Raw genomic sequence first — 57671 nt, 5'->3', positions numbered from 1 at the left:
TATCATTTTCCTTCAGCATGCAGTCACTCTGAATGTCACTTATTTTACTATCGACTTTTGAGTCAAATGCACCGGTAGCAATGGCTGCGCGGCTAGTGAACTCCCCTAAAATCACATTTAGCAAAATAGAGGTTGGCAGCACCGACGCCACGCCATTGACTAATTTTTCACGAATGGTGGTTTTATGGGACTCAAGGGAGGCGATATGCCCATGTGCTTCCTCGCAATTTACCGCTTTATTTATATGCTCGGCAGCCAGTTCATGGCGCTTTACGGCCGACGCGCAGCCGGACATTAAAAGTACAGAAATAGGAACGATAAATAACGCTTTCATAGTAGGTAGCAGCCTGTTTTGTAATGAACAACATCAGTCTAAACAGACTATTTTTCAAACAAAAGAGCGTACCTTGCATTGTTAATAAATAGTGATAAGCCACATACTTTTGTGATAACTGTAAGTGCATCGTTATAGGCAACAAGTAGGTGTTTTTTAAAAATCGTGGGATAGAAAAGCGGGTCTGAAATCAGTTGAGAAGCAACGGCCGAAAATGGTGGGCTCGCCTACCCGAACGCTATTGAGCCTCAGATGCTAAAGTCTCAGTTTACCCACCTTGACTCACTGGGGACGGCTCGCGCCCGGCACTTTTGCAAGGTGAAAGCGCGCAACTTACCCGCAGCCGATTATCTAACAAAAGGTTAAGCCTATCCCCGAGCCAGAATCACCCTTTTCGATTCAATAATACATGGCATCCTAGGCAGCCAAAAAATACAATATCTAACAGTTCGCTCAGTAAAGGCCCCATGTTAATAACGCGCAAGCTGCAACGGTTTATTCGGATATCCCTCTAACCTTCTTAGCGATGCTTAAGCACCACACAACTAAATACGCTAAGCGCTTACAGTATTCGAACTATCAAACTCAGTGCTTCAGAACTTATACAAATAAGCGAACATCAACCTATTTTCAGTGGAGCTATCCACTAGCGGGCTGTCTTTAATTTCATCACCAAGACTGATAATACTGGCATCGATGAAAATCGAACTTTGTCTGTTAAACAAGTATGCCGTGCGTAGGCCCATTTCAATGTTTATCGTTGAATCGCCACTATACGCTTGCCGCTCTGCTGTCGCTTCGTTGGCACGAACACCGTACTGGTAATCCACGTAGCTTTCATCTAGCCAAGTGGCAACAATTCTCGGAGATAACATCACTTGCTGGCCGAGCATCCATCTTTTATCAAACCCTAAGCTGAAAGTGTTACCGTCGCGGTCGCCTGAAATATCCCCAGTCCATTTAGCGCTCACATTCACAATTGGGTTTTGCCACTGTGCTGTGGCACCGATAACAAAGCCACCGTCACGTTCGTCCATGCCTTGTAGGATTGGCGTATCCTCAATATCGTCATCATCATATCCGCTAAAATCATAGCCAGCAGATAGCGTAAAGGCGATGCGCTGCTCTTGGTTTATTTGCAGGTTAGGTAACTTAACGTCTAGGTTCGGGCCAAACCAACGGACATAGCGATTCTCATAGCTGATAAACGGAATGACATTGGTGTTTCTGTCGATATCTTTTATGCCCAACTGTTGGCTTATGGCGCCGATCCCTATTCCCCAATGAGACTCAGTTGATTCTGGTTGTAGACCAGCGCGCTGGTGAGTCGGAGCTTGCGCAGATGCAGGAGCGCATAACCCCAAAGCAAATGTGAGCGCAGTAAAAGAGCACAGGCTTTGCTTAGATAATTTAAAAACAGGTAAAAACGCGAATGACATTAATGATTCTCCAATAGATTTTAGCAGGTGGCAGCTAAAGCTGTGGCTAGGGATATATGTAATTTTGCATGTCATCGAATGATGAACGCGCTGCATATCACTCGCTGTGCGTTAAAAAGCACTCAAAGTGATAATTAACTTACCGTCTCTCACTTCTAACGACTCTAACGACGCCTTGGCTAACTTCTGCTTAAGGTCGCTATCATCTAATACATAAATCGGCCGAGAGCCTAAAATAGTCCCCACCACCGGCTGGAGTAGCTTTTTGATATCCTCTTGTTGCTCAGCAGATACATTATTTAGGTTCAACTCCAACAGTTTAGCGTTAACAAAATACAGCGCGCCTTGCTCCTGATTGTAAGACAAACTTCCCGTTAAATACCCACTACCACTGCCGCCATAAGACCCTAACGCACTGGCTTTAATATTCGCCCCTAAGCCAATTTCATTACTGGACTCGAGTAAATCAAGTCGCGGTTCAGACAACGTCATAGTGACAAAGAATTTACTTCGCGTGATAGGCATAATGGCACTCACCATTTCCTGCAACTCAGCCTCGGTGAATTCCTTCGTAAATGCGAACGCCTGACTGATACTCATCAGCCAAATGACACCGATTAAATATTTCAATTTTTACCTCGTTAATACTGACACTAGGTTGCTAACCGATTGATTCCTGATATTCGCTGTTCGTGCTCAACCTTGACTAGAAGTTTTCACGTGCCTAAATAAGCAATTTAAGCGACTGAATTAAATGAGAAAAATAAAACTAGGCTAAAGTATAGATTTAACCCCCATCATTAACTGTCATTATTGTTGTATTCACCAGCACTTTGCAATATCGCTGAGTAAAAAGCTAATCAACTAACGTTTCAATAAGTCGTTGATAAATCGCTTTTAGAATGCGTTTCCCTATTTATTACGAAACACATAGAACTAACTCATCCCTACCCTTGACATAATTTACAGCACGCAAGCCAATGGCTACTTTGTCGAGTACGGCCTGCGCTCTTCGTTTAATTATTCACCCCACGTCAGTGTTGCTCCCTTTGTGAAAACCGCATTTGATTATGGTTATGCATCCAATAGCCACGCGGAGCACAATCATTCAACTTTGGGAGTTACTGCAGCTAACGCCACGATTAAGCATACAGCTAATCGCAGAACGCACGATTGGCCGCAGCTTTATTGCCCGCCAAGCAGGCACGCCGCGTCACTTATCCTGGGCTGGGCTGAATGTTATATCTCAGTTTTAACCTGCCAAACAGAACTCATTGGCTCATCCCACTTGGTTGCATTTTTGTTAACACGCTATTAAGTATCTAGTTTAGAGCATAAAATTCTGATAAAAGGCTAGTTTTCAGGCAGACCTTTGGTACTGTAAATCCTAGCTACTTTCAGCCCTTCAAACTGACTCACGATAAGGAGCAAACCATGAAAAAGGAAACCATCTGTATCCATGAAGGATACGAGACCGACCCGACAACCAAAGCCTGTGCAGTCCCCATTTATCAAACTGTCGCTTACGAATTTGATAACGCCCAACATGGTGCTGACCTATTTGACTTAGCGGTACCGGGCAATATTTACACGCGTATTATGAACCCCACATGGGACGTGCTTGAAAAGCGTGTAGCAGCTCTTGAAGGTGGTGTAGCAGCCTTAGTGGTTTCTGCAGGTAGCGCAGCAATTAACTACGCAATTTTAACCATAGCCGAAGCTGGCGATAATATAGTTGCAACTCCGCAGTTATACGGCGGCACGTACACCTTGTTTGCTCACTTATTACCTAAGCAGGGCATTGAAGTACGCTTTGCTGAATCAGACAAAGCCGAAGATCTGGCCAAGCTAATGGATGACAAAACTAAAGCAGTATTTTGTGAAACCATAGGTAACCCAGCGGGCAACATAGTCGACATTGAACCCATAGCCACTATGGCACATGAACATGGCGTTCCCTTGATGGTGGATAACACAGTTGCGACCCCTGCACTGCTTAACCCCATTGAATATGGCGCTGATATAGTCGTACATTCTTTGACTAAATACATGGGCGGTCATGGTAATTCTTTAGGTGGGATCATTGTCGATTCAGGCAAGTTTCCTTGGGCTGAGCACAAAGAGCGCTTTCCTATGCTCAATGAGCCAGAGGCTGCCTATCATGGCGTTGTGTATACCCGTGAATTTGGTGCCGCGGCATTTGTAGCGCGCGCCCGCACGGTACCACTTCGTAACACAGGCGCGGCGCTCTCCCCAATGAATGCTTTTATGCTAATGCAAGGCATGGAAACACTGCCTTTGCGCATGGAGCGCCATTGCGACAACGCGAAATCTGTCGCTGAATATCTAAAAGCTCACCCAAAAGTTGAGTGGGTTAGCTACGCTGGGCTTGAAGGCGACAAGTATTATCCAATGGCGCAAAAATACTTCAACGGCCGCCCATCGTCTTTGATGACATTCGGTATTAAAGGCGGTTTTGATGCTGGGGTGAAATTCTACGATGCCCTTAAATTAATCAAGCGCTTGGTTAATATTGGTGACACCAAAACCTTAGCGTGTCATCCGGCTTCAACCACTCATCGCCAATTAAATGAGGAAGAACTAAAAAGTGCAGGTGTAAGCCCAGAAATGTTGCGCTTGTGTATTGGCATAGAGCACATCGATGACATTCAAGCAGATTTAGCCCAAGCCTTCGAGGCAGTTTAAATTCCAACATTTCGCTATTTGAACGTTAGCCCGCTGTTTTACATAAACGGTGGGCTTTTTTGTATGTGAGCTTATATTCTCAAATAAATGTGATTATGATTCAGCTTCTGCTTCGAATGCCCTAGAAAGCACAGCCATTATCCAAGGAACAGGAACATCATGACATATTTACAACTTGCCTATTTTCACCTCGCCACGGTTTTGCCTGCCTTTCTAATTGGCACGTACTTATTGGCCAATCGAAAAGGGACACCAACGCATCGTATGCTCGGCAAGGTATATATGAGCCTAATGCTTGTCACCGCTTTGCTCACGTTATTCATGGCAGCGCAAGTCGGCCCCGTGCTTATTGGTCATTTTGGATACGTACACCTGTTTAGCCTGCTAGTACTATACGCCGTACCGAGTGCCTATTTCGCCGTTCGAAAAGGGAATATTGCGAAGCATAAACGCAGTATGCTCCTGCTTTATGTTGGAGCAATACTGATTGCCGGCGGCTTTACCTTTACCCCCGGCAGAATGTTGTACGACTGGTTTTTAGCCTAGAACGTGTTGACCTTTGCTGAACATTTTTGCCGTAAAGATCAACCTGCCCTAGTATCATCAGCGACCTCACTGATTAAAAATAGGCAGTGCTTTACCAATAGGCTGACCATTTTCCTTGGCATAGTCTTGGGGCTTTTGCTTCAGTAATTTTAGAGCAGTCGCCGCAATTTGATTCAACTGATATGTATGGCCGTCACCTATCTCACCATAGGTTTTCACATCAGGGCCCATCGCAGCGGCCCACACTTGGTTCGAACCTTCAATGCCATTCTTATGCTTGGCTAGATTACGCAAATAACCTTGGGTCGCTTTAGGACTCGCGTGATGCTGCCAAGTTTCATTGCTGTTACCTCGCCCGTGATCAACTGTTATCAGCAAATTGGTATTGTTCTTATAGTGCGGCATGCTTTGTAGCATGTGCCATAAACGCGCAATAAACACGTCACTTTGATGGGCCGAGCGCAAATACGCTGGATAATCTCCATCATGGGCGAAATCGTCTGTTTCACCGAGTGCCAGATAAATCACGTTTGGTTGTTTGGCTTTCACATACTCCTGAGTAAACCCCACCGTAAACGCATCCAGACGTACATTGTGCCAAGGGCTAGGAATGTCTTTTTGCAGCGCATTTAACCACGTCGCTTTAGCCGATAAATTGTTCCAATCGGCTGACATAAAACCCGCATTAATTGGCAATTGACTGCGCTGCTTATTCAAAATAGCTGGGAATACATCCCAACTGCCAAAAGCAGCTACCTTATTTTTGAAGCTTTCTTGGTTGTTCAACCACTCTAAAATACTAATATTAGGGTTCGCCACAGGTTTATTCGAATCTATCTTAGCGTCAGCCTTGCCTGTGAGTAATTCGTTATAACCAGGGTAAGAGAACCACCAGCTATTGCTAACATCCATCGCAGACTGCTTATCTCGATTTCCTATTAGCACACCTTCTTTCACCACCTGCCCCCAAAGAAAAGGCATTAGTTTTTCACGCTTAGCATTAGGGCTCTTGCCGTCAAACGCAGCTGCTATTTCATCTTGCTGTCCAGCAAATTGCGGTTGCGCCAACAAAGTAGCGTGATACCCCCGAAATACTTCTTGCCAGCGTAAGCCATCAATACTGATGATAAGCAAATTATCTGCTGCACTCACGGGCGATGCGACTAACACGATACACAAGATTTGGCACAAAATAGCCAGCCGTTTCACGAATGTCATTGGTTTTATTTGCTTCATATGAGCCTCGTATACAGAAGAGGAATAATGTCTGCCACCGCAAAGGGAGCGTTGTTGAAAGCAAAAAAGGCGAGCCAAAGCTCGCCTATCATGCTTGAAACGCGTTCGTCTTAGAAGCGCGCTTGAACGTTAAACGCCGCAGTGCGCGGTGCGCCAATCCATGCAGATTGTCCCGCAATGCCGCCCAAGTAACTCTCATCAAACATATTATTTACGGTAAAACGTAAATCAACTGCTTCAATACCTTGAACTGGCGCATCTAAGCTAACCCCAGCGTAAAAGTCAGTGACTAAATACGCTTCAGCCACTTGGGTGTTTGCCGCATCAATAAAGCGGTCGTCTACCCATTTGGTTGATGCACCTATGAAGTAATTACCTCGGGTCCAGTCAGCTGACACAACCGCCATATTTTCAGGTGAACCAAACACAGTATTGCCTTCAGGGAAATCAATTGAGCCGTCAGTGTATTCTGAATCGTTGTAGGTAAATGACCCATACAATGCCAACGAATCTGTCACGTTGAATGACAAAGACGCTTCAAAACCTGATGATTCAATGCCCCCAACGTTAACGTAACTGCCGTTAGTGCCGATTAAGAAATCGATGCCATCAGGTGAGTCGGGAGCAATGAAAGTCAAACGGTTATCAAACTTGATATTGTAGTAAGTCAAACTTGCATTAAAATCACGTGACACATAGCGCAAACCTACATCAACGTTTTCCGCAGTTTCTGGCTCAACTTGAGTTAACGTAGACGCGTCACGTTCAAGTACGGTGTCTTTAATCGCAGCGAAGTTTTCTGCATATCCAGCAAACGCTTCTAAGCCATCAATTGGCATTTGAACCACAACACCACCTGAGAACAAGGTATCAGAGTCTGAATTCATTTCCGCTGTATTGCTTTGGTCGAAATTATCTTGACGCTCTAAGTCTACGTAGAAGCGCTTCACGCCTAGGCGAACGCTAGCCCAGCCCATGTCTAGCTCGTCTTCTGCGTAAAGCATCATTGTTTCCACAGGGAATTCACGCGAGTATTGCACCCAGTAAGGCGTGTGGTCGAATTCAACACCTGAGCGTGAATCAATGATTTTATGCCAATCACGTGATTCTTCACGGTTATAATCTTCGTACCAAATACCACCGCGTAGCGTGTTATCCATATCATTTATTTGGGTATACCAAGCAAAATCAGCATCAAAGCCAAAGCGTTCTTTTTGATAATGGGTATGACGATATGAGCCAACTGGCACAGCGCCTTGGGCGTAACATGTTGGATCGTATTCAGGGCCAGCGCCGCCGTATGGCGCGGTGATAGAGCTTGTGCAACCGTCAGTTGGGCTCAAAGCGAAACCGCTGCTATCCACATAATAAAGTTGGCCTAATGCGCTGCCACCATACACTGTATTACCAGATACCAGTTCAGAGTGTGCAACACCGTCGCCGTCTGCCTTTACATCAACCACGTAAGGGGGCACCCAATCACCACGCCCTTCGTTATCGTGATAGTAAACATTACCGGAGATTTCAAAATTATCAGTCGCGTAATCAGCTTTTAAATAAGCGAAAAGGTTTTCACGTAATGTCGCCCAACCTTGACGGTGAACTTGATCAACATAAGGGATACCAGTCCACTCACCGTTTAAGCGATCACTATCTGGATTCTGCTCAAACTGCGCTAAGCTAATACGCTGATAATTTGCTTCGTGAACATCATCCCACGAAAAATAGCCTTCAATTTCAACGTTGTTGATCATGCTAATAAATTTACCAGCTAAGTGATCATGTTCATTTTCTGCGGTTTGCGTGATCCAGTCTGTATTTTCACTGCTAGAAACACTGACCCATGCATAGGTATCTTTAGCAATTTCACCGGTTTCATAACGTAGGAAATATTTTTGTGCATCAAAGCTGCCACCAGAGATACTGATTAGCATGGACTCTTCTACACCTGGATCAACTGTGGTGAAGTTAAGCGTGCCGCCTAGCGCTTCGTTTGAGCGCGACGCGATATCACCCGTTCCTTGCGATACCTCAACGTTGGCCAAGTTTTCGGTGTCGATGTAGCGATTGGCTTTAGCACCGCCACCATAGTTAGAGTTACCGTTAGCAATGCCGTCAATAGTGATGCCGATTTGCTGCTCATCTAGGCTTAACTGAAAGCCACGAATGGATACTGTGGTTGACCAATCATCGGAGCCAAACGTATCACCTTCGTTGATCAAAACACCTGGCAAATTATCGATAACGGCCAACGCACTGGTCAACGAGCTCTGTTGTTTTGCCATCTCATCAGAAGTTTGGTTGTTAGCGTAAGAAACGCTTTTACCCACGACCGTGATCTCTTCGATTGCGGCGTCGTTGGGAGTTTCCTGTGCATTTGCAGAGCTAATAAATGATTGGCTGCCTATCGCCATTGCTACGCATAATGCTAAGTGTGTTTTAGCGGTTGTTTTCATTTGTGTGTGGTCTCTAGTTAAATTGACCGCAACAATGTGACGGCTTCGCGTTACAATTTGAGTGTAAAATTATGACGATCTTGTGACGAGTTAAGCGTCTGAATTTCAAAGAGCAACAAGTTGAAATGTAGCCAAGGTTTACTACAACAAGCTTCACATCAAGCTCTTATTGCCACTAGCTTGGTAAAAGCCGGATGAGTTTTAAGCTAGTAAGATGCACGATATCGGAGATTAAACTTGAAAACAGGAATGATTATCAATAACATCTAAAAACCTATCATCACTGCTAAATCTCCATGTCTGCGCGTATATTAATCATTGAAGACGATATCGTATTAGGTGCACAAGTCGCCAGATTGCTCGAAGAGAGAGGTTTCAACACAGAGCAATGTCGGGACGGACAAAGCGGGTTACAGTGTGCCCTGCAAAAACGTTTCGATTTGATTTTATTAGACGTACTTCTACCGACGCTTAATGGCTTCTCAATACTGAACAAAATACGCAGTGTGAAGCAGACGCCGGTTATGATGATCACCGCCTGTGGTGCTGAACAAGAACGTATTGAAGGCTACCGCAAAGGCGCCGATGATTACCTACCCAAACCATTTAATTTCACTGAAATGATGCTACGGGTCGAGGCTTTACTGCGACGCAGTCTGCATACGTTACAAAGCGACACACACACCTCAACTCTTAGTGCAGATCGCCTGTTACTCAATCGGGCTAAACAACAGGTTTTCTTTGCTGATTGCTTGGTTGAACTCACCCCCCTTCAATTTAGGTTACTTTGGGTGCTGGTCGAAAACAGAAGCGACATCATGAGCAAAGCATTTTTGTATCAAACGGTGCTAGACAGAGCATTTAGCCGCTACGACCGAAGCTTGGATATGCATGTTAGTCGGGTACGCAAAAAATTGGTCGAGGCCGGAATGCCCCCTGAGCGCCTATTGACTATGCACGGAAAAGGCTATCAATTTTCATGAAAAACACGCTTTTTTGGCGACTTTGTGCGTTTATCGCGTTGGGAACTGTTCTGTTATTTTGGGCGTTAAGCTGGTTAACAAACCACACTGAAACCAGCATGAGTTTTATTGACGCCCAGCACCAGCAGCAGTTACTAAATTATGGGCGGCAAGCTGAAACCATTTTACGTCAAGACGGCGAAGCAGCACTGGTGGTTTGGTTAAAAGCACTTCAGCAAAAAGAAAATACGTGGGCCGCGGTCGTGCGCTCAAAGATCACACCTTTCGCTGATACCAGCCTACCAGAAAACTATCTTGAACGGTTTCAACTCGGAAGAAGTGTTGAGTGGAAAATACACCTTTATTTTGAAGAAAACCCGACCATGGAAATCCCCTTTTCTGATGCATCAAGTCATTTCCTTATTCAGCTACCGCAACGAATGCGTCCCGGGGCATTTTTGCTTTATGCAAAACTATTTTTACAAATTGCTCTGCCGTTAATATTGCTTTGTATTTTAAGTTTTGTGCTTTATCAACATGTAATGGCACCTCTTAGAAAACTAGAAAACGCGACAAAAGCGTTCAGCGAAGGAAAGCTGGATGTTAGAGTGGCGCCATATCTACCACACAGAAACGACGAGCTCACCCGTCTTGCTGAAACGTTCGACCACATGGCACAGCGTATTAGCATGCTTATTTATAATCAAAGACAACTGCTCGCTGATTTATCCCATGAGTTGCGCACCCCGCTAACTCGAATAGACATGGCTGTGGATTTTGTTGAGCAAAATATCAACCCCAAGCAAGCCCTTGAACGTCTGCGTTATGAAGCCTCTACCATGCGCAATTTAGTAGAAGATACACTTACACTCGCGTGGCTAAATAATGAATCGCCTCGCCTGAACACAGACGACTTTGACTTAGTCGAATTACTCGAGGTTATTTGTGAAGATGCGCGCTTTGAATACCCTAATTGCATGTTAACAACAGACTTACCGGCAAATGCTGATATAACCAAAAGTAGCCAAACCGCATTAGGTCAAGCTTTTGAAAACATCGTACGCAACGCCCTGCGCTACACTCCAGCGACGCGTGAAGTAAATGTGTCGCTAACCCAAAGTGATAAGTGTTACACCTTAACCGTTAGGGATCAGGGGCCGGGCGTTCCTCAAGATATGTTGTCAGATATATTTAAGCCCTTTTTCCGTGTCGACAAAGCACGAGTTTCAGATAAGGCGTTAACGCAATCCGCCCCGCCAAGTGGATTCGGCTTAGGGCTCGCTTTGGCCCAGCGACAAATCGCAGCAATCGGAGGGAATATGAGCGCGCAAAATTATTTTGCTAGCGACGGCGCGTTATTAGGCCTAGAAATGGTTATTCGGCTCGGGCGATAATATGCTAAAGCGCGAATATTCTGCAGCCCTGTTTTCATTCGGACATTTGCTTTCTTTGTTTAGGTGCAATGATCAATCGCCGCCAAGCCAGTAACATACCTGTGTAAACTAAAATACAGGCTATTAAAGACACCAGGCCTGCAATGGTCTGACCGATGACGCCGAAATATTCGCCTGTGTGTAAAAAGCGCGCTGTGCCCCACGCTTGACCACCTCGAGACCAGTCTGATTTTCGCAGCACTTTGCTTATGTCTCCACTGCGGGTATCAAAATACAACGAATAAGCCAACTCTTGCCTATGCCCAATACTTTTATCGATATAGAAACGTGCCTCGTTGAGCTCCTCTCCTATCTCTAACCACATGGAATACCAATCGGTAAACTGATTATGCTTGGCATGATGAACTGCACGTTGAAACAACACCTCATAGGGTATGACATCAGCGTCTAAACGGGTGACTTCCTCATGTTGCTCACGCTGGGGCACCGTTTCACCAAACGCGCCATATAGTGCTTCATTGGCCCATGTGAAATGAAAGAGTGTGGCGGTTAATGCAATAACAAATAGTGCTGGCAAGCACCAAATACCAAAGACTAGATGCCATTGCCGGTGACGATGCTGAGTGTTTTGGTATCGTTTGGGTAGCCAAAAAGCGTGTTTAAATGCCGAGCGATTAAAGCGTTTCGGTAGCCATAAATACAGACCACTGAGCAACAGAAAGATAAACACCAAATTCGCGTACGCAGTGATATTTTTACCAATCGCCCGAGAATCTCCTGTTAGCAAAAGATAGCGATGTAAATCAGTCACTTGGTGAAAAAAATCAGTAACAGTACCTTCACCAACCCTTAGCACTTTGCCAGTATAGGGATGCAGTAAATAGTTATTTTTACCCGCCCATACGGGGATTGCCGCGCCCTCCTTATTCACCCATCGAATATAAATATGCGGTTCGTCAGGATGAAGTTGTTGCAATACATTTACGACTTCATCGGTTGTTAGCCGCCTAGCTGAGTCTTCTGGGGCAACGCGATAGTGCATCTCACTCAGTTCGACAATTTGTCTCTCATAAGTCAGTAACACTCCCGTAAATGCCATGCAAAAGACAAACATACCAGCCACCAGCCCTGTGACTAAGTGGGCCCAAAAGACCCACCTTTTGATTGTGTTAACGCTCATATCCTAAAATGTCGAGGCGCTAAAAGTCGTACGACACAGATAACCTGATGTCTCTTCCGGCTTCATAAGGGCCAATTACCGTAGCAAATACCTCGCTATAGTCGCCAACGCTTGAGTGGTCGATATACAACTTATCAAATAAATTGCTCACCGCTAAATTGAGCATTAGATTATTTGTCACATGCCATTTTGCGTAAATATCAACAGTGGTATAACTTGGCTTGTTGAGTCGATACAAGGAATCTGTCCAAGCTAAATCTACGGCTTGATGTAGGGTGTCAATGTCGATTGAATCCACTTTTGCCAAACTCAGCCCAACACTCACATCAGGGGAGATGTCGTAGTCGGCGCCTGCAACCCAAGTATCGCCTCGGCTGTTGCCTAAGCCGACAAATTCATAACCGTTAATATCAATTGATGAATAACTGACATTGTACAAGTCGTCTCTAGGCTTTAGCTCAGTATCAGCACTGGAGAAGCCAAGAAATAAATCTACTTCGTTCCAACGATAAGCGACGTCAAACTCAATGCCACTTGTATCGAGTGTGCCGATATTATTAAACACCGCATTGCCTTCATACCCTTCGAAAATAACATCATCCAACGAAGAGCGGTAAACGCTTAGTTTGGCGTTTAGATTGTTGGCACTGTATTCAATTGACGCTTCGATATTTTCAACGGTCTCAGGCACCAAATCCTCGGCCACAACGGGTATATCTGAGCCATCATACAAATAACCGTCAATGGTAAACCCATCACCAATTTGCTTGCCTCTCGCTGCCTGTGCAAAGCCTAGTCCGAGTGTCCAGTGTTGGCTGAGTTCATATGCTAGACCTACATTAAAACTAAGCTCTGAGTCATCAATTGACGCTGCGACGTCCGTTACCGGTTCGCCATAGTATTCATCTACCAAGATGTTTTGCTGAAAGTCATAGTCATCATAGCGAACACCGTAACTTAGCAATAGCTGTGGCGTAATATCACTGTAACCTTGCACATAAATACCGAGTACGCTGCCTTCTTCCGCGTTTTCAACAGCACCTTGAGCCGGCCCGCTAGTCACTTCATCGTTACGATAGTCAACACCATAGACGAATTTATGCAGCCCTGTTTCACTGGTATTACGCAGATCAAAGCCGTAGGTATCGATTTCAGCTAGCCAATCAAAGCGACCACCGCGAAAAGAAGAGTCAGTTTGATAGGCTGTTGCTTCAATATTAACTAAGGCACTGTAAGCAAAGCGGTAATTCGCCACATAGGTATCACGCTCGGCCTCACTTGCGTAAAGCGCGTCACCTTCTTGTACCGCCCAGTTAGGACGCGCTGAGAACGCACCTTTTTCGTCACGTTGCTCAACACTGAGCGACAGGAATTGATTTTCTGAGATATCACCACTGACCTTTAAAAATGCCATGTCTTGGTCGGCTGCAGTGCCGTATATTTCATCGCCGTTGCCATCTTCCATGTTGTCGCGGTCGATCGTGCTGTAATAGCCAAGCACACCCCAAGAATCGCTTAGTTTGCCGTAAAGGCTACCACTATAACGAGTCGCATCGTTTGAAAAATAGTTGGCTTTTACACGACCACCGAACTGCTCTTCGGGTTTTAGCATGTCTTGTGCATCTTTTGTTTTAAAACGGATGGAGCCGCCTATAGCGCCCGGCCCGCTTGTGGCTTCCCCCGCCCCCGCTTGCACATCTATTTGTTGTAGCAAATCAGGATCGATAGTCACCCGGCCTATGTGATGGAACAGCGTCGAAGTTTGCTGAGCACCGTCTACCGTGACATTTAAAAATGCATCTTCTAAGCCGCGAATATAGATTTTTTGTGCGACCCCCACTGAGCCCCCAACACTAATGGATGGTGAATAGCGGAATATATCCGCAAGATCGCTCGCTTGATATTGCTCAATGTCTTCAGCGGTAATACTGAGGTTGGTAGCTGCGCCCACAACCGATATTTTCTCTACTGCTGCCGTAGTTTCAACTTCAGTCGTATCTGCATATGCCAATGTGCTTGTTAGTGCACTTGCGCTGGCTAATGTGCACATTGCACCGATCATCACGCGTGTTTTCAAGAAAAGCTCCCTATTGATTATGATTATTTCAAATAAGAAGCATTCTCATTAAGTTTTAACTAAAAGCCTAGTACTTTTACATTTGTTACATTTGCCTATCCCGAAGAAGTCTTTCAAAAACCACTGCTAGCTAGAGACAAAAGTACTGGTGAAAAGAAAGATTTGGTTGACTGTCGAAATGGGTAGTAGCGAACACAGGAGATGATTCGTTTCGGATTAAATCGGCTTACTCACTTGGGCGATTGTAACGAGTCAGGCCCATCGAATGGCAAAGAACTTGAATAAGAGCGGCCTCTCAGACAAGCTCAGAAACCTAATTAAGTATATTGCCTAACTTGCTCAATGCATGCCACATTGCTCAACGCATGCCACGTTTTTCTTTAATCATTTCATAGGCAGCTTGAATATCTTGGGCCTTATTTTTAGCGATTTCTAGCGCCTGTTTAGGTAACCCTTTTGACACTAATTTATCGGGGTGGTTTTCACTCATCAGCTTGCGATACGCTTTTTTCACAGCCTTATCATCATCTGACTCACTCACGCCAAGAATTTGGTAGGCGTCATTTAATGACTGCTGGGTAGAGTAAGTAGATTGACTACCTTGATGGGCGCGATGAGAAGACTGACCGCTTCTTTGGCCCCCACGCTGGCGGAAACGTATTTCGGCTTCATACACAGACAATAAGTAAAGTAATTCATTTTGCTTGAACCCTAAGTGCAGCGCTGCGGTTTCAAGCACTTTTTGTTCGGCTTTATCTAATCTTCCATCAACATATGCCGCTTGAATTAGAATTTCTAAAAAGACCTGCAAAATATCTCTGCGCCCATGGCAGGATTCTTTTAGCTCTAAAATAATATCTTTTAAGGCGAAATCAGCTTCTTTGCCATCACGAAACGCCTGTTGAGCTTCTTTGCGCGTGTCGCCTTCAAGCCCCATCTGATCCATTAGCGAGCTAGCCATTTTGATTTCTATGTCGCTGACTTTGCCGTCCGCTTTCGCGATATGCCCCATGACCGAGAACAAGGCATGAAAAAATATTGCCTGCTTTTTAAAATCATCTTGGCTAGTAAAAAAACCGCTGAAACCGCCCATTTGGTTAAAGTCTTGGCTATAGCCTTTGTCGAACATATGCCCGACGATAAAACCTAAAATAGCGCCGGGGATGCGCCCGAACATAAAACCAAAAATGGTACCTAAAATCTTGCCAATCATTATTTACCCTGTTTATAAATTAATTTGCTCGCACATTCTTAATGCGCTGTATTTCAACGCTGTGCATTCAATTGCGTTAAGCGCTCAGGCGTACCGATATCAACCCATACACCTTGGTGCAAGCTTCCGCTAACTTGATTTTTTGCCATCGCGTCTACCAGCACAGGCGCCAAACGTTGACTGGCTTGCGATAGGCCATCGAACAACGCTTTGCGGTACACACCTATCCCACTAAACGTATATTTGTGTGGTGCTCTTTGTTCAGCGCTTACATCTTTGTATTGACTTTTGCACACACGGTTACCGTGCAAGTAAAAATCGCCTTCAGGGTTGTGTGGGGGGTTTGGCACTAATATCAAGTGGGCCAGCGGCAACTCTTTTGTTAAACCTTTACCATGATCTATCAGGTTTTCGAGCAGATTTGCAAAACAAAAGTCAGTAAATACGTCGCCATTAACCACTAAAAACGCATCGCTGGCAGTGTGTTCACACAACTGCGGGAGTGCTTGTTTTATCCCCCCAGCGGTTTCTAGCGCTGTTTCCTCTGGGGAATACACTATATCCACATTAAATCGCGAGCCATTACCGATGCGCTGAACAATTTGCTCGCCAAGCCATGCGTGGTTTATCACGATGCGTTTAATACCGGCTGTCGCTAAACGTTCAATATGGTATTCGATCAAGGGTTTGCCGTGTACTTCTAGCAAGGGCTTTGGGGTGGTATCTGTCAGCGGACGCATGCGCTCGCCGCGCCCCGCCGCCAAAATCATTGCTGTATTAATCTGCTTGTTCATCTCTTATAGCGACCCAATTGACTAGCGCTTACTGCCTGCAAGTGACACCACCTTACCTTTCGCTGAATCTGCTAATGCCAACACACTGGGTAGAATTTCTTGTTCAACAAATCGTGCGAACGCCTCAAGCTCAGAATATTGCTTACCTATATCCACCAGATACCCCAAAGTTCGCGGAATATCATCTAAATAGTCACTTTTGCCATCTCTGTGATGCAAACGAGCAAATATACCACTGGCTTTGATATGCCGTTGCATGCCTGTTAAGTCAAACCAACGAGTGAATTTAGCAAGTGGGTATTGCGGGTAAAACTGTTGCTGAAATGCAGCTAACCAGTCACTGACCCATTCATCGGGCCAGCGTCGATAGCAGTCACGCAGCAAAGACACAGCATCGTAGGTAATCGGGCCAATCACCGCGTCTTGAAAATCAATGACGCCAATTTCATCATTTTGCAGCATCATTAGATTACGGGAGTGAAAATCGCGATGCACACCGACCTTGGGTTGCTCAAAGAAGTTGTCTGCTAATACGTTGAATGTATCATTCAGCATCGCATGCTGCTCAGGCGTCAAACGATAACCCAAATGCACATCTAATAACCATTGAGTGAATATTTCAAACTCGCGCGTAAATAGTTTGTGGTCATAGGCAGGTAAAGTTGCTTGAGATGTAGCTGTACATTGCTGTACCTTTGGCAAAAGTGCTAAGGCCTTTGGGTACAACTGATGACAACTATGGTCATTTAGTTGATGGGCCAATTGCTCATCACCAAAATCATTGAGACAATAAAAGCCTAACGTGTGATCTGCGGCCAATATATCGGGCACGCGTAATCCGTTAGCAGCAAAAGACTCTGCGACTAACGCAAATTTCTCGCTGTCTTCAAATGTTGGTGGAGCATCCACTGCGATAATCGTGCGCTCATCAAAGGTGAAGCGAAAATAACGCCTAAAGCTGGCATCACCATAAACCATGTGTAATTGTTGACACAAAAAAGGTGTGGAATGATTAATCCAATCCATCAATTGTGCTTGTCTTTGTGCCAATGGGCTCACTTAGGACCTCATGTTGGGGTAAAATTTGACAGCGAAGAATGGCGAAATATCTCTTTTTTTGCAAGTTTACTAGTAAATCTGCGCGAAACCCTTAAAATTGGAGCTTAACTCCCGTGACTTTAACCATTATCAGGCTGCCTTTTTACCCTACCGTATGAAAATCAAGCAACCTCTTCACGTGCTCTGTTTCTCTTTATGCTCGCTTAGTGCGACAGCTCAAGAAACGTGTCCAGCACCTGCAAATACTTTCGTGGTAGAGAAGCGTCTGCCTAACGGACAAATTCAAGTTATATCTAATATGACCTCAATTCAGCAAGATAATTTCGCAGAATTTGAGGGAGAAGTAGAAATAACCAATAAAGATTCGCAAATTATTGCGAATCGAGCGCAAATTGACCGTACGACCCAGCAGCTCATTGCAACAGGAGATGTTACCTATCAAACTCCTGAGCTGAGTGTTACCAGTCAGAAGGTCCTGCTCAACACGCAAAACAATCGCATGGAAATAGCCGACACCCAATATGAATTAACGACGCTCAATGCGCGGGGTGACGCAGAACTTTTGGTTGTGGATCAAACCCAAGGTTTAGAATTAAATGGGGTGACTTTTTCAACGTGCCCTACAGGCCAAGAAGATTGGTTAGTTCGAGCTGACAGCATCAAAGTCAAACCCGATGAAACACGCGGTGTGGCACGAAACGCGGTGTTTTATGTGCAAGATATTCCTATTTTCTATCTGCCTTATTATTCTTTCCCTGTTACGGATGCAAGAGAGACAGGCTTGCTTTTTCCTCAGGTAGGCAGCAGTAGCAGTACCGGATTTGCTTACGAGCAACCTTACTATTTAAACCTTGATCAACAGTATGATGCGACTATTACGCCTCGGTACATGACCAAACGCGGTTTACAGTTAAAAACAGAATTTCGTTATTTAACTGAGCAAAACAGTGGTCAGATTGATATTGAATATTTACCTAACGACTCTGACTCAAGCACTAATGAAGACCGTTACTTTTACCGCCTCACCCACAAAGGCGCCTTGTCTGAAAATTGGGAAGTAAATGTCGACTTCAACGGTTTGAGTGATGATAACTACATTGTTGATTTGGGCTCTGACTATTACAACTCAGCTGATACCCATTTGTTCAGAACCCTAGGCTTGCACTATTACTCAGATGCATTGAATGTCAGTTTGCAACTGCGGGATTTTGAAATATTAGGCGATCATGATGATACCTACCGTGCTTTACCTGAGCTAAAACTCGATTACGTAAGCGACTTACCCGCTGGCTTTAAGTTTGATATTCACTCGGAATTGGCTCGTTTTGACAATGCCAACGGCACAAGCCCTAAGGCGACACGTGCGCACATAGCGCCAACAATAAGCCTGCCACTTGAAAACAGTTGGGGTGAATTCCTCGCCGAAACATCCGTTATGCATACTGTATATCGCCAAGAAGACATCGAAGGAACCGACCTTTCTCGTGATGTGTCACGTACTTTAGGTCAAGCCAAACTATACGGTGCCTTGGTATTTGAAAGGCAAGCTCATTGGTTCGGCTCAGACGTAACTCAAACATTAGAGCCAAGAGCTCAGTATTTGTACACCAGTTACCAGGACCAATCAGATATCGGTTTATATGACACAACTCGCCTGTTTAACGATTTCGGTGGATTGTTCCGAGGGCAGGAATTTACTGGGTTAGATCGTATCAGCGACCAAAATCAAGTGACCCTTGGTGTCACATCGCGCATAATTGATAAAGATAATAGGGAACAATTTAAACTTAGCTTGGGTCAGATTTTCTATCTTGAAGACAACAAGGTCACAGCAGCAAGTAAAGAAGACGACCGTTCAGCCTTAGCCGCCGAGTTGGACTGGCGCATCGGCAGTAAGTGGTTAGCCCACAGCGAAGTGCAAGTATCCACCGAAACTGACAAAGTTGAGCGCAGTAGTATTGGCCTTGAATATCGACTAGCCAGAGACAAAATGGTGCAGTTTAATCATAGATTTGTGCGTGATTTGTCTGGCGAACAAATTAGTCAATTGGGGTTAACCGCCAGTTGGCCTATTACTCGCGATTGGTATTGGGTAGGCCGTTGGTATCGTGATATAGAGCGTCATCGCACCATCGAAAGCTACACAGGTTTGCAATACGAATCCTGTTGTTGGGCACTGCGCATCGTCGCTCAGCGTCAATTAACCAGTCGTTTTGATGATGACGGGCTACAAAGCACAGACGAGTTTGATTCAGGTATCGCCATTCAATTCTTGTTTAAAGGGATTGGCGGTGATAGTTCAGGGCGCGACATGTTAAGAGATGGATTGTTCGGCTATCGACAGCCTTATCTGTTAGATTAGCCCCATGTACAATAAAAATATAACCCAGACACCTAGGTGTAAATTTTAATTAATAAGTAACCATAAATATGAAATTAACTGTAGTCACTTTTGCCCTTTTGGCATTTATTTCGTTTAGCACATTCGCCAAGCAAACCCGCTTGGACAATGTGGCAGTCATCGTCGATCAGGGCGTGGTACTAGAAAGCCAAATTAAAGAGCTAGTTAGTACTGTAAAGCGTAACGCGATAACCAATAATCAAACCTTACCATCAGATCGCGTACTACGTACCCAAGCGATAGAACGTTTGATCGTTGATAGCTTGCAAAGCCAAATGGCTGATCGCATGGGGATTCAAATTAGCGATCCTCAGTTAGATCAAACCATTGACAATATTGCAAGAGAAGACGGCACCACTGTTGAACAGCTACGCCAAAGTCTTGCTTCTGAAGGCGTCAGTTTTGAGGTCTATCGTGAGCAAGTACGTAAAGAGTTGATCTCTGGTGAGGTTCGCCGTGCGAATGTGCGTCGTCGTATTTACATCACACCGCAAGAAATTAGTAACCTCGTTAAGTTAATTGACGAGCAAGGCGGCCAACAAGCTGAATATCACTTAGGGCATATCTTGATTGGCTTCCCGCCAGAGCCAACTGACGCCGATGTGAGCAAAGCCAAAGACACAGCTGAAAAAGTGCTCGAATTACTAAATAACGGCTCTGAATTCGCCAAGATAGCGACAGCGTCTTCTTCTGGCTCTAAGGCCCTTGAAGGGGGTGATTTAGGCTGGATGAATATTAACTCTATGCCAACTCTGTTTGCCGAAGCAGTGCAAGGCACAAGCAAAGATGATCTTATCGGCCCTATTCGCAGTGGCGCGGGTTTTCACGTATTAAAAATTATAGATATCCGCGGTATTGAAAAAGTTGAAGTCGCCGAGCTCAAATCACGCCATATTTTGATTAAACCGTCGGTGATCCTGAGCGACGAGAAAGCAGAAAAAATGCTGATTGAATTCAGAAAACAGCTACTGGCGGGTGAAGCTGACTTTGCTGAGTTGGCCAAAGAACATTCTGCCGACCCTGGCTCGGCGCTACGCGGCGGTGATTTAGGGTGGGCAGACCCTAACGTATATGTTCCCGCTTTTAGAGACACATTGCAGAAACTAGAGGTCGGCGAAATCAGTCAACCTGTACGCTCTACCCACGGTTGGCATTTAATGCAACTGATGGACAAACGTGTGCAAGACGCCACTGAAAAACGTAAAGAAGATAAAGCTTATCAGTTGTTGTTCCAACGTAAGTTTGCTGAAGAAACCGAGGCTTGGTTGAAAGAAATGCGTGACAGCGCGTACGTTGAATTACTTGATAAAAAAGACAACAGCTAATCAATGACCACTAAGCTAGCTATTACACCGGGCGAACCTGCAGGGGTTGGCCCCGACTTAATTATCACCCTTGCTCAGCAATCGTGGCAGGCAATGCTAGTGGTTTTTGCCAGTGCAAAACTGATGCGTGACCGTGCAAATGCACTAGGCCTGCCTCTAGTCTTATTGCCTTACGATACAAACTGCACTGACGTTCAACCTGCAGGCGCATTATATATTGTTGATATCCCGCTGTACGCCGATGTCACCCCAGGGCAATTAGATAAGGCTAACAGCCAATACGTGCTCAATACTTTGTATCAGGCATGCCAAATGAACCTCAGTAATGAGTTTCAAGCATTGGTGACAGGCCCGGTACACAAAGGCATTATCAACGAAGCAGGTATTGCCTTTAGTGGGCATACTGAATACTTTGCCGAGCAGTCAAATACGCCAGAAGTGGTTATGATGCTTGCTACCGAAGGTTTACGTGTGACGCTTGCTACCACGCATATTCCGGTAACTGCGGTATCAGCTGCGATTACTGGGCCTAAATTGGATCGGGTGATCCGTATAATAGATCACGACCTTAAAACCAAATTTGGTATTAACCAACCGCATATTTTTGTCTGTGGGTTAAACCCCCACGCCGGCGAAGATGGACACATAGGCCGCGAGGAAATCGATACTATCATTCCAGCTCTGGAAGTGTTGCGTCAAGACGGCATTCGCCTCACGGGGCCGCTACCAGCAGATACCATTTTTAACCCGAAGTACTTACAACAAGCTGATACGGTACTTGCCATGTATCACGACCAAGGTCTTCCTGTGTTAAAATACAAAGGCTTTGGACAGGCAGTCAATATCACTTTGGGATTACCCTTTATTCGTACTTCAGTGGATCATGGAACCGCACTCGATTTAGCCGCTAAGGGCCAAGCCGATGTTGGTAGTTTCAGCATCGCTATTAAGGAAGCCATTTCATTGGCAAAAAGTAAACAATGAGTAAACAACACTTAGGCCATACAGCCAGAAAACGTTTCGGTCAGAACTTTCTTCATGACCCCTACATCATCGATCAAATCGTTTCTGCCATTAACCCACAGAATGGGCAAAATGTAGTGGAAATTGGTCCTGGTTTAGGTGCAATCACAGAGCCTGTTTGCGAACTCATCGATGAATTAACGGTAGTCGAGTTAGACCGAGACCTTGCCCAACGTTTGCGCACACATCCCTTTATTGCCAGCAAGCTAAACATTGTTGAAAAAGACGCCCTGAAATTTGATTTTTCTGAGCTGTTCAGTGAAGAAAATCCCCTTAGGGTCTTCGGGAATTTGCCGTACAATATTTCAACTCCTTTGATGTTCCACTTGTTTTCCTTTGCTCATAAAGTACAAGACATGCATTTTATGCTGCAAAAAGAAGTAGTGAACAGACTTGCCGCCTCTCCGGGTAATAAAAATTACGGGCGTTTATCGGTAATGGCGCAATATCACTGCCATATTATGCCGGTTATCCACGTACCTCCAGGCGCGTTTAACCCACCGCCTAAAGTGGATTCAGCTGTCGTGCGCCTTATTCCGCATAAAGTAAGGCCTGTGGCGGTTAAAAGCGAAGAGGTACTTAATCGAGTCTGCGCCCAAGCATTTAATCAACGTCGCAAAACCATACGAAATAGCTTGAAAGAAAGCGTAAGTGAAGCACAACTACTTTCACTGGATATTAACCCTGAGTTGCGTGCTGAGAACTTGTCATTGGCTCAATTTGGGCAAATAGCTGATCTTGCGTTTAGTATTCAGGAGAATTAGATGACTACCCCTTTCGTTTCTGGTCACGAGCTAAGTGACAAAATCAATGTGAGTGTCAATACCCAGCATTTGCCGGAACATGCTGCTAACGAAGCAGACAAATATGCCTTCGCATACGAAATTACCATAGCCAACAATAGCCACGAAAGCGTGCAACTGATTAACCGTTATTGGCTGATCATTGACGGAAATGGTAAGCAATCTGAAGTTGAAGGCGCGGGTGTAATCGGCCAACAACCTCAAATAGACAGTGGTAACAGTTTTCAGTATACCAGTGGCGCAGTGCTGGATACCCCAGTTGGCTCTATGCAAGGTTTCTATGAAATGCAGGATAAAGATGGCGCGCTGTTTCGTGTACCCATTGATATTTTTCGCCTAGCTGTGCCTCATCAAATCAATTAAACCCGAATTTACTTATGGCTGATTATATCGTTGGTGATATACAGGGCTGCTTAAGCGGCCTTAAAGATCTGTTGAACAAAGTTGGGTTTACCCCAGGCTCTGACACACTTTATGCGGTGGGTGATCTTATAGGGCGCGGCACTGAAGCCCTAAACACGCTTAAATATCTTTATGGATTAGGTGATAGTTTTCAAACCGTTCTGGGAAACCACGACCTTAATCTGTTAGCCATATATTGCGGTGTAAAACGCGCGAAAAAAGGCGATAAACTAGACGCTGTTATTGCCTCGGCGGATTTTGCCAAATATTGCCATTGGCTGCGCACAAAACCGCTGGCGATGAATATCAACGACACGACGCTTGTGGCTCACGCCGGCCTTTATCCCACCTGGTCTTTTGACAAAGCGCTCGAGTTAAGTGCTGAAATAAGTGGCGCTCTACAAAGCACACAATGGCAGCAGTTAGTAAAAAACATGTACGGTGATAAACCAAACCGCTGGCGTGATGATCTGACGGGTGAAGCACGGCAACGCTTCATCATCAATGCATTTACCAGAATGCGATTCTTGGAAAAAGACAATCGGCTAGACCTCAACTGCAAAACCCACCCAAGTGATGCGCCAAAATCCCTTACCCCCTGGTTCACAATTGAAAACCCACAGCTTGAAGCGCAACAAAAGGTTGTTTTTGGTCATTGGGCTGCGTTAGACGGCGACACAAATAACGAGAAATTTATAGCTCTGGATACAGGTTATGTATGGGGTGGGCACATGACCTTGCTGCGAAGTGACACGCAGCAACAAATATCGACGAGTTAAGCCATTTCCCCTCAAGCCAGTGGCGAATATTAGCCCTTGGGTAAGGCTTCCTTATTTACAAAATAATTAGAGTAAAGTCAGAAAGTTAGTTAATGTAACTCGAATGTATGTCGATACTACATAGAAGAGATTAAATAGCTGATATAGAAAAGATAAAAAGACTGGTATCGTTTTTTATAATTAAAGGCCAAATGGCATACGCCTAACCTGATGGAAGACGATGAGCTCTGTGTAACACTCGCTGGCTCAGTTTAGCTTGAATCGACAGCATAATAATCGCTCGAACACATATAATAAATTCGTTTCTTGGAGATCACACATGAAAATGACAGTAGCTATGCGCGTTGTAGGCGGTTTCGCCATTATTACTTCGCTGCTTATCGTCATGGGCATCTTTTCACTCGCCACTTTAAATGATATTGACGACGCCACGGAGGAGGTGAGTAACCTAGCTTTCCCCACCGTAAGCGGAAGTAGCCAACTGAAGGTATCATTTCTAAATATGGGGCGCTTAACCGCCGAAGCGTACTATGGCGATGGGCTCAGCGGGCTAGATGAAAAGAATGAAGCCTTCAACAGTAGCCAAAGTATTTTCGAAAGCGAGTTTAATACCCTCAAACGTGTGGTTAGCCAAGAGCCAGACTTGAAAGCCTCACTCGCTGAGGTTGATACTATTTATGAAGACTACAAAGTTAACGTCCTGACACTGTTTAATAGCCGCCAAGACGACTTAGAATTACGCAATACATTGCAAGATCAGTTAGGGGATATTGAAGACAATGCAGACGATACATCGTCGTTAATCCTAGACTTCTCAGATTTAGATGAAGTACAAAATAACGCCCAACTCACTAAAGCATCAGAATTAGCGAATCGCCTCGAAACAAATTTAATGTCACTTATCACTGTCAGTGCCGAATATATAAAAACCCAAAATCTGGTTAGAGCCGACACCTTGGGTAATGAAGTTAAATTGGTGCTCAATCAAATCCGTGAATCCTTGAGTGATATTCAAAATGCTGCGGGGGGAAGAGATCCAAGCGGCAGTTTATCTGAGATATATCAGATGACCGGTTCAGTCTTAGATTTAGTCAGCTCACCAACCGGCTTGTTACAAAACCAAGTTAAAAAGATCAACAAACAAAACGATGCGACCGCGGCCTACAGAGCGTCAGATGCGAATATTGAACTCGCGATTACCAAACTTAATATCTTGTCGAAATTGGCAGACAACAAGGCAACGGTGGCCAAAGAATCAGTTAAGAGCTCTATCAGTTCAGGTAACTTAAAAACTATCTTTATTGTGATTATTTCAGTGCTGATTGCCAGTGTCATCGCTTTCTTTGGCGTGCGCGCCATCATCAAGCCTTTACACAAAGTAAATGAGATGCTGAAGGTGGTTTCCTCTGGCGATTTAACCCGTCGTTTAGACGATTCTTCAGACGATGAGTTTGGCACATTAGCCACCAACTGTAATAACCTCATTGATAGCCTAAAGCTGCTTATTTCTGGAATAGGCTCTCGCTCAGCACAGCTTGCCGCCGCATCAGAAGAAACATCAGCGGTAACGATGCAAACGACCACATCGATTCAAGAGCAAAAATCTCAAATCGCTCAAGTGGCGACGGCAACCACTCAGATGCACAGCACGTCAATGGTGGTTAGCCAAAGTGCAGAAGATACGTTACGCCAAATTCAACACGCTGATGAAGAAGCAGAGAAAGTTAAAGCCATTTCTGAAGAGAATATTCGTACTATTGAAGTGCTTGCCCGTGATGTTGAAGAGGCAGCTGAGGTCATTAATAAACTTCATCAAGACAGTGCCAGCATAGGCGGCATTTTAGACGTTATTCGCGGCGTTGCTGACCAAACAAACTTATTAGCACTCAACGCAGCTATCGAAGCTGCCCGCGCAGGTGAGCATGGCCGCGGCTTTGCTGTGGTAGCAGATGAAGTTAGAACGCTTGCCAGTCGAACGCAGCAATCAACACAAGAAATCAATTCAATGATTGAAGTGCTTCAAGCCGGTGCTGAAAAAGCCGTAGCGGTAATGAATCAAGGTAAAGAACAAACCACTGTCTGCGTAGAGAAAACCGAAGGCTCTACCCGTGCGTTACAACTCATTTCTGACGCGGTACACAAAGCCTATGACGTTAGCTCACAGATTGCTCAGGCAGCGAAAGAGCAAAACGTGGTATCGCAGGAAATCAGTCAGAAGCTAGAAAACATAGTAAATATCGCCGAAGAAACCTCTGTAGGGGCACATCAAACGTCTGAATCGAGCCACGAGGTGGCCAAGCTTGCTGAAGAGCTACAAAGCTCTGTACAGCAATTTAAGGTTTAGTTAGCCTATATTGCACATTCATTTGGGCACAAAAAAACCGCTACGTTTTGACGTTAGCGGTTTTTTTATGGCTAAAACGCGTTAATTATTCAGCTTCAAACAAACTCTTATGCAGGGCTTTCACCACATTTGAACTGTCTTTCTCGCTCACTAACATAGACATATTATGTACGTTCGCGCCAAAACAAATCATTCGTAAGTTAAAATCAGAAACAGCGGCAAATATACGGCTAGAGACGCCAGCGGCACTGTGCATATTGTTCCCAACTACAGTTACAAGATCAAAATGCTCTTCTAACTCAACCTCACAAATCTGGCTAAGCTCTTCAATAGTCTCACGGTTTAAACGCTGCAATACTGAATTCGGTGGGTTGTCCAAAGTGAATGACACACAAATTTCAGATGTGGTAACCAAATCAACACTCAGGTTATGCTTAGCGATAATGGTAAACACGTTCTGCAAGAAGCCCTGTGCGTACATCATCTTGGGTGTTTTAACTGTCACCATTACTTGATCTTTACGGCGCGTGATAGCTCTATACGACGGCTCATACTCACAATCACGTACAATCCAAGTACCACCTTTTTCCGGCTCTTTACTTGAACCCACAAACACTTTGATATTTTGACGAAGCGCTGGCTCCATGGTCGCAGGGTGTAAAACCTTAGCGCCAAATGTGGCCATTTCAGCTGCTTCTTCAAAGCTAAGTTCAGGTAACGGGCGTGCAGCATCTGTGATGCGTGGATCTGTGGTATACACGCCAATCACATCTGTCCATATTTCACAGCTTTGTGCGCCTAGTGCCTCGGCTAATAACGCAGCGGTAAAGTCAGAACCGCCTCTGCCAAGCGTGGTGGTATTCCCAGCCTCATCAGAACCGATAAAGCCTTGAGTAACCAGCACGGTTTTGGCAATTTCAGGTGCCATCAATTGCGTCGCGCGCTGTTTGATCCCCTCAAGTTGCGGTGCGGCTTGGCCGAATTCACTGTCGGTGAGTAAAACCTTACGAACATCAAAGTTATCAGCAGGTAAACCTTGTTGGGTCAAAACTTCGCTGAATAATAACGAAGCCATTCGCTCACCGTGCGACAGCAAACTGTCTTTAAGATCTGGGCGATGAAGAATTTCTTCATGAAACGCCAATTGCTTCAATGACTCAAGAAGTTCTAACAACTTATCGGCGACCAATTTTGGCGCACCTAAGTCATTTAATATTGCGAATTCAATAGCTTGGATTTGCTCTACATAAGCGGAAATTTCATCTTTGGTAAGCGCTTTATGTGCAAGCTCAACCAAAATATTCGTTACCCCAGCAGACGCGCTCACCACAACTACCTTGGTATTGGGGTTGCCCATGACAACTTTGGCGCAATTAAGCATGGTTGCGTAAGTTGCAACACTGGTACCACCAAATTTAGCTACATTTATCGAAGAGTCACTCAATGTTTTTCCTAATTAAAATATGTACAAAAAAGATGCCATAAATTACCAGTTTTTTAGCGCAGATAAAGTACATTTTGCCTGTTTCTGTACACTTTTTTTAAATAGCCTATGCGATAGTGGTCCTAATCTGTTATTAACAAAGTATAAAAGCTTTCACAAAATACCAAGTGAATAATAATAATATGCCATAACGATTTAAATTAATGGCGAAAAACAACTCCCTAAGGAAACCGATATATGCGCCTATATAAAACCATAATGAAAAGGCTAGTCGCTGGCGTCGCCATTACTGTATTTAGTGCAAACTCTGCCTACGTTTTTGCCAATGCGGGCCATGTCACGCAAATGCATGAACTCACTCTTATCCAAACCCAAACATTGTTGCGCCAAGGTACATTAAGTGTCGCTCAATTACGTGACTACTACTTACAACGAATCGAACAACTTGATGATAATGGCCCTAAGCTCAATGCGGTGGTCACCTTTAACCAGCAACTTGATCAACAGGTCGCTGCGCTAGACAAAAAGCTCAAAAATAAAGTACCTCTTGGTACTTTATTTGGCGCGATGGTATTACTTAAAGACAATATAGATACCACTGGTATGCCTAACACTGCAGGCTCTTGGCTTATGCGCGAACATATACCTAGTAAAGACGCCTATTTAGTCGAAAAATTAAAAGCACAAGACGCCATCATTTTAGGTAAAACCAACTTATCTGAATGGGCAAACTTTCGCTCAACTATGTCTTCCAGCGGCTGGAGCAGCCTTCATGGCCAGACTCTCAATCCTCATGATCCCACTCGCTCTCCCTGTGGCTCGAGTTCAGGCTCAGGTGTCGCCGTCGCTGCTGATTTGACCTTGTTAGCCGTAGGTACAGAAACAGATGGTTCTATCACTTGCCCTGCTGCCGTAAACGGCATTGTAGGCATTAAACCCACGTTAGGCCTTGTTAGTCGCAGCGGGATCATCCCGATCGCTCATTCACAAGACACAGCAGGGCCAATGACACGCTCAGTAGCCGACGCCGTGATAATGTTAGAAGCCATGATGGGCCTAGATCCCAACGACGCAGCGAGCATTGCTCCTTTGTCTTTGTCTGAACACTTGAAAATTGATGGGCTCAAAGGCAAACGTATTGGCGTAGTGCGCAATATGATGGGCTACCATCCACAACTTGACGACGTATTTGAAGCCCAGTTAAATGTGCTTAAAGAAGCTGGTGCAATTATTGTAGACAATGCCAATATTGTAAATAAAGGTGAATGGAATGAAGACGAGTACAGTATTTTACTCGCAGAGTTTAAAGCAGGCTTAAATCACTATTTAGCCACCAGCAATGCCCCAGTGAAAAACTTGCAAGAAGCAATAAAGCGCAACCAAGCGACTAAAGAGCGCACTATGCCGATCTTCGGACAAGAAATATTCCAAAGCGCCCTGCATGCCCCCAAACTCGATGAACAAAGTTATCTTGATGCATTAAGCAATGCAAAACGTAAAGCAGGCAAAGAAGGGATTGATGCCACTTTGGTAAAATACAAAGTCGATTTACTTATTGCCCCGACTACTGCCCCCGCTTGGAAGATAGACCACATTGATGGTGACCACTTTCTTGGTTCGGCCAGCGGTGCCGCAGCAGTGGCAGGTTACCCACACATTACCGTTCCCATGGGGGCAGTTAGAGGCATGCCTGTTAATATAAGCTTCTTCGGTAAAGCGAAAAGCGAGGGTCTATTGATAGAGGCCGCTTACGGATTTGAGCAAGTCACAAAAGCGCGCATCACTCCTTTTTTAAACGAGCAGGCATCAGAGTAACTAAATAAATCTCTGTATAAAATTGCTGTGGCTGTATGTATTTAAAAGCGACCTGAAAAGATAACAAGCTGGTAGGCGCGATGAATTTCGCGCTAAAGCCAGCTAATATCACCATACCTTAGGGGGTTTTGATAACCATTTTATCACCCACCTTGATACCGTTTTTAGCAAACCACCCTTGGTTCATCTCTAATGCATAGAGTACCGCTTCAGATGCGCCAACTGAGGTCAAATCATGAGGCTGCATAGGCTTAATATCGGTGATAACTCCGTCACTTGTGATAAACGCTACATCGAGTGCCAAAAAGGTATTTTGCATCCACATGCTGGCTTTTTTAGAGCCAGAAAATTTAAATAACATCCCGCACTGTTCACATAAGGTTTTGCGATACATCAACCCCATGGCGCGTTGCTCAAAGGTATGGGCATACTCGACTTCAAGAGGGATATCTTGTAGCGTAATTTTAACTGTTGGCAAAGTCTGATGTTGTTTCGCTTCCTGCGCATTAACAGCTTGAATGGGTAGCGTAAAACTGCCTACAAGTGATACACAGCAGAATAAGCGTAAAAATTTAAATGTCATAAGCCTTCCATTTACGTAAATAAAACACCTTAGCTCATTGATGACTACGTGCCAATATGAACGGGGTCTTTGTAATTAACCCGATAAAATCATCTTGAAAACAATGAGTTAGTTTCGCGCGTTAGACTAAAGTCTACTTCACAGTAATCCAGAAAGGAATAGTTGCAATACAGCAGAGTGAGAAAATACAGAATTAATCAATAAAAAAGCCGAACAAGGAACTAACCTGTTCGGCTTACGTTATTTTACCCTAATTTAACGAGTTAAATCAGTGATTAAGCAATGTTTAAAGCAGGGATGATCTTCTCTTTCGCTGCTTCTTCTGCTTGTTTGAACTCGTTGATACGATCGAAGTTCAAGTAGCGGAACACGTCACCTGACATAGATTCAATCTTATTCGCGTATTCCATGTACTCAGCAGTAGTAGGGATACGACCAACAATTGCACCAACAGCAGCAAGCTCTGCAGAACACAAGTAGACATCAGCACCATCACCTAAACGGTTAGGGAAGTTACGCGTTGACGTAGACAACACAGTTGAGTTGGCAAGTACACGTGCTTGGTTACCCATACATAGTGAACAACCAGGCATTTCAGTACGTACACCTACGCGACCATAGATGTTGTAGTAGCCTTCTTCCATCAACACGGCTTTGTCCATCTTAGTTGGTGGAGAGATCCACAAACGCGTTGGCAACGTTTTGTTGTATTGCTCAAGTAGTTTACCTGCAGCACGGAAGTGACCAATGTTAGTCATACAAGAACCGATGAACACTTCGTCAATTTTCTCGCCAGCTACGTCAGACAAGGTTTTTGCGTCATCTGGATCATTCGGGCAACAAAGAATGGGTTCGTTGATATCAGCAAGGTCGATTTCGATGGTCTCAACGTACTCAGCGTCTTTATCTGCTACCATTAACTCTGGGTTAGCCAACCACTCTTCCATCTTACGAGCACGACGCTCAAGCGTACGAGGGTCACCGTAGCCTTCGTTGATCATCCAACGCAGCATAGTGATGTTAGAGTTCAAGTATTCAGCGATAGATGCTTCAGACAATTTAATAGTACAACCCGCTGCTGAACGCTCAGCCGACGCATCAGACAATTCAAACGCTTGCTCAACAGTCAAGTCATCCAAACCTTCGATTTCTAGAATACGACCAGAGAAGGCGTTTACTTTACCTTTTTTAGCAACAGTCAATAAACCTTGCTTGATACCGTATAAAGGAATGGCATGAACCAAATCACGCAAGGTGATACCTGGTTTCATTTTGCCTTTAAAGCGAACCAATACTGACTCTGGCATATCAAGAGGCATAACGCCTGTTGCGGCAGCAAAAGCAACCAAACCAGAACCTGCAGGGAATGAAATACCCATAGGGAAACGCGTATGTGAGTCACCACCTGTACCTACAGTATCAGGTAACAACATACGGTTTAACCAAGAGTGAATAATACCGTCACCTGGGCGAAGTGAAACACCGCCACGGTTCATAATGAAATCAGGCAAGGTGTGCTGAGTGTCAATATCAACAGGCTTAGGATAAGCCGCAGTGTGACAGAACGACTGCATAGTTAGATCAGCAGAGAAACCTAAACATGCTAAATCTTTAAGCTCATCGCGGGTCATAGGGCCAGTTGTATCTTGTGAGCCCACAGTGGTCATTTTAGGCTCGCAGTAAGTGCCAGGACGAATACCGTCAACACCACATGCTTTACCTACCATTTTTTGAGCAAGGGTATACCCTTTACCCGTGTCAGCTGGTTGGACAGGCTTACGGAACAGGTCAGAAGGCCCTAGACCTAAAGACTCACGGGCTTTTTCAGTCAAACCACGACCGATAATCAAGTTGATACGTCCACCAGCACGTACTTCATCTAACAATACGTCAGACTTGTATTCGTACTTCGCTAACTCTTCGCCCGTTTTCGCATTTGCGATACGACCTTCAAGAGGGAAGATGTCAATCACATCACCCATGTTCATTTGGTCTACGTCAGCTTCAAATACCAACGCACCAGCATCTTCCATGGTGTTGAAGAAAATAGGGGCGACTTTGCCACCGATACACACACCGCCACCACGCTTGTTAGGTACGCCAGGCAAGTCTTCGCCGAAGAACCACAATACTGAGTTAGTGGCTGATTTACGCGAAGAACCGGTACCAACTACGTCACCAACGAAAGCAACAGGATGACCTAACGCTTTGATTTCTTCGATTTGCTTAAGAGGGCCTACTTCACCGTGAACTTCAGGTGTTAAACCGTCACGCGTCATTTTATAAGCAGCGCGAGCATGTAAAGGAATATCAGGACGTGACCATGCATCAGGTGCTGGTGACAAATCATCAGTGTTAGTTTCACCGGTGACTTTAAAGACTGAATAAGTGATTTTCTCAGGTACGTCTGGGCGAGAGGTAAACCACTCAGCATCAGCCCAAGATTGTAATACGTCTTTTGCAAACTCATTTCCTGCGCGGGCTTTTTCTTCCACGTCATGGAACGCATCAAACATAAGCAAGGTATGCTTCAATTCTTCAGCGGCAAGTTCGGCCAATTCACTGTTGTCTAGTGCATCAACCAAAGTGACGATGTTGTAACCGCCGTGCATGTTACCCAATAACTGAATAGCCGCGTCTTTGCTGATCAAAGGAGACGATGCTTCACCGCTTACGATCGCATTTAAGAAACCCGCTTTTACATAAGCAGCTTCATCTACGCCCGGCGGAACTCGTTCTGACAACAACTCAAGTAAAAAGTCACCTTCGCCAGCAGGCGGCGCTTTTAGTAACTCAACCAAACCGGCAACTTGCTCGGCGTTTAATGGTTTAGGTGGGATACCTTCGGCAGAACGTTCTTCAACATGTTTACGATATGCTTCTAACACAATTAGGACCTCTTGGTTGACTCAAAGAACACCGGACGTTCTTGAGTATGTATATAAAACCGAGCAAGTATAAGGCTTATGGCGTAAAAATAAAAATAACCTGTATGTTTATGGCCTTATACCGGCTATTCCCTACAAAAATAGGGGTTAATAAGATGTTAAGTGCAGCGATAATGGTTTTTAATGGCGATAAAATCCGCTTTATCGGCGATTTTTAATTTTATCCCTCAGCCCAGTGAGCGCTATACAACACAGAGCTCTCATCCGGATATCAGCATACTTCAGCTTCATGGCTATTAAATGACACGATCATTTTACTAATCAGGTAAATAAATAATCCTGAATAACTATACTCAATTTAACTCGCCGATAGCGCCATGCTATACCTGCTTTAGGTGCTTACTCGTTGTTCATATCAAGAAGATACTATGAAATTTCTCACACTCAGCCTACTCGTGCTCGTTGCGCTGCTCAGTTATTTGCTTTTTTGGCCCGTTCCCGTTGAGCCTGTGGCTTGGCAGGCGCCGAAAAACCCAGGTTACTTGGGACTTTATGCCTCCAACACCAAGCTAGCAAACCTAGAGAGTATTTCGCTAGACGGTCAACACGGGCCTGAAGATTTCGCCCTGAAACCCGATGGCACCATTGCTACAGCGACTCACGCAGGGGATATCATGTTGCTCTTACCAGGGAGTGAAAAATTCACGACTTGGGTCAATACCAGCGGCCGTCCACTAGGCATTGAGTTTGATAAGCAAGGTAATTTGTTGGTTGCAGATGCGCTAAAAGGCTTATTGTCAATTAGCCCCAGCGGGGAAATCAGCCTGTTGACGAAGCGAGTCGCCGGAACGGACATAGTGTACGCAGATGATGTGGACGTTGCAGATGACGGCCTAATTTACTTTAGCGACGCAACCAGTAAGTTCAGCGCACAGACATTTGGCGGTACTCTGGCAGCAAGTTTACTTGAGATCTTAGAGCACAAGGGCAATGGGCGCTTACTCGCATATGATCCCAAAAGTCGTTCAACCTCTGTCTTGCTTGAAGGCTTAGTCTTTGCCAACGGTGTCTGCGTAAGCCACGACCAACGCTTCGTGCTTGTGAATGAAACAGGGAGTTATCGGGTAATGCGTTACTGGCTATCGGGGCCAAAAGCGGGCACCTCAGATGTATTTATCGATAATCTACCCGGCTTTCCCGATAACATAGCTCGCTCACCAAGTGGCGGCTATTGGCTTGGTTTTGCATCACCTCGCTCCAACAGCCTTGATGATTTATCTGAATCCCCTTTTTTGCGCAAAATAGTGCAGCGCCTGCCTAACGCCATGCGCCCTCAAGCACAAGAATATGGTCACGTGATTAAAATCAATGAAAATGGCGAAGTCGTCATGGACTTGCAAGATCCAACCGGTAAGTACCCCCTAACGACTGGGGTGCTCGAAACAGAAGATGCGCTATATATCAGCAGTTTGACCGCCCCTAGCGTCTCCCGAAAATCCCTGAAGTAACGTTATCACCGAGTCACTATAACTGAAGCATTTATAGCGGCGCCTTTGTGCGCGCGCTTAGCGCATGGAAATCTAATATTTTATGGGTACTTTCTCCTTGTGAATACTTTCTCCTAATGAGTACTTGCTTGTTACGGGGATTTTCGCCTCATGAGTATTTCCCCGTTCTGTAAAAATTGCCTTAATCGGTAAAATGTCGTCGCTGAAAAAGACGAGCTAAACGATATCCCCTCACCTCAATTTCACTCACCCTTTAATCGGCGGGGCGTACAAGCTAACTTATCTAGGCTGCGTCTCTGGCATGCCCTTAGCATTTTTTTGTGTAAATATTTACGCAGAAATGAAGGAGAAATTATGACACAGTCACTAGAAAACAAACGCGTTGCTATATTAGCCACCAATGGATTTGAGCAAAGCGAATTATTTCATCCCCTTAATGCTTTGAAAGACGCAAACGTAAAAGTAGATATTATTTCTCTTGAGAAAGGCTCAATTAAGGGATGGGACGAAGATAACTGGGGCGAATCGATTGAGGTCGACTTAACGCTACAAGAAGCCAAAAGTGAGGAATATGACGCACTGGTATTACCCGGTGGGTTATTCAACCCTGACACCTTACGTACCAGTGATGCGGCCATTGCCTTCATTAAAGATTTTTTCGCCGATGAAAAACAAAGACCTGTCGCAGCAGTATGCCACGGGCCATGGTTACTGATTGAAGCCGGCATCGTTAAAGGGCGAAACTTAACGTCTTATCCGAGCATTCAAACTGATTTACGTAACGCGGGCGCTAATTGGCAAGACGTTCAGGTATTAATAGACGGCCAGTTAATTACGAGCCGTAATCCAGACGATTTGCCCGCATTTAGCGAGCATATTATCAAGGCGCTCAGTCAGTAAACGACTGCGTTTTATCTTCACCTTTAAGCAAAAAGCCACATTTAATGTGGCTTTCTTCGTTTTTGACTGTTGTTTTTGCGCCGACTACTTGGGCCGGATTCGCCCGCCTTTTCCGTGCCGCCCGCTCTGTTATGCGGCTGATTGTCGCTGAAACGTGTTAAGCCTTGTTGCGCTTTTTTGCCTTTAGCTGATTGATGACCATTGCCCTTCCCTTTGGCGTACGCTTTATTTGCAGCGCGTTTGGCATATTCTTTTTGCTCTCGGCCTTTTAGCTCATTACGGCTCTCTGCTGGCACCAAGCATTTAGGACCATTGCCAATCAGATACCCTTTGCCCATGTCAGTAAGCGCTTTGCGTAGCATGGGCCAATTTGCCGGATCATGATAACGCAAGAAACCACGGTGCAATCGTCGGCGTATTTCGCCCTTCGCTACCGTCACCGCTTCACTCTTATGATTCACCTTGTGTATCGGGTTTTTCCCTGTGTGATACATAGTGGTCGCATTCGCCATAGGTGACGGATAAAAGTTCTGCACTTGGTCGAGTTTAAAATTGCGCTCTTTTAACCACAGCGCCAAGTTCAACATGTCTTCATCTTCGGTGCCTGGGTGCGCCGAAATAAAATACGGGATCAAATACTGCTCTTTGCCCGCTTCCATGGTGTATTTGTCGAACAATTCTTTGAATCTGTCATAAGTCCCCATGCCTGGCTTCATCATTTTGTCCAGAGGGGCTTTCTCGGTATGCTCAGGCGCAATTTTTAAATACCCACCGACGTGATGGGTGACCAGCTCACGAACATAGTTTGGATCTTCAATGGCTAAATCGTAACGTACGCCCGAGGCAATAAGCACTTTCTTAACCCCTTCCACGTTACGCGCTTTACGGTACAACTCCACTGTTGGCGTTTGGTCGGTATCTAAGTGGCCACAAATCTCTGGCCAGACGCACGACAAACGACGACAAGCTTGCTCTGCTTTCGGGCTTTTACAGCGCAATTTGTACATATTAGCGGTTGGCCCGCCTAAATCTGAAATGACCCCAGTAAAGCCTGGCACCTTGTCACGGATCTGTTCGATTTCGCGAATAATAGATTCTTCAGAGCGGCTTTGAATAACGCGTCCTTCATGTTCAGTAATCGAACAGAACGTACAGCCGCCGAAACAACCACGCATGATATTCACTGAAGTTTTAATCATGTCGTAAGCCGGAATTTTTGCCTTGCCATAACGAGGATGCGGCACCCGAGCATATGGTAGGTCGAATACGGCGTCCATTTCATGCGTTTCAAGGGGAAATGCCGGCGGGTTAATCCAAATAATTCGATCCCCGTGGCGCTGTGCCAATGCACGCGCACAACCCGGGTTAGTTTCTTTATGCAGTATGCGCGATGTATGTGCATAATGCGTTTTCTCAGCGCGCACTACATCATAAGGCGGCAACATCACATAGGTTTTGTCCCAAGGTTTACGGCGCTTGGTTTTCGAGGTAAACGGCTGCACAACAACCGGTTGGGCTTTTTGTTCTTCAATCGCAGCTTGTTTGTCTGCTTCAGAGGAAACAGCACATTTATCTTCAATGATTTCGTAAGGGCTGATGACTGGGTCAATTTTACCTATCGTATCAAAGTGTGTTGAGTCTACCCCTTGCCAGCCAGGCAATGGCTCTTTACGGATCACGGCCGTGCCGCGAATGTCTTGCATTTGCTCTATGGTTTCGCCAGCGGCAAAACGGTGAGCCATTTCAAGTAACGGACGTTCTGCATTACCAAACATCAACATGTCAGCTTTTGAATCAAACAGGACCGAGCGACGAACTTTATCTGACCAATAATCATAATGCGCAATACGTCGTAAACTCGCTTCAATACCCCCTATCACCACAGGCTTTTTATACGCTTCTTTACAACGCTGGGTGTATACCGTCACTGCGCGATCAGGGCGCTTGCCCCCTTCGTTATTGGGAGTGTAAGCATCATCGTGACGCAATTTACGCTCAGCAGTGTAGCGGTTGATCATGGAGTCCATGTTGCCTGCGGTAACACCGAAAAATAAATTTGGCTCACCTAGCTGCATAAAATCGTTTTTATTGGTCCAATCTGGCTGAGAAATAATCCCAACGCGAAAACCTTGCGACTCTAGCACTCGGCCAATGACTGCCATACCAAAGCTAGGGTGATCCACATAGGCATCCCCCGTTACGATGATAATGTCGCAGCTATCCCAACCTAAGATCTCCATTTCTTTGCGTGACATGGGTAAAAATGGCGCAGGGCCAAAACACTCTGCCCAATATTTGGGGTAAGAAAAAAGACCGCGCTCGGCTTTCATACGCTCAGCAGGCTGGCGTTTAACAGGCGATTTAGCGACAGGTTGACTCAGGTTGGACATACAACTCCACAAAACGATAGAAAAACAATAAAAAAGGTGCTTAAAATTTGACCGCGGGAGTATATACCTAAAGCGGCTTTTATACCAATTCCATTAAATAATTGCTCACTCAGAATTCAACCAGCGGGCTTTGAACAAGGCGGCGGTGTGCAGTAATGGTTGTTCCCTTTCAAATACCGATAACGCAGTGCAAAACCCGCTGGGGAATTCCCTACGGGCGAATTTTCGCTGAGTAGTTAATTAATTGGTGGAATTGGTATTAGCCCAGTAAAGTCGCTAAAAAAGCCAAATACATATCCAATAAAAGTGTAGCGATTGGCCAACTAAGAGCAGTCGGCCAATTAACGAGTGCAGATTAAGAGTTACTCGGACTGGGCTGGTTCATTAATGCATCAAAAACATTTCGCGCGGGGTAGCCATCTGCAATCATGTTTTTAGATAGCTGAAATTGGCGAATTCCGCTGCGCGTGCCGGGGCCTAAAATCCCATCCGCTTTGCCCACATCGAAACCTAATTCATTGAGTTTATCCTGCAACTGACGCATTTCATCTACTGTGTAATCAGGTAATTTAGGCAAAGGTTTCGACAAGGTGCCCAAGCCTGCAATGCGATCAGCTAAATGCCCTACCGCAATGCCGTAATACTCAGAGTTGTTCCAGCGTAAAATCACATTGAAGTTTTTATAAGCCAAAAACGACGGCCCTTCATGCCCAGCAGGCACCAGCAATGCCCCTTTAATATCCGCCGCACCTACAGGCTTACCATCTGTGCGAGTCACGCCGGCATCGTTCCACAGCGAAAGTGTCTTAGGGCTGTTTTTACCTACTAGCGTATAATCAAACGACTCAGGCAAACTAACCTCACGGCCCCACTTATAGCCCGCTTGCCAACCTAAATTTTTCAAAAAATTAGCCGCAGAAGCCAGCGCATCTTTCTCGCTATTCCACAGGTTAATTTGCCCGTCTTTATCACCGTCTACGGCATATTTCATGTAAGCGGAAGGCATAAATTGGGTATGACCCATAGCGCCAGCCCATGAGCCGACCATTTGCTTGTCATCCAGTTTTTCTCGGTCAATAAGCAGCAAAGCTTGCATTAACTCACTGGAAAAGTAGCGACTACGACGGTTATCACAAGCGAGTGTCACCAAAGAGTCAATGACTGGGCTTTTGCCTTTGTAAGAGCCAAAATTGGTTTCTAGCCCCCAAAAGGCGAGTAAGTACTGAGCGGGTACACCGTATTCTTTGTTTAATTCGTTTAGAAACGCACGATGCTTGGCAAGCATTTGTCGGCCTTTATCAATACGCCAAGTATTCACCCGCTTTTCAAAATAATCAGTAAAGGTTTGCACAAACTCTGGTTGGTTACGGTCCAGCGAAATAATTTTTTCTTTGAACTGAGCTTTGCCTAACACTTCGTCCGTCACACGCTGAGAAACCCCAACTGATTTGGCCTGTTGCTGCAAATCGACAACGCACTGGGCAAACTGCTCTCTCGGAGTGGGCGCGTTAGTATCGGCATTCGCTTGAGCCAATACAGGCGTACTTAAACACCCCAGAAGTGACCAACGCGCTATAACTAAAAATTTACTTAACACTGCTTGCAACGGATATCCTTACTCTTATAAACGGTATTCACAGATGTAGCTTTATGCTAAATCTCAAATTAAAAAATTAACAGCATTGGTTTAAACCTACCAGCATTCATTTGTATACATACTTTACAAAATTACGCGGGTCGGGGAGACAAAACTAACCAGTGCTATCATTTTGCGGCTCAACAATACCTGCTACTTTCTTACGCCAAACCGATTCAGCCATAATATCGGTATTCACTTCAACATGATCCAGCCATGTTTTGCCAATAAGATGGTCGAACTCATGCAAAAAGATACGGGCCACAAAACCACTTAAACGTGTTGAAACCTGACTACCATCTCGCTGTTGATACGCTATTTCAACCCAACTGGCACGGCGAATATATCCGCGTAAACCAGGAACAGATAAGCAGCCCTCCCAATCTTTTACGCTCTCTTGTGCGCTTTGTATTACTTTGGGGTTAATCAGCACCAAAGGTTCCATTTCAGGTGCGTTTGGATAGCGCGGGCTTGGGCGCGATGCAATAATCATCACCGCGCGCTCATCAAATACTTGAGGAGCTGCGATACCCACACCGTTCGCATTTTGCATAGTGCTTAGTAATTCATCTACAAAGGCCTGAAACGCATCGCTTTTGATCGCTTCTTCTGCAACCGGTTTAGCCATTTGATGCAAAATAGTTTCGCCAACTTGGGCTATTTTCATGGGCTTTCTCTTATTCGTAGCTAAAAAGCAGTGTTAACTAACCAGTTGCAACTGGGCAAATTCGCGATAAAGCGCATTGCTGTGAAGCAACTCTTGATGCTTACCTACGGCGATTATTTTGCCGTGTTCCATCACCACGATGCGATCTGCATTTATCACTGTGGCTAAGCGGTGGGCAATAATTAACGTGGTTTTATGCCGCATTAATTCATCCAGCGCGAGCTTTATATACTGTTCATTAGCGGCATCTAACGAGCTGGTTGCTTCATCGAGTAACAAAATTGGCCTATCGGCCAGTATCGCTCTGGCGATAGAGATTCGCTGCTTTTGCCCACCGGATAAACGCACACCCCGCTCGCCCAAATAGGTTTGATAGCCATCAGGCAATTGCGCGATAAATTCATCGGCTCTGGCGGCCTTTGCCGCACTGTGCACTTCTTCATCAGTAGCGTCTGGTCGCCCATAGCGAATATTTTCTGCCACACTGCTGGCGAATATCACTGATTCTTGGGGCACTAGGGCAAATTGCTGGCGTAGCGTGTCTAAATCGAGTTCAGCAATATTCACCCCTTCTAAACTAATTTGCCCCGATTGAACATCATAAAACCTAAGCAACAATTGGAATAAACTTGATTTTCCTGCTCCGCTGGGGCCCACCAAAGCTATACGTTCACCCGCCTTAATATCGAGGGAAATATTCTGTAAGGCAGGGCTACCCTCTCCGCTTGGATAGCTAAAATGAACATCAGTTAGGCGCAAATTCCCATGCACTTTATTTGCCAAGGCAATTGGCTTTTCTGCGATGACGATCGCGCTGTCCGTGTGCAGCAGTTCCATCAATCTCTCGCTTGCCCCTGCCGCTTTTTGTACTTCGCCAATCACTTCACTTAGGGTCGCCACTGCGCCCCCCGCCATTACCGCATAGAACATAAACGCGGTCAGCTCCCCGGCGCTAATACTAGCGGTTAATACCTGTTTGGCCCCTAACCAGGCTACAAGGGTAATGGCCGTCATGCTGATCCCCATGATGGTAGCCATCATTAGAGCGCGAAAACGAATACGACTGTTCGCTGCACTCATGACATCTTCAACGCGCCCAGCGAACATACTTCTGTCGAGTTGTTCATGTGAGTAGGCCTGCACCGTGTGAATTTCATGCAATGATTCGTCTACGTAAGCCCCCAAATCAGCCACTCGGTCTTGACTGTTTCTGGCGTGTAAACGCACTTTAGCGCCGAAAAAGCGAATAGGCATCAATACAATAGGCACGGCGATAAGCACGTACAACGTCAGCATCGGGCTAGTGATTAGCATTAACAACAGCGCACCGATAAAGGTAATACTCGCACGTAACGCCATTGATAAGCCCATGCCCACCACCGACTGCAATACAGTGGTGTCACTGGTAAATCGCGAAATGACCTCGCCGGTGCGGGTTTGCTCAAAAAATGCAGGAGGCAGAGTTAAAAGGTGTGAATAGACTGACTGGCGAATATCGGCGCTGACGCGTTCTCCAAGCCAAATCATCCAATAAAAACGAAAATAAGCCGCGATACTACCCAGTAGCGCAATCGCCACCACAACCAACATCATTTGATTTAACATGGCTGCATTGTTGGCCACAAAGCCCTCATCCACCACGACTTTCACCCCTTGACCTAATAACAGCCAAGACCCCGAGCCTACGATCAATGCAGTAATGGCATAAACCACTTTTGTTTTGTAAGGAGCAAGCTGGCCAAATAACCAACGCATTAAGGTGAGGGTTTTAACAGTTTTCACGGGCATCCCAAAAATACAGTAAAAAATCGGAGTGAATTGGCCGCATTTTTAACACGCAAAAACACAGCTAGTTAGGATGTTGGGGCATTTACTCATGTTTTAAATCAACGCCTAGTAATTTGTTAATCCTAGCGCGTTGCTATTCTCTGTGATGGCATTTTCGCATAAGCCAGCAACAGCCTGTGGTAAATACTACCAATACTAGCTGATTGCCAGCAGCTAACCGAGCCCGTACATCTATAAAAACTCGACCTCACGGGTTTTCACTGAGTGCTTTGTTTCAATGCAAGGTAATACAAGGTTACTTAACTCTATTATTCTAGGGGAAGGTCAACCTCACTCCAAAGCATACTAAACCTGTGTCGGATTTTTTTGCAACACAGCTCATTTTTTATACCAAAAACACCTAACCCATTGATTTTGTTAGCAGGCTCGAAAAATGCATTGAAAATTTTTGGCATGTTAATTCCTCGGTGTTTTGGAGTCTTCTGTGCTGATGCTTGTCCCTGAAGGGATAATAACAACAATAAATTCTAATTGGCGTTGGGCAGTAAAGAAGCGCCGTAAGGTGAAATAATGAAAAAACAATACCTTCCGCTCACCCGCGGACTATGTACTTTATTCAGTAAAATCAAACAAACCCTTTCAATCAGTGGCGCTTCGTTGCTTTTACTCTTCTGCACGTCGGCAAATGCTGTACCTATCAGTGATATGCATGTATTTGGTGATTCGCTTTCAGACACAGGCGCGCTTCAAGTTATCGCGCCTAGTTTCTGTCCCGACCCACCCTACTTTGAATGCCGGTTTTCAAATGGACCTGTGTGGGTTGAACACTTAGCAAGTGACTTAGGTGTCTCATCGAATACCGCTTACGCAGGGGGCACAAATTGGGCCATCGGAGGGCAACGAAGTGACGAAGTCCTTAATGGGCAATTAGCTGGCTACTTAAACTCCACAGGGGGCTCAGCGGACGCCGACGCACTGTATGTTATTTGGGCGGGAGGTAACGACTTTCTACAAAATGGTAGTTCGGGTACTTACACCCCAGACCAAGCTGCACAAAACATCGTTGACAGTGTGATGGGCCTTTCGCTCGCTGGGGCTATGCATTTTCTAGTGCCAAATCTACCTATTGCCGCCCCTTGGGCGTTTGAATTTAACACGGCATTGGCAAGTGGCTTAGACGGCATAAGCAGTGGTTTGAACATTACCCAATTTGATGTTTTCGGTACGTTTGTAGATATTTCAATGAACCCGAGCGACTATAACTTAAGCAATGTATCAGACCCCTGCATCGACGAAACGAATATGACGTTGTGCACCAATCCAGACGAATATTTACTCTGGGACGCTGTGCACCCCACCGCTGTTGGTCATCAATTGATAGCCTCTGCTGCACTGGCGGCACTGGCCGTTTCAGAACCTTCAGTCATCGCTTTGTTTGGTATGGCGTTCTTATTATTGATAAGAGTGCGCCGCAAAACCTTAGCCTAAAGTTTACCCCATGCTTACCGCTATCAGCTATCAGCTGGGGTAAGCATGGATGATAACCTGTGTTTGGTGCGTTAGTTAATCTATGTGAGCTAAATGAGTTCTTGCTCTATGAGTATTTCTCTATGAGTAATTACTGTATCAGTTCGCCGGATAGCGAAAATCAAGTGCATTTTCTGCTGGAATAGGCTTGCTGAAGTAATAACCTTGTACCAAGTCACAGCCAAGTTCATCTAACAAAAATAACTGCTCATGTGTTTCAACGCCCTCAGCAACAACGCTCAAGTCTAAACTATGGGCCATTGCTATAGTGGCTTTAACAAGATCAAGATCTTCTTTCTTTTCAGTGATACCACTAATAAAACTACGATCAATTTTTAGTACGTCAAACGAATATTGGCGTAAATAGCTCAAGGAAGAATAGCCAGTACCGAAATCATCCATTGATAACTTCACTCCCAGTTGATGTAGGTTCTGTAAAGCATCATCAATATAAGAGTTTCCAGCCATTAACACCCCTTCGGTAATTTCGAACTCTAGGCTTTTTGGTGCGATATTTTCATCGTGCAACGTTTGCTCAATAAAACCAATCAGGGTTTTATCTCTGAACTGCCTAGGGGATAAATTCACAGCAATCGTATACGTTTGCTGATGAGTAGTGTTCCAGTTATTTAAAAAAGCCAATGACTGCTTAACCACATACTTGCCAATGGGCACAATCATTCCCGTATGCTCAGCAATGGGAATAAATTCGTCAGGCGTCACGTTACCTAAAAGCGGATTTCGCCAACGTAATAACGCTTCAGCACCTATCATTTTTTTACTTTTCACGTCGAATTTAGGTTGGTAATACACTTCAAACTCTTCGCGCTGCAAAGCATGATTCAACTGTTCTTCTATTTCTAAACGACGCAGCATGACGTCACTCATTTCTTTGGTAAAAAATGAGTAGGTATTGCGCCCTGACAGCTTTGATTGGTACATAGCTGCATCCGCATGACGCAATAGGTCAGAAGCGCTATCACCGTTTTTGGTATAGGTCACAATGCCAATACTTAAGGTTAGTACCAGCTCTTTGCCATCTATTTCAAATGGCTCTCGAAAAATTTCCAATAAATTTTCAGCGATATCGATGGCGTCACTATCTCCTGTTAATGAGCGTAATAACACGATAAATTCGTCTCCACCAAGGCGCCCGACAGTGTCTGCTTTACGTAATGCTAAGGTTAATTTATTGGCAACCTCTTTAAGTAACTTATCGCCAACTTCATGGCCTAGAGAGTCGTTTACTTTTTTAAAGTCATCTAAGTCTAAAAACAGTAACGCGACTTTTTCTTTACTTCTTTGCGCCTCTTTAAGCATCTGCGACAAACGATCCAGCGATAAAAAGCGATTAGGTAGCGAGGTTAAACTATCGAAGTAAGCATGTTGGCGTATACTCTCAGCCGCTTTATGCTGCTCGGTAATATCACGGATAATAACCACCACCTGCTTATAAGCGTTCAGGTGGCTTAATCTTGCTTCAAAATAGCGGGTCCCGCTCGCCAGTTCGACTTCGTACTCAAAGGTAGAAATGCCACCTTTGGTGAAAGCAATGGCGTTGTGCACAGTAAACTTACGTGCCACAGGCTGAGGAAACAAACTCGATACCGATTGACCAATGCAATCTTTGGGAAAGACATAGAAGTCTTCATTGTCTCCGGCGTGATAATCGATGATCGTGCCATTTTCATCTATCAACAAAAATACATCTGGGGTTGCCTCGAAAACGGCTTCGAGCATGTTGTCTTTGAATTGGGCTTGGGCCTGGGCTTGTCTGACTTCAGCTAAGTTGATATCAATGCAATACATTTCATGCTTGTTATGCTCATTGGTAAACAAAACATGGCTTGAAAATACGCTCACATCACTGCCATTTTTATGGCGCAGCGTCAGTTCTTCAGCAGGAATTTTAATGCCTTTGTTGATCCAATCGCTGTGGGCAGCAATAACAGGCTCACGCATAAAATCAGGGAAAATAAGGTCTTCAAGCTTTTGGCCTAAGGCTTCTTCTTCCGTGTAGCCATAAAGTAATTCACTTCCTAAATTCCAGTAAATGACATTACGCTCTTCATCGTATCCTTGCACAGAGAGTGCATCAACTTCATCAAATAACTGATAAACCGCGTCTTTTATGGCTTCTTCATGAACTATCATAATACTGAGGTGACTGCCTCTTGGTTAAGTGAGATAAAGCGTTGTCTATCATTACCCATCAATATCGCGTCTAAAGTAGAGCTCAGGCATAAAAAGTTCCGTTTACTCTTACAAAAATAATAAACGCTAACTTTGATCTTCGCAATTTACACAAGATGAATATTTGTTACTAAACCCGCATTGTCATGATATGTGCAAATGCTACGTGCAAACGCATCAACGGATAAATTTATTACCAAAAATAAGCAGTTTAATGAAAAATGTCTGTTAACGACAATTATCTTTTTCATCTGTGGTCTATTAATGAAAGTTATCTTAAGGAGTAAATATTTGCTCTTATGCTCGGTGGGGGCCATTGTTACGCTGGGGGTAGGGCATTTCGTTATGCTTGGCCATTTAAGCAGGTGAAGGGTCAGTATTTAATATGGCTAGCACCAATACAAAAAAACAAAGCACTAAATTGAATAGCGGTATCTGCAGCATTGGTGGCATTAAGTAAATCAGTAAGACAGAGGGGATCCAGACTAACCAATTAGTGATGATTGTGGTGGGTAAATAAAGTAAAAACAGTCGTTTATCCAGCGACATAATCGTGCTCTTCAGATTAAACTGTGCATCTTTATAGTGATAACATAGGGTTAATAAAGGGCAAGTTAACAGCGCGCTAAATACAAACTGATCGAAGGCCATTTTTTTAATCAGCGTAGTCACATCTGTATCACTACCAAATAAGGTAATTTGCAAACTGTAAAACTCATCTACTAGCCACCCCATCGCCGCCCATAAAACACAATAGAACAAGAGCTGGCGAAGAGGTTTGAAATGCACCTGTCCAGACAATAGTAAATACAAATAAGGCAATAGCCCACCGAACAAAGCTGTTGATGCAATCGCATAGCCAACGCCGTATTGAGCTTTAAGTTCAGCGAAAAAATTGAACACAGGCTGACTTGCCGGCCAATAAAAAAAGCTCAACCCAATGCCTAACGCAATCACCTGTAAACATACCGCTGGGACAAAATTAAACTTTAACGCTCGTTGAATATTTAATACAAGTTGAGATTGGCTCATAAATCGGCTTTGCTAATCGGTAAAAGCTGTTTCAAGTAACCTTAAAACAGTTATCAAGGAGAGTAATCAAGCGACGAAGCTTGTCGTGCTTTGGCCCACAATTCAAGCACAATAAATAAACCCGTAAGCTGAATAAGATAAAACGCAAACCTTAGTCAGTTGAACGGCATTATGGGTGATAGGTCATTAATACGTTCCGCCCTTCGCTTAGAGCGACAAGGCCCGCTCAGTTTGACTTACCATAAAGTCGTTGATTTTAACGTGTTCTGGGCTCCAACCGAGCAAAAATCGGTTAAAATCGGCCCACGCAAAGGGGATAAGCTCACGCCATTCTTGCTCGAGCTTTACTACCTTGTCTTGGCTAAACTCGCTTGAGCTGCGTGCCAGCAGCGCTGTTTTTAACGCTGCAAAATAATAATCCACATAAGTGTCATGTTTTTCCAGTAATTGCCTGTCTGTTAAACAACTACCAAGAAAGTACATCACGTCTTTCACCCCAACGCCTCGGCCTACATATTGAAAGTCCACCGCGGCCACTTGCTCTTGTTCACTAAAACAGAAATTCGCCAGCTTAGCATCGCCATGTAAAAGGGTTTGAAAACGGGCATGATTTAGCCGGTGGTCAATACGCGATGCATTATGCTTTAGCGCGCCATCCTCCATGGCAGCAAATTCTGCTTGGCGCGTAGCCAAATACCAATAGCTGCCAACCGGCCACAAAGATGAGATGTCTATGTTAAGAAAGCGGCCATGAAAGTGCGCCAACCAACTAAGTACTGTTTTAACTTGGGCATCTGCCACCCTTGTATGCACAAGAGTAAAACCACTGCTTTGTAAGTCCTCCATAAGCAGGGTTTGCTGCTCTGGGTGGTTTGGCTCTTTGATTAGCCCGATAAACTGCGGCACGTAACACGTCTCATCACAACTCCCAGCGAAAGATTGGTAAAACTCAGCTTCCACTTGATAAGAGCGCACTTTACGTTGATGCCCCACGTCACTGTGCCAACCACGGGGATGATGCACCTCATTAGGCGGTGAAACATGCTTCGCAATGAAAGACATGCCCAGCTTAGGGCTATAGTAGCGGGCAATCTCACCGTACTCGCTCCACAAGCGCTGTAATAGCTCGCGCTTGGTAGCGTGGGGATCGTCAAGGTGATCACGTATGGCTAAAAGTAACTGGGTCTGCATGTGTGCCTATGCTCAGCAGGAAACTGATATTCGAATGGTACAACTATTTTGCCTTAAGGTTACTTTGGCAATCAAGGCTTTAGGCTGTCACAATAGTGTGCTGCTAGCGCCTCACTGTTTTTTGGCGTTAAATTTGTACACAGGACCAGACCAACATGACCATTTATCAAGGTAATATTCGCAAAATGCGTGTATCCACCGATGCCGAGCATCAAGCTCAGTACCAATTGCCCATAGGCGAGCAATTTATCGATATGAACCCGCTGCTCGGTAAAACGCTTACCGTTAGTTTTGATAACCAAATCAACTGCGTGCATTGCCAAGCTAAAACCAAGAAGAGTTTCAATCAGGGTTACTGCTATCGCTGCCTAACAAAATTGGCCCAATGCGATACCTGTATTATCAAACCAGAGCTCTGTCACTATGATGCAGGCACCTGCCGCGAACCAAGCTGGGGCGAAGCAAACTGCCTAACTGATCACTACGTATATTTAGCGAATACCGGCACCATCAAAGTAGGAATTACTCGTCATGTGAAGGATGCCGTTTCAAGTCGCTGGCTCGACCAAGGCGCAACGCAAGCTATGGCGATAATGCGCGTACAAAACCGGCTCACCAGTGGCTTGGTTGAAACCGCAATGAAAGAATTTATTGCAGATAAAACCAACTGGCGCACCATGCTCAAAAGCCAACCTGACACGGTTGATTTGCAGCAATTAAAAGAAGACTTAATTACCCAGATAGAAGATCAGTTAGACGAAATCACCGAAGAATACGGCTTTCAAGCTATTGATATACTGGATTTACCCCCAGTAGAGATCCACTACCCCGTGACGCAATACCCTGAAAAGGTTAAGTCTATTAATTTAGACAAAGAGCTGTCTTTCAACGGTGTTTTACAAGGCATTAAGGGTCAATATTGGATGTTGGATGGGGACCGCGTGATAAACATGCGCAAATATTCAGGCTATTACCTAAGCATAGAAACCCCAGAATAATTTGTTGCGTAAGCTAAAAACCGATTCACTCTATTAGCGCATAAAAAATCGGCCTCAATTAACACTGAGGCCGATTACATTTGGCTACTTATTGTTCGCCTTTTTTATAGCCCTATGCAGTCATGTATCACTTAGAAAGTGACGGATACCTTACCGTAAACAAAACGACCTGAGAAACCAAACGGCGAGAACCCGGAATACGGAAATAAACGTGAGAACGTGCCTACGTCTTCGACCAGTTCGCGTGTCGTATCAGGGTAAACATCAAACAAGTTGTTTGCCCCTAAGGTTAAGGTTAGGTTTTCAGTTACATCGTAGCCAACATCCAAATCCGTGACCCATTTTTCAGGCAATACTTCATTGGTAGCAGGGTCGCTTGAAGGCTCTTGCGTTTCACCGTAGCGAGTGGTGCGTAGAGTTGCATGCCACTCATCCATACTCCACACCGCACTCAAGTTAAGTTTGGTTTTCGGGGAGCCCACTTCAAAACGACGTAGCTCTACATCAGAGAACAAGTTACCTTGGTCCACTCCTGCACCAGCCAGCACTGCTGGCGGGTCGATGATGTCAGTCACTTCGTTTTTGTTGTAGTTAAAACCGGCATTAAAGGCAATGTCGCCCCAGTTTTGAATGTCAGTGTTATAAGAGGCCACCACATCCACACCGGATGTTTCGCTATCAATGGCATTTAAGAAGAAACGAGCGCGGTTTGCACCTGTGCCGACTAATAACGCTTCAATTCCCTCACCGGATAAGTTATTCGACAATACAATTCGATCGTCAATTTCAATATTGTAGTAATCCACTGACAAGCTGAAGTTTGAATCTGGCGACCAGGTAATACCTGCACCATAGTTCACCGCTTCTTCTGCATCCAAACCAGGTGAGCCAAGCGCTTGAGCCACGTCACTGTTTGGTGCAAACGTACCGGTTTCTGTGGGTTCGCCATCTACGAATACCGTCGCGATAGAAGTAAAGTACTGCTGTTGTAACGAGGGTGCTCTAAAGCCTGTCGATACTGACGCGCGAAGGGCAATCTCTTCGGTTAGCGTATAACGAGTAGCAAATTTGCCATTCACCGTTGAACCAAAGTCAGAATAGTCTTCATAGCGAGCAGCGATCGTTACATTCCAGTTATCTGTGATATAAGCTTCTAAATCGACATATAAACTGACGTTGTGCCGGCTATTGTCACCCGCAGATTCTGGGGTAAACCCAGGGAATACTTGCGAGCCCGCGGCACCTTCAAACGAACCTTGAATGTAAGACGCTTCTTCACCGGCTTTTATCTCGTAGCCTTCACGGCGATATTCTGCACCAACTGCCACGTTAACCCCACTGGCTAGACCGTCCACATCAATTTCACGACTTAAATCTAGGTTAATGGTCAGTTGGTCATAAATGAGCGTGCCTGCATCAAATACTGTTTGGCTTGTGGGCCCGAGTGAGGTGTTCAAGCTATTTTTAACCCCGAACTCGAACTCATCTTCACCGTACACAGCCGACAGATCATAGTTCCAATCGCTTAAAAAACCTTTAACACCTGTGGCAAACGAATAATCGTTGATGTCAGATGTGATAATCGGCAAAAAGCCATCAGGGTATATCGCTTCAATGTTACGGCTGTCTTGAGCACGGCGATAAAAGCCGCCTCCTTCCCCTTCTCGCGTGCTGTATGAACCAAACGAGTACAGTTCAGCATTTTCATTTAGCTCAAGTCCGGCATTATAAAACACCGCCATGTCTTCAACGTCACCATTGCCAAAGTTGTGGTTGTAACGATCCCAGGTTAATTCACGAGGATCTAAAGAGCCGTCTTCTAGACGAGCATAGTTTTCACGATTGTCATAATCTGCACGGTTACTCGCGCTACGATCACGAAATTCAGCGGACAAATTAAAGAAACCATCATCTCCTAATGCAAAACCCATGTTGGCGCGCATGGTGGCCGTTTGCCCGTCTGTTAACTCACGGTCGCCGCCTTCGGTGAATGCCAGATCGCCGTTCTCGTCGATGCCGACGTCTTTTAGATCAGGTACACCGTCCATTGTTGTTACGTTCGCACCGTAAGTAACTGACGCCGACCCGCCACTGCTAGCACTCTTTAGCACTATATTGATAACCCCTGCAATTGCATCGGAACCATACTGAGCTGCTGCACCGTCGCGCAGCACTTCAATGCGCTCAATGGCATTGGCCGGAATAGCGTTTAAATCTACCGCTGACGAGCCGCGACCTGTAGAACCATTTAAGTTAAGCAAGGCATTCGAGTGACGGCGTTTCCCATTAACCAACACCAAAGTGTGATCTGGTGCTAGGCCGCGCAACTGCGCTGGGCGCACATGGTCAGTACCATCGGTCAATGAGGGCTGAGGAAAGTTGAAACTCGGCAACAAGTTGCCCAAAATCATGTTGGTTTCAGTTTGACCTGTAGTACTAAGTGAATCAGCACCAATAATGTCGATAGGCACAGGGCTGTCTTCAACGGTGCGCCCTAAACGGCGAGAGCCGATAACACTGATTTTTTCTAGGTCCTCTGCGGCTTCTGTAGTTTGCTCTTGAGCATAAGCATTCGCTGAGCTCAAAATGACTGACGATGCACTCATCATCAGCGCTACTTTTAGCCAATGGTCTTTTGCTTTAAAGGTATGTGTTTTATTCATTGTGTTGTGTGTCCCAATGTCAATGTGGAGTAATCAACACTGCATCGTCTTCTGTTATTGCAATCTGTCCGGTCAGAAGTACGATTTATTATTATTTTTATGACAGGTGATGTGGTTGCCCAGTTGCCTGAGCTGAGAATACTATTACCACGAAAATTACCCACCAAGGCAACTTCACATATTCAGTTACAAATTTCACAGCGAAATGCTTAAAAACAAAGCAATGAAATCAACAACTTAACCTCGCCAAAATGATGCCAAATAGAGAGAAAAACATTACATTTTCGCTCATCTACCGACAATATCTTCGATCTACCGCTCACTTTAGAGTGTGTTTCTAATTGTACGCTTCTAATTGTACACTTCTAATTGTGTAGCTCTGATTGCTTGTTTCGGATTCAGTGTTTCTGCTCGCGTAGCTCTGATTGTGTATCCTCGTGACAACAAACTCGCTCACACAGGGTGACAACAAACGCGCTCACACAGGGCAATAAAAAAACGCATATAACGGGAATCAACTAACACGAGAAAAGACCAACAAAAGCACTTAGCAAAAAATTGCCAGCTCTATTTTGCTCAGAGCGAATACAGTACACTGTTTGTCTGCTGTAAATGACTCGAAAAACCACTAAGGACTTGGCGTATCAACATTCTACACACCTCTGATTGGCACCTAGGGCAAAACTTTTTTACGAAAAGTCGCAAAGACGAACACCAAGCCTTTTTAGACTGGCTACTTAACGTCATACAAACCCGGGAAATTGATGCTGTTATCGTCGCTGGGGATATTTTTGATACCGGTACGCCCCCAAGCTATGCGCGGCAAATGTATAACCAATTTGTAGTAGAACTGAGCAAGCTAACCTGCACACTAGTCGTACTAGGGGGCAATCACGATTCAGTATCCACCTTGAACGAATCTAAACAATTGCTCGCTTGCCTGAATACACATGTGATTGCCAACACCAGTGGCGATATAGACCAACAGGTTATCGAGCTAAACGATGAAACAGGTCAAGTGGGGGCCATATTGTGTGCCATCCCCTTTATTCGACCTCGCGATGTACTGCAAAGCCGCTCAGGAGAAAGCAGTGAAGACAAGAAACTCGCCCTAAGCGATGCCATTAAGGCCCATTACGCCACGATTTATCAACACGCCTTAACGCGCCGCGAAAAACACAAGAACAGTGTGAGCAAGCATATTCCCATCATCGCCACGGGCCACTTAACGGCGTTAGGCGTAAGCCAGTCTGAATCGGTGCGCGAGATTTATATAGGTACCCTAGATGGCTTCGCAGCAGATGGTTTTCCGCCAGCAGATTACATCGCGTTGGGGCATATTCACCGCCCGCAAAAGGTGGCGAAATCTGACCACATTCGCTACAGCGGCTCACCTATTCCTCTTAGTTTTGATGAGTTAAAGTCGCAGAAACAAGTAGTACTTGTTGAGTTTGATAAACAAGGCCAGCGCAGCATTACTCCCCTGGATATTCCACTATTTCAGCCTATGGCTATGCTCAAAGGTGATTTAGACAGTATAAAAGCACAGCTCGCCCACTACCCTGCAGCGGGTGATGAAACGAGCGATACCGCTAGCACTGCAGATGATGTGTTTGACCAAGCCCCCAGTGAAGGCCAAGGTGATGAAAAAGATGCAGGGCAAGGCGAAGCACAAAGAGAAGTAGAAGGAAAAGACCCAGCCACCGATAAACCCACTTGGCTGTGCATCCATGTAGATGTGCAAGACTACTTGAGTGATTTACAACAAAGCATTCAAACCTTAACTGAAGGGCGCAACGTAGAAGTGCTGCAATTGCGCAGAACACGCACCAGAGCAAGCCAAGGACTAAACCAAATCAACAACGAAACACTGGCCGAGCTCACCCCTTTTGAGGTATTTGAAAAGCGCCTTGAACTTGAAAATTTTGAAGGCCAAGAAGCACAGCAACGCTTAACACAGATTCGCCAAACCTTTAGCGAGATAGTAGAAGAAGTGCGCCACAAGGAGGCTAAATAATGAAGATCCTTAGCCTGCAATTTAGCAACCTAAACTCATTAAAAGGCCAATGGAAAATAGACTTTCGCCAGGCCCCTTTCGCCGACAATGGTGTGTTCGCCATCACCGGCCCCACTGGCGCAGGCAAAACCACCCTGCTAGATGCCATCTGCCTAGCGCTTTACCATGAAACCCCGCGCTTAGGTGCGTTATCAGCCACCAACAATGAAATCATGACTCGGGGTACTGCCCAGTGCAGCGCCGAGGTTGAGTTTGAAGTAAAAGGCGTAGCTTACCGAGCATTTTGGAGCATGCGTCGCTCACGGGGCAACCCAGAGGGTAACTTACAAGCCGCGGTGGTTGAATTAGGTGAAGTCGCAACCCAGAAAGTGCTCGCCAGCCAAATTAAGAAAAAAGCCGAATTAATAGAACAAATCACCGGCCTTGATTTTGGCCGTTTCACCAAATCCATGATGCTTTCTCAAGGGGAGTTTGCCGCATTTCTAAATGCTGATGAAAAGCAGCGCGCTGAGCTACTAGAAGAACTCACGGGTACTGAAATTTATGGCCTGATATCAGAAAAAGTACATGAGCATTACAGCCAAGCCAAACAACAGTTAAATGAGCTTGAAGCGCAGGCCAAAGGTGTGCAACTGCTCAGTGAAGAGCAAAAGCAAACACTCATCAATGAACAGCAAAACCTGCATACAGAGCAAAAAGAACGTCAAGTACAAATAACCGCCACCCAAGCTCATGTAAATTGGTGGCAACAGCGTAACGCAGCCGAGCAAACACACGAGCAGGCCAAGCAACAACTTGCCCAAGCTCAAGCAGATAAAGTACACCATAAAGCAGAATTACAGCGTTTAGCCAATAGCCAACCGAGTGAAGCACTACGGGCCCCGTTTGAGTTACTCACCGACGCCCAAAGTCAGAGCAAACGGGATGAAAACACCCTAGCGCGTAACGAGCAACTGCTGCAAAAAAGTGAAGCAAGCTTAGCCCAATGTAAAGATACCAGTTTAGCGCTAAATAATGAGTTTCAAGCAGCTAAAGCGGCTTATCAAGCCCAAGAAACCCTGCTGAATGATGAAGTCATTCCCCTTGATAACGAAATACTTAAGCACAAGGATTTACTCACCCAAGCCACCACACTGCATACACAGTTAAGCAGCAAACACGCACAGCTGTTAAGTGAAGAAGCGCAAACACAAAGCGCCCTAGCTAACCAGCAAACAGGCTTAAAAGCAGCGCAAGAATATGTAAAACAGCACAGTGCTGATGAAGCCTTAAAACAATATTTAGGCCAGTGGCAGGTTCAAGCACAGCAGATCAAACAAGCGCAACAGCACCATCAGCAACTGGCAAATAAGCTACAACAAGAACAAAGCCAACTGCAGCTTGCACAGCAAGAGGTAAAGCAAAAGAAACAGCAAAGCGATGCCCATACTGCACAAATAACACAATTAGAAAGTGCATACCAGCAACAGGCTGAACAACTTACAATTCTTGAACAGCAAGGAACACTGGAGTCACAAGAGAAACAACTCGATACCTTACATGGTTTTGCCCCTATTTTGCTGGCGATCAAAAACGCTCACCAACAATGGCACAACCAAGCCCAAGAGCTTACACAAAAACAAGCACAGCTCAGTGAAAATCAACAGCAGCAGATAAAACTCACACACGAGCGCGAAAATATAAAACAGCAATATGTGGCTAAAAGCCACCAGGTCACTCTGCTTAGCCAACTCATTAGCCAAGAAGAACAGTTAATTCATTTTCGTGCGGCCTTAAAAGACCAACACCCCTGCCCTTTGTGCGGCGCAACTGAGCACCCGTTGAGTGCAGAGCAAGTGGTTGATATTCCTCATAGGGTTGCGCAAAAGCAACAACACCAAACAGAGCTTGAGCAACTAGAAGAGCAAGGCAAAGAGGTTCGCGCAAAACTCGATGCCTGTATACACGCTGAGGCAGAACTTAAGCAACGTGTTGCATGGCTGAACGAACAGCAAGGCCACATAAGGGCTAACTGGCCTGAAATGTGCCAACCACTAGAGCAACATTTTGCCCTGCACCTTGCTATTGAAAATGCTGAAGGACTGGCAAGCCTTGAACAACAAATCAAACAGCAAACACAACAGTTACAAAACCAGATTAACCAGCTAAAAAATCATGCCCGAGCCGCACAAGCTAGCAAAGAAGCCTGGCAACAAAGCCACGCACAAAGTCAAAACTCAGCCTCGGCTTTGTTATTGGCAGAGCAGTCGGTTAAAAACATAGAAAACAGTGTGCAAAGTCTCACAAGTGACATGCAAGCGGCCAATGCTGCTTTGGCAACCATGAGCCAAAACGTATTAGCGCAAATTCAGCAACATGGCTATGCGCCGCCTCAACCAGAAACGCTAATGAAGTGGTTGACCAACAAAGAGCAAGACGCCAAACAATGGGAGCAACATATTAGCCAGCTGAATGACGCTTCGGCAAAAATTGACAAGCTTACCAGCACCCAGCAACATCAACGCAGCCTGTTAACCGACATCAACAACCAACTTACAGAAGTACAGCAGCAGCGTGAAGCACTCAATAATCAGCTTGAGGCACTAAACACAAAACGGTTCGGCCTGTTTGCCGACAAATCAGTAAAAGCGGAGCGTGAAACGCTCGCAACGAAATTAAGCGCGCTAGAATCCAAGCATGAAGATGCCCAGCAACAACTACGACAAGCTGAGCAAAAACACAATACTCATTTGGCCGACGTACGAAATGCCCGCGCCCAACTGCAACAAAGCCAAACCCGCTTGCAAGCAAGGCAACAAGAATGGCAAGAGAAGCTTCAAGCAAGCCCTTTTACTGACCAGCAAGCCTTTGAAGCGGCCTTACTTGATGACACCACCCGCGAGCAATTACAAACTCTTAAGCAAACGTTAGACGACAATATTGCAAAATCAGGCGCACTCCTTGAGCAAGCACAAACCCAAGTTAACGCGCTGCTAGCACACAGCAATGCCGCCTTGTGGCAACAGCAAACACTCGACAAGGTCAATGAGACATTGAGTATACTCACCGACGCGCAACACAATGCCAATAAGCGTGAAGGTGAAATTACTCAAGCGTTGAACTTCGACAAACAGCGTCGTAGCGAGCAACAAAGTTTATTCACTCAAATAGCGCAGCAGCGAAGTGAGTTTGAACATATTCACTACCTACACTCGTTAATTGGCTCGCAAAAGGGCGACAAATTCCGCACCTTTGCCCAAGGGCTAACCCTTGATAATCTGATGTATCTGGCCAATAAACAGCTTGAGCGCTTACACGGTCGCTACCTACTTAAGCGCAAGGCCAATGCCAGCCTAGCCCTTAGCGTAATTGATACCTGGCAAGGTGATATTCAGCGCGACACCAAAACCCTCTCGGGCGGAGAGAGCTTTCTAGTCAGCTTAGCACTCGCGTTAGCGCTATCAGAATTGGTCAGCCATAAAACCAGCATCGACTCGCTGTTTTTAGACGAAGGCTTTGGCACGCTAGACAGCGAAACCCTAGATATCGCCCTAGACGCCTTAGATAACCTGCATGCCTCAGGCAAAATGATTGGCGTGATAAGCCACGTTGAAGCCATGAAAGAGCGCATTGTGGCTCAACTGGCAGTGACGAAGAAAAGTGGATTAGGTTTGAGTGAGTTGGATCAGCGGTATGCTGTGCGTTAAGCAAACGCGTTGCTTTTTTATGCCCTGCGGGCACAGGGCACAGCTTCGCTGCGTTACGCACTGCGTGCACCAAGCAATCGCTTTGCTCACTATGCGCTTCGCTTATCGCAATCCATTGCGTTTTTGATACGGCATCCCTGCCGCACCAGTAACTCTTTCTTCAACAGCTAAGAAAGAGTAACCAGAAAGAAGCCGCCTCCGGCAAGTCACTTATCCCTGCGCGTCTCGTCTAACACTGGTCGTGAAAACGCGTTCCCGACGCGGCTTTCACT

At 45.2% G+C, this 57671-nt stretch carries 39 protein-coding genes (1 of these 39 running past the window's edge); 18 read left to right on the top strand and 21 right to left on the bottom strand.

The window, feature by feature from the left end:
* The 3 genes from GCHA_RS11280 to GCHA_RS11270 all read right to left on the bottom strand — a co-directional run.
* Positions 1-334, bottom strand: the 5' portion of a protein-coding gene (locus GCHA_RS11280; protein ID WP_007988244.1) for a hypothetical protein. Its footprint begins 26 nt before the window's first position; the window shows 334 of its 360 coding nt (coding positions 1-334); it begins with the start codon at positions 332-334; the stop codon falls past the left edge of the window.
* Positions 335-927: 593 nt separating this feature from the next.
* Complete coding sequence (locus GCHA_RS11275) at positions 928-1773, bottom strand: MipA/OmpV family protein (protein ID WP_007988242.1); 846 nt, start codon at positions 1771-1773, stop codon at positions 928-930.
* A gap of 111 nt (positions 1774-1884) precedes the next feature.
* Positions 1885-2403 (bottom strand): DUF1439 domain-containing protein, encoded by a 519-nt coding sequence (locus GCHA_RS11270; RefSeq protein ID WP_007988240.1) that lies wholly within the window; start codon positions 2401-2403, stop codon positions 1885-1887.
* Between the two features lie 804 nt (positions 2404-3207).
* On the opposite strand from GCHA_RS11270, the gene GCHA_RS11260 reads away from it, so the two are divergent.
* Complete coding sequence (locus GCHA_RS11260; protein ID WP_007988236.1) at positions 3208-4479, top strand: O-acetylhomoserine aminocarboxypropyltransferase/cysteine synthase family protein; 1272 nt, start codon at positions 3208-3210, stop codon at positions 4477-4479.
* A gap of 159 nt (positions 4480-4638) precedes the next feature.
* A complete protein-coding gene (locus GCHA_RS11255; protein ID WP_007988232.1) occupies positions 4639-5025 on the top strand; it encodes a DUF2306 domain-containing protein in 387 nt (128 codons plus the stop codon).
* Between the two features lie 66 nt (positions 5026-5091).
* On the opposite strand, the gene GCHA_RS11250 is transcribed toward GCHA_RS11255, so the two are convergent.
* Together GCHA_RS11250 and GCHA_RS11245 are read right to left on the bottom strand one after the other, a co-directional pair.
* Positions 5092-6261 (bottom strand): alkaline phosphatase family protein, encoded by a 1170-nt coding sequence (locus tag GCHA_RS11250; RefSeq protein ID WP_007988230.1) that lies wholly within the window; start codon positions 6259-6261, stop codon positions 5092-5094.
* 110 nt (positions 6262-6371) lie between these two features.
* Complete coding sequence (locus GCHA_RS11245) at positions 6372-8717, bottom strand: TonB-dependent receptor domain-containing protein (RefSeq protein ID WP_007988228.1); 2346 nt, start codon at positions 8715-8717, stop codon at positions 6372-6374.
* Positions 8718-9013: 296 nt separating this feature from the next.
* On the opposite strand from GCHA_RS11245, the gene GCHA_RS11240 reads away from it, so the two are divergent.
* A complete protein-coding gene (locus GCHA_RS11240) occupies positions 9014-9700 on the top strand; it encodes a response regulator transcription factor (protein WP_007988227.1) in 687 nt (228 codons plus the stop codon).
* Entirely contained in the window at positions 9697-11073 is a 1377-nt protein-coding gene (locus GCHA_RS11235; protein ID WP_007988226.1) for a sensor histidine kinase, read from the top strand. The genes GCHA_RS11240 and GCHA_RS11235 overlap by 4 nt, the downstream gene beginning before the upstream one ends.
* Positions 11074-11107: 34 nt before the next feature.
* On the opposite strand, the gene GCHA_RS11230 is transcribed toward GCHA_RS11235, so the two are convergent.
* The 5 genes from GCHA_RS11230 to GCHA_RS11210 form a co-directional block, all read right to left on the bottom strand.
* The gene (locus GCHA_RS11230) at positions 11108-12253 is read right to left on the bottom strand and encodes a PepSY-associated TM helix domain-containing protein (protein WP_039992360.1); all 1146 of its coding nucleotides are present in this window, start codon (positions 12251-12253) and stop codon (positions 11108-11110) included.
* 19 nt (positions 12254-12272) lie between these two features.
* The gene (locus tag GCHA_RS11225; protein WP_007988224.1) at positions 12273-14330 is read right to left on the bottom strand and encodes a TonB-dependent receptor; all 2058 of its coding nucleotides are present in this window, start codon (positions 14328-14330) and stop codon (positions 12273-12275) included.
* Positions 14331-14688: 358 nt separating this feature from the next.
* On the bottom strand, positions 14689-15543 hold the full coding sequence (djlA, locus tag GCHA_RS11220; protein ID WP_007988223.1) for a co-chaperone DjlA: 855 nt from the start codon (positions 15541-15543) through the stop codon (positions 14689-14691).
* A gap of 53 nt (positions 15544-15596) precedes the next feature.
* A complete protein-coding gene (murU, locus tag GCHA_RS11215) occupies positions 15597-16313 on the bottom strand; it encodes an N-acetylmuramate alpha-1-phosphate uridylyltransferase MurU (RefSeq protein WP_007988222.1) in 717 nt (238 codons plus the stop codon).
* 45 nt (positions 16314-16358) lie between these two features.
* Positions 16359-17396, bottom strand: coding sequence for an aminoglycoside phosphotransferase family protein (locus tag GCHA_RS11210; protein ID WP_013753024.1), 1038 nt, complete (start codon positions 17394-17396; stop codon positions 16359-16361).
* Positions 17397-17493: 97 nt separating this feature from the next.
* Between GCHA_RS11210 and GCHA_RS11205 the strand changes: the two genes are divergently transcribed.
* From GCHA_RS11205 to GCHA_RS11175, 7 genes are all read left to right on the top strand, one after another.
* Positions 17494-19758: an LPS-assembly protein LptD gene (locus GCHA_RS11205; protein ID WP_007988219.1), complete on the top strand. Its 2265-nt coding sequence runs from the start codon at positions 17494-17496 to the stop codon at positions 19756-19758.
* A gap of 68 nt (positions 19759-19826) precedes the next feature.
* Positions 19827-21122, top strand: a complete 1296-nt coding sequence (gene surA / locus GCHA_RS11200) for a peptidylprolyl isomerase SurA (protein WP_007988217.1) — start codon at positions 19827-19829, stop codon at positions 21120-21122.
* Positions 21123-21125: 3 nt separating this feature from the next.
* A complete protein-coding gene (gene pdxA / locus GCHA_RS11195; RefSeq protein WP_007988215.1) occupies positions 21126-22106 on the top strand; it encodes a 4-hydroxythreonine-4-phosphate dehydrogenase PdxA in 981 nt (326 codons plus the stop codon).
* A complete protein-coding gene (gene rsmA / locus GCHA_RS11190) occupies positions 22103-22909 on the top strand; it encodes a 16S rRNA (adenine(1518)-N(6)/adenine(1519)-N(6))-dimethyltransferase RsmA (protein WP_007988214.1) in 807 nt (268 codons plus the stop codon). Before pdxA ends, rsmA begins: the two co-directional genes overlap by 4 nt.
* Positions 22910-23311 (top strand): Co2+/Mg2+ efflux facilitator ApaG/CorD, encoded by a 402-nt coding sequence (gene apaG, locus GCHA_RS11185; protein WP_007988212.1) that lies wholly within the window; start codon positions 22910-22912, stop codon positions 23309-23311.
* Positions 23312-23325: 14 nt separating this feature from the next.
* Entirely contained in the window at positions 23326-24129 is an 804-nt protein-coding gene (locus tag GCHA_RS11180) for a symmetrical bis(5'-nucleosyl)-tetraphosphatase (RefSeq protein ID WP_007988209.1), read from the top strand.
* 319 nt (positions 24130-24448) lie between these two features.
* Complete coding sequence (locus tag GCHA_RS11175) at positions 24449-26473, top strand: methyl-accepting chemotaxis protein (RefSeq protein ID WP_007988207.1); 2025 nt, start codon at positions 24449-24451, stop codon at positions 26471-26473.
* Between the two features lie 85 nt (positions 26474-26558).
* Here the strand turns inward: GCHA_RS11175 and lysC are convergent, their stop codons facing one another.
* Positions 26559-27917, bottom strand: a complete 1359-nt coding sequence (gene lysC / locus GCHA_RS11170) for a lysine-sensitive aspartokinase 3 (RefSeq protein WP_007988205.1) — start codon at positions 27915-27917, stop codon at positions 26559-26561.
* 237 nt (positions 27918-28154) lie between these two features.
* Between lysC and GCHA_RS11165 the strand changes: the two genes are divergently transcribed.
* Positions 28155-29732, top strand: coding sequence for an amidase (locus GCHA_RS11165; RefSeq protein WP_007988204.1), 1578 nt, complete (start codon positions 28155-28157; stop codon positions 29730-29732).
* A 118-nt stretch (positions 29733-29850) separates the two neighbouring features.
* On the opposite strand, the gene GCHA_RS11160 is transcribed toward GCHA_RS11165, so the two are convergent.
* Positions 29851-30315 (bottom strand): DUF192 domain-containing protein, encoded by a 465-nt coding sequence (locus GCHA_RS11160; RefSeq protein ID WP_007988202.1) that lies wholly within the window; start codon positions 30313-30315, stop codon positions 29851-29853.
* A gap of 275 nt (positions 30316-30590) precedes the next feature.
* Positions 30591-33203 (bottom strand): bifunctional aconitate hydratase 2/2-methylisocitrate dehydratase, encoded by a 2613-nt coding sequence (gene acnB / locus GCHA_RS11155; protein WP_007988201.1) that lies wholly within the window; start codon positions 33201-33203, stop codon positions 30591-30593.
* Between the two features lie 428 nt (positions 33204-33631).
* Here acnB and GCHA_RS11150 point away from each other — a divergent pair, with 428 nt between their 5' ends.
* Together GCHA_RS11150 and GCHA_RS11145 are read left to right on the top strand one after the other, a co-directional pair.
* Positions 33632-34711 carry an SMP-30/gluconolactonase/LRE family protein gene (locus GCHA_RS11150; RefSeq protein WP_007988196.1) on the top strand — a complete coding sequence of 360 codons (1080 nt, stop codon included), beginning with the start codon at positions 33632-33634 and terminating at the stop codon, positions 34709-34711.
* 354 nt (positions 34712-35065) lie between these two features.
* Positions 35066-35611 carry a type 1 glutamine amidotransferase domain-containing protein gene (locus GCHA_RS11145; protein WP_007988194.1) on the top strand — a complete coding sequence of 182 codons (546 nt, stop codon included), beginning with the start codon at positions 35066-35068 and terminating at the stop codon, positions 35609-35611.
* A 41-nt stretch (positions 35612-35652) separates the two neighbouring features.
* Here the strand turns inward: GCHA_RS11145 and GCHA_RS11140 are convergent, their stop codons facing one another.
* From GCHA_RS11140 to GCHA_RS11125, 4 genes are all read right to left on the bottom strand, one after another.
* Positions 35653-38001: a YgiQ family radical SAM protein gene (locus GCHA_RS11140; RefSeq protein ID WP_007988192.1), complete on the bottom strand. Its 2349-nt coding sequence runs from the start codon at positions 37999-38001 to the stop codon at positions 35653-35655.
* 355 nt (positions 38002-38356) lie between these two features.
* On the bottom strand, positions 38357-39607 hold the full coding sequence (locus tag GCHA_RS11135; protein WP_007988190.1) for a lytic murein transglycosylase: 1251 nt from the start codon (positions 39605-39607) through the stop codon (positions 38357-38359).
* A gap of 145 nt (positions 39608-39752) precedes the next feature.
* Positions 39753-40304, bottom strand: coding sequence for a peptide deformylase (def, locus tag GCHA_RS11130; RefSeq protein WP_007988189.1), 552 nt, complete (start codon positions 40302-40304; stop codon positions 39753-39755).
* Between the two features lie 33 nt (positions 40305-40337).
* The gene (locus tag GCHA_RS11125) at positions 40338-42086 is read right to left on the bottom strand and encodes an ABC transporter transmembrane domain-containing protein (protein ID WP_007988187.1); all 1749 of its coding nucleotides are present in this window, start codon (positions 42084-42086) and stop codon (positions 40338-40340) included.
* A 576-nt stretch (positions 42087-42662) separates the two neighbouring features.
* Here GCHA_RS11125 and GCHA_RS11120 point away from each other — a divergent pair.
* Complete coding sequence (locus GCHA_RS11120) at positions 42663-43580, top strand: SGNH/GDSL hydrolase family protein (protein ID WP_007988185.1); 918 nt, start codon at positions 42663-42665, stop codon at positions 43578-43580.
* Between the two features lie 138 nt (positions 43581-43718).
* Here the strand turns inward: GCHA_RS11120 and GCHA_RS11115 are convergent, their stop codons facing one another.
* From GCHA_RS11115 to GCHA_RS11105, 3 genes are all read right to left on the bottom strand, one after another.
* Positions 43719-45773: an EAL domain-containing protein gene (locus tag GCHA_RS11115; RefSeq protein WP_007988181.1), complete on the bottom strand. Its 2055-nt coding sequence runs from the start codon at positions 45771-45773 to the stop codon at positions 43719-43721.
* Positions 45774-46169: 396 nt separating this feature from the next.
* Positions 46170-46844, bottom strand: coding sequence for a hypothetical protein (locus tag GCHA_RS11110; protein WP_007988179.1), 675 nt, complete (start codon positions 46842-46844; stop codon positions 46170-46172).
* A gap of 207 nt (positions 46845-47051) precedes the next feature.
* A complete protein-coding gene (locus GCHA_RS11105; protein ID WP_007988178.1) occupies positions 47052-48035 on the bottom strand; it encodes a phosphotransferase in 984 nt (327 codons plus the stop codon).
* A gap of 155 nt (positions 48036-48190) precedes the next feature.
* Here GCHA_RS11105 and GCHA_RS11100 point away from each other — a divergent pair, with 155 nt between their 5' ends.
* Positions 48191-49033, top strand: coding sequence for a DUF2797 domain-containing protein (locus tag GCHA_RS11100; protein ID WP_007988177.1), 843 nt, complete (start codon positions 48191-48193; stop codon positions 49031-49033).
* 131 nt (positions 49034-49164) lie between these two features.
* On the opposite strand, the gene GCHA_RS11095 is transcribed toward GCHA_RS11100, so the two are convergent.
* The gene (locus GCHA_RS11095) at positions 49165-51696 is read right to left on the bottom strand and encodes a TonB-dependent receptor plug domain-containing protein (protein WP_007988176.1); all 2532 of its coding nucleotides are present in this window, start codon (positions 51694-51696) and stop codon (positions 49165-49167) included.
* 643 nt (positions 51697-52339) lie between these two features.
* On the opposite strand from GCHA_RS11095, the gene sbcD reads away from it, so the two are divergent.
* Positions 52340-53713 (top strand): exonuclease subunit SbcD, encoded by a 1374-nt coding sequence (sbcD, locus tag GCHA_RS11090; protein ID WP_039992357.1) that lies wholly within the window; start codon positions 52340-52342, stop codon positions 53711-53713.
* Positions 53713-57399: an SbcC/MukB-like Walker B domain-containing protein gene (locus GCHA_RS11085; RefSeq protein ID WP_007988173.1), complete on the top strand. Its 3687-nt coding sequence runs from the start codon at positions 53713-53715 to the stop codon at positions 57397-57399. Before sbcD ends, GCHA_RS11085 begins: the two co-directional genes overlap by 1 nt.
* Positions 57400-57671: the final 272 nt, after the last annotated feature.

Source organism: Paraglaciecola chathamensis S18K6, from assembly GCA_000314955.1.
GTDB lineage: Bacteria > Pseudomonadota > Gammaproteobacteria > Enterobacterales > Alteromonadaceae > Paraglaciecola > Paraglaciecola chathamensis.
The sequence above is the reverse complement of the archived record's forward strand: the minus strand, read 5'-3'. Positions and strand labels throughout refer to the sequence as shown.

Excerpts from the sequence above, each read along its gene's own strand:
- GCHA_RS11275 (WP_007988242.1), bottom strand. The coding sequence starts at position 1,773 with ATGTCATTCGCGTTTTTACCTGTTTTTAAATTATCTAAGCAAAGCCTG.
- GCHA_RS11260 (WP_007988236.1), top strand. The coding sequence starts at position 3,208 with ATGAAAAAGGAAACCATCTGTATCCATGAAGGATACGAGACCGACCCG.
- GCHA_RS11255 (WP_007988232.1), top strand. The coding sequence starts at position 4,639 with ATGACATATTTACAACTTGCCTATTTTCACCTCGCCACGGTTTTGCCT.
- GCHA_RS11250 (WP_007988230.1), bottom strand. The coding sequence starts at position 6,261 with ATGAAGCAAATAAAACCAATGACATTCGTGAAACGGCTGGCTATTTTG.
- GCHA_RS11245 (WP_007988228.1), bottom strand. The coding sequence starts at position 8,717 with ATGAAAACAACCGCTAAAACACACTTAGCATTATGCGTAGCAATGGCG.
- GCHA_RS11240 (WP_007988227.1), top strand. The coding sequence starts at position 9,014 with ATGTCTGCGCGTATATTAATCATTGAAGACGATATCGTATTAGGTGCA.
- GCHA_RS11235 (WP_007988226.1), top strand. The coding sequence starts at position 9,697 with ATGAAAAACACGCTTTTTTGGCGACTTTGTGCGTTTATCGCGTTGGGA.
- GCHA_RS11230 (WP_039992360.1), bottom strand. The coding sequence starts at position 12,253 with ATGAGCGTTAACACAATCAAAAGGTGGGTCTTTTGGGCCCACTTAGTC.
- djlA (WP_007988223.1), bottom strand. The coding sequence starts at position 15,543 with ATGATTGGCAAGATTTTAGGTACCATTTTTGGTTTTATGTTCGGGCGC.
- murU (WP_007988222.1), bottom strand. The coding sequence starts at position 16,313 with ATGATTTTGGCGGCGGGGCGCGGCGAGCGCATGCGTCCGCTGACAGAT.
- surA (WP_007988217.1), top strand. The coding sequence starts at position 19,827 with ATGAAATTAACTGTAGTCACTTTTGCCCTTTTGGCATTTATTTCGTTT.
- pdxA (WP_007988215.1), top strand. The coding sequence starts at position 21,126 with ATGACCACTAAGCTAGCTATTACACCGGGCGAACCTGCAGGGGTTGGC.
- rsmA (WP_007988214.1), top strand. The coding sequence starts at position 22,103 with ATGAGTAAACAACACTTAGGCCATACAGCCAGAAAACGTTTCGGTCAG.
- apaG (WP_007988212.1), top strand. The coding sequence starts at position 22,910 with ATGACTACCCCTTTCGTTTCTGGTCACGAGCTAAGTGACAAAATCAAT.
- GCHA_RS11180 (WP_007988209.1), top strand. The coding sequence starts at position 23,326 with ATGGCTGATTATATCGTTGGTGATATACAGGGCTGCTTAAGCGGCCTT.
- GCHA_RS11175 (WP_007988207.1), top strand. The coding sequence starts at position 24,449 with ATGAAAATGACAGTAGCTATGCGCGTTGTAGGCGGTTTCGCCATTATT.
- GCHA_RS11165 (WP_007988204.1), top strand. The coding sequence starts at position 28,155 with ATGCGCCTATATAAAACCATAATGAAAAGGCTAGTCGCTGGCGTCGCC.
- GCHA_RS11160 (WP_007988202.1), bottom strand. The coding sequence starts at position 30,315 with ATGACATTTAAATTTTTACGCTTATTCTGCTGTGTATCACTTGTAGGC.
- GCHA_RS11150 (WP_007988196.1), top strand. The coding sequence starts at position 33,632 with ATGAAATTTCTCACACTCAGCCTACTCGTGCTCGTTGCGCTGCTCAGT.
- GCHA_RS11145 (WP_007988194.1), top strand. The coding sequence starts at position 35,066 with ATGACACAGTCACTAGAAAACAAACGCGTTGCTATATTAGCCACCAAT.
- GCHA_RS11140 (WP_007988192.1), bottom strand. The coding sequence starts at position 38,001 with ATGTCCAACCTGAGTCAACCTGTCGCTAAATCGCCTGTTAAACGCCAG.
- def (WP_007988189.1), bottom strand. The coding sequence starts at position 40,304 with ATGAAAATAGCCCAAGTTGGCGAAACTATTTTGCATCAAATGGCTAAA.
- GCHA_RS11120 (WP_007988185.1), top strand. The coding sequence starts at position 42,663 with ATGAAAAAACAATACCTTCCGCTCACCCGCGGACTATGTACTTTATTC.
- GCHA_RS11115 (WP_007988181.1), bottom strand. The coding sequence starts at position 45,773 with ATGATAGTTCATGAAGAAGCCATAAAAGACGCGGTTTATCAGTTATTT.
- GCHA_RS11110 (WP_007988179.1), bottom strand. The coding sequence starts at position 46,844 with ATGAGCCAATCTCAACTTGTATTAAATATTCAACGAGCGTTAAAGTTT.
- GCHA_RS11105 (WP_007988178.1), bottom strand. The coding sequence starts at position 48,035 with ATGCAGACCCAGTTACTTTTAGCCATACGTGATCACCTTGACGATCCC.
- GCHA_RS11100 (WP_007988177.1), top strand. The coding sequence starts at position 48,191 with ATGACCATTTATCAAGGTAATATTCGCAAAATGCGTGTATCCACCGAT.
- GCHA_RS11095 (WP_007988176.1), bottom strand. The coding sequence starts at position 51,696 with ATGAATAAAACACATACCTTTAAAGCAAAAGACCATTGGCTAAAAGTA.
- GCHA_RS11085 (WP_007988173.1), top strand. The coding sequence starts at position 53,713 with ATGAAGATCCTTAGCCTGCAATTTAGCAACCTAAACTCATTAAAAGGC.